The organism is Microlunatus antarcticus (assembly GCF_014193425.1).
In the GTDB taxonomy this organism is placed as follows: domain Bacteria; phylum Actinomycetota; class Actinomycetes; order Propionibacteriales; family Propionibacteriaceae; genus Microlunatus; species Microlunatus antarcticus.
In genome coordinates this window covers 1,824,531-1,881,108 of the sequence record NZ_JACHZG010000001.1, presented here as the reverse complement: position 1 = coordinate 1,881,108, position 56,578 = coordinate 1,824,531, and the positions used below count along the sequence as shown (strand labels likewise).

The following is a 56,578-nucleotide window of genomic DNA, read 5'->3' as shown; positions in this document are numbered from 1 at the left end:
GCAGCGCGTGCACGGCCGCCTCGTCGACGGCGCTCAGGTCCCCGGTCGGCTCGTCGACGACCGCGGGGATGGTCCGGGTGGTGTCGCCCGAGGACGGCCGGGACGTGGTCGGCTGCGGCGGCGCAGCGGTCAGCGGCGCACCGCACTGGGCGCAGAAGTTCGCCCCGTCCGGGTTGTCGTGACCGCAGTTGGTGCAGAAGGGCATCGCGCTCGCTTTTCGCTGGGTCTCGAAGACTCGAGACGTGATCGAGAGTTTAAGCCCGTTCGACCGTCGCCCCGCTCACGAGGCCACGGACTCGGCGTACGCGTCCGCGTCGAGCAGGTCGTCGAGGTCGGTGTCCTTGTCGATCTCGAGCTCGAAGAGCCAGCCGTCGCCGTACGGGTCGCCGTTGACGGTCTCCGGGCTGCCCTCGAGCAGCGGGTTGATCGCGCTGACCGTGCCGGCGACAGGGCTGAGGACGTCGGACACGCTCTTGGTCGACTCGAGCTCGCCGCAGGCGTCACCGGAGTCGACGCTGTCGCCCACCGCCGGCAGGGAGACGTAGACGATGTCGCCGAGCTGCTCGGTCGCGTACGCGGTCACGCCCACGCGGACGGTGAGCTCGTTGCCCTGCCGGACCCACTCGTGGTCGACGGAGTACTTGAGGTCTTCGGGGTAGTCGGGCACGCGACGGGGCTCCTGAGCTGGCGAGAGATGGGGGTTGTCCCACGGCGGACCCGACCCCGGTGCGGACCGAGGTCGCTGGGATCAGCGCGGGGTGGGACCCGAGCTTGCGGGCCGAGCGTACTGAGAGGCGGGCGGCGCGTGCAAGGACGTCACCACGACGTCGTCGCTCTGGTCGATCTGCACGTCGCCCCCGATCTTCGGACCGGTGATCTCGGAGACGATGCCGCCCCGGAACCGGGCGGCCTCCTCGAGGCTGTGCGGGTCGCCGATGACCGAGATCGTGAGCGGGCGGGTGACGGAGATCCCGTCGACGACGAGGGTGCTGCCGTCGTCGCCGAACCACGTCGACGCGACGACCCGGGCCTGCCCGTTGACGTCGATCACCTCGGCCCCAGCGTCGCGCATCTCCTCGACCGCGTCCAGCACCACGTCGGCCCCGACCTTGCCCTGCGGGTCGCTGATCCGCATGCGGATGCCCGAGCCGCGCGCCGGGGCGGTGCCGGCCAGGATGGCCAGCTCGTCCACCCGCTGCTGGGCGTCGTCGCGGGCCACCCGCTGGCTGTCGGCGCCGGACTCGAGCCGGGCCTTGGTGCCCTGGAGCTCGGCCACCTCCGACTCGAGCCGACGCGACTCCACCCCGAGCCCGTCGAGGATCTGGACGAGGTCCTCGCGGCGGGCGTTGCTGTAGGTGTCGCCCGCGTCGTTCGCGCGGATCTGCACGACGCCGGCCATGCCGAGCAGGCAGAGCACGACGGCCGCGGCCACCTGGCTCCGGCCGGGGCGCAGGGCGGCTCGCCCGATCCGACGCCACACGCCCGGGCGCGGACCGGCCGCGTCGTCCCGGTCCCCCGCTCTGGAGGGGTCCGTCCCGGAACGGTCCGGCTCGTCGCCCGCGATCCGGTCGCGGCTGCGGGCCAGCGCGGCGAGCCGTCGCGAGCCGACGCGACGCCCGGGCGGACGGCGTTCACGCATGGAACAGCACCCGCCGGATCGCGGCGACGTTGGTGAAGATGCGGATGCCCAGGACGACGACGACGCCGGTGGACAGCTGAGACCCGACGCCGATCTGGTCCCCGACCCACACGATGAGCGCGGCGATCAAGACGTTGGAGATGAACGAGACCACGAACACCCGGTCGGTGAACGTGCCCTCGAGGTAGGCGCGGAATGCGCCGAAGAGCGCGTCGAGCGCCGCGACGATGGCGATCGGGAGATAGGGCTGCAGGCCGAGCGGCAGCGTCGGCTGCAGCAGCAGACCGAGCACGATGCCGACGACGAGGCCGACGAGCGGGATCACCGGTCCACCACCTTGGCGTAGCGCAGCGTGATCCCGGGGTCGGAGTCGAGCACGAGCCGGGAGGCGTCGGAGGTCTGGTAGGTCATGTCGCGGTTCTGGGCGAGGTCGTTCCACCAGGCGCCGGCGGCCGACTCGGCGAGCCGGGCCTGCAGCGTACGCGGGTCGCCGACGGCCTCGATCCGGTACGGGCGCGTGAGCGAGCGGTAGTCGACGGTGATCGCGTCCCCGGCGCCCCGGATCGCCGTCAGCGCCGACAAGCGGTGGCCGTTGATCGAGACGGCCTCCGCCCCCGAGGCCCAGAGCCCGTTGGCGAGGACCTGCAGGTCGAGGTCGAGCACCTGGTCCCGGGCGTCGCCGCTGGTCGTCGGGGCGTCGTCGACCACGACCACGACGCCGGGGCCGGTGACCGCGGCCAGGCCGACGGCCGGGCCGAGCCGGTCGATCTGCGCCTCCAGCGCCTTGCTCGTGCCGTCGCTGCCCAACGCGCTCGTCCGCAGCCGGTCGATCTGGCCGTCGAGCTCCTCGACCTGGCCCCGCAGCGCGTCCTGGTCCACCTCGGCGGCCTGGATCCGTTCGACGAGCTCGGCCCGCTCGGTCTCCTGCACCGGCCGGGCGCGGTTGGTCTGCAGCGCGCCGATCGCGAAGAGCGTCCCGGCCAGCACGAGCACGAGCGCCAGCCACCAGTGCGACCGCGGCCGCCGCGTACCGGGGGGTCGCCGGGCGGCCACCCGGGCGTAGTCGGGGTCGACCGGCTCGCGCAGGATCTGGTTGAGCAGGTCCATGCTCGCGTCCACGGCACGGTGCGGAGCCGGCTTCGTCACCGTCACGAGGCCCCCTCCGCGGAACGTTCGGTGAGCACGTCGGCGTAGACGCCGAGCACCTCGGGCCCCACGACCGACCAGTCGTAGCGCTGCGCCAGGGCCCGCGCCCGCTCCGTGCGGGACCCGCGGCCCTCGGCCAGGGCGGCGGTGACGGCCGCCGCGAGACCCGCGGGGTCGCCGCGCCGGAAGACCTGCCCCGCCGGGTCGGCCGCCCCGCCGAGCAGGTCGACGAAGGGCGGGAGGTCCGAGGCCACCACCGGGACGCCGGAGGCCATCGCCTCCAGCAGGACGATGCCGAAGCTCTCGCGCGCCGTGTGCGGCGCCACGAACACGTCCGCCGTCCGCAGCAGCGCGCGCTTGGTGTTCTCGTCCACGAGGCCCAGGTTGCGGCACCCCGCGGGCAGCGCGCCGGGACCGGGACCGGCCACGAGGACCTCGAGGTCCGGGTGCGCCCGCCGGAGCGCGGGCAGCGCGGCCAGCAGCACGTCGAGGCCCTTGCGCCGCTCGCCCCCGCGGCCGAGGAACAGCAGGCGGGGCGGGGCACCGGTCGGGCGGACGCTCGACGGGGACCCGGTCGGCGACGACCCGTACGCGTCCACGTCGAGGCCGTTCGGGACGACGACCGCGTCGCGGCCGAGGTGGCCGACCACGACCTCGCGGGCGGTCGGGGAGACGGCGATGCCGGCGTCGATGCGGTCGACCGCACCGGACAGCGCCGACCCGGCGATCCGCAGGGCCCGGGAACGGGGCGTGGCCGTGTGGAACGTCGCCACCACGGGCGCGCGGGCCGCGGTGAGCGCCGGCAGCGACGCGCTCGGCACCAGCGGCTCGTGCACGTGGAGCAGGTCGACGGCGTGGGCCGCGACCCACCGGCGGCTCCTCGCTGCGGCCAGCGGCCCGAGGGCCACGGGCGCGACCGAGCCGTTGTAGCGGACGGCCAGCGGCGCCCCCGCCGAGGTGAAGCGCGCCGGCTCGAGCCCGTACGCGTCGTCGGGCAGCCCGCCGGGCGCCAGGACGCGGACGTCGTGGCCCGCGCCGCGCAGGAACGCCGCCAGCCCGAGGACCTGGTTCTGGACTCCGCCGGGCACGTCGAGGGCGTAGGGGCAGACCAGGCCGACCCGGAGCGGACGACGCAGGACGCCCGGGTGACGGGTGCTCACGCGGCCGCCGCCTTCCGGGCGGGCAGGTCGAAGAACGGCTGCAGGAGGTGCCAGTCCTCGGGGTGCTCACGGAGGACGGAGGTGAAGAAGTCCGCGCAGCCCTGCACCATCGCGACGAGCCCGTCGTCGCCGGCCTGGGTGGGCACGACCGGGCCGACGACCAGCCGCAGGCGGGACCCGCGTCGCAGCGGCTGCCCGCCGTAGCTGGTCACGACGGGCACGAGCGCCGCGCCGCTGCGCCGGGCCACCACGGCCGGTCCGACCGGAAAGGTCACGCGCCGGCCCGCGAAGTCGACCTCGACGCCGCGGCCGCTGAAGTTCCGGTCGGCCATCAGGCAGACCAGGCGCCCGCGGTCGACGTGCTCGACCAGCGTGTCGACCAGGGCCGGGGCGCGGTGCGACAGGATCTCCATGCCCAGGCCCTCCCGGAAGGCGAGGAACGCCGCGAACTCGGCCGACCCCAGCTGCTCGGCCACGCTCGTCACCGGCATGCCGGTCAGGCAGGCCCAGGCACCGGCCAGGTCCCAGTTGCCGCTGTGCGGCAGCGCGGCGACCACGCCGGTCGTGGCGTGGGCCTCGCGCAGCACCGCCTCGTCCACCAGCTCCACCCGGGCGAGCACGTCGGCCCGCTCCCACCGGGGCAGGGCCAGCACCTCCCAGAACGTCCGCACGTACGAGGCGATGCCGGCCCGCAGCAGCGCCGCGTCGGCGGGACGGCCGGTCAGGACGGTCAGGTTCTCGCGCAGCCGACGGACGTGCACCCCGTCGCGGGCGACCACCACCCGCGCGGCCACCGCGGCCGCGGCGCGGACGACCGGCTCCGGCAGGGCGCCGCCGTAGCGCCAGCCGACCCGGTACGCCGCCCGGACGAGCCCGGCCCTAGACAGGCTGACCATGCGCAGCGCCCGGCCCGTGGGAGTCCTGCGCGCCGCGCGGTCCCTTCGCCTGGCGCCGGACCTGCTCGATGCGCTGGAAGACGGTGATCATGCTGGTGACGGCGAGCAGCGCCATGGCGGCCTCGAGGACGTACGGCACCCCGAGCCCGGCGAGGAACGCGCCGACGAGCACGATGACCAGCCGGTCGGCGCGGGCGGCCAGCCCGCCGCCGCAGGTGAAGCCCAGGCTCTCGGCCCGCGCCTTCACGTACGACGTCCACTGCCCGAACACGAGCCCGGCGAGCGCGACCGCGGCCCAGAGCGTGGAGTCCTGGCGGTAGGCGAAGAACAGCAGGATGCCGCCGAAGACCGCCGCGTCGCCGAGCCGGTCCGACGTCGAGTCGAGGAACGCACCCCAGGGCGAGGCGGTCCCGGTCGTCTTGGCCATGAGCCCGTCGATCATGTCCGAGACGACGAACACGGTGACGATCAGCACGCCCTGCCACAGCCAGCCCTGCGGGAAGCAGATCAGCGCACCCAGCACGACGCCGGCCGTGCCGGCGACGGTCACGACGTCCGGCGAGACCCCGTGCCGGATCAGCCAGCGCGCGACCGGTCCGAGCACGAGGTGCGAGAGCGCCCGGAACCGTTCCAGCATCAGGCCTCCCCGGGCGCGGCGACGGGCGCCGTCTCGGGGGCGGAGAGCCGCGCCCACGCGTCGGTGACGACCTGCCAGGTCTGGTCGAGGAGCTGCGGGAGGGCCTTGGTCTGGCCGATCACGGGGAGGAAGTTCGCGTCCCCGGCCCAGCGCGGGACGACGTGCTGGTGCAGGTGCGCGGCGATGCCGGCCCCGGCGACCGCCCCCTGGTTGAGGCCCAGGTTGAAGCCGTGCGGTGCGCTCGCCTCGCGCACGACGCGCATGCACTGCTGCGTCAGCCGCGCGACGGCGTGCGTCTCGGCCTCGGTCAGGTCGGTGTAGTCGGCGACGTGACGGTAGGGGCACACCAGCAGGTGCCCCGGCGAGTACGGGTAGAGGTTCAGCACGACGTACGCGACCTCGTCGCGGTGCACGATCAGCGACTCGCGGTCCCGCTCCGGGGAGCGCTTCGGGAGCGTGCAGAACGGGCAGTCCGCGGCGTCCGGCGTCGCCGGCTTGTCCTGCCCGCCGATGTAGACCATCCGGTGCGGCGTCCAGAGCCGCTCGAACCCGTCGGGGTCACCCGGCCTCTGGCCCGATGGCTCGACCACGACCTCCACCTCGTCTGGCACGGTCCCCCGCCTCAGACCTGGACGCGCGCGGCGACGGCGTCGGCGATCTCGCGGATCGCCTCCTCCACCGGCACGCCGTTCTTCTGCGTGCCGTCGCGGTAGCGGAACGACACCGCACCGGCCGCCACGTCGTCGGCCCCCGCGATGAGCATGAAGGGGACCTTCTCCTTCTGCGCGTTGCGGATCTTCTTCTGCATGCGGTCGTCGCTGTCGTCGACCTCGACCCGGATCCCGGCGGTGCGCAGCCGGTCGGCCACCTCGACGAGGTAGGGCACGTACTCCCCCGCCACCGGGATGCCGACGACCTGGACGGGCGACAGCCAGGGCGGGAACGCGCCCGCGTAGTGCTCGACGAGGACGCCGATGAAGCGCTCGATCGACCCGAACTTGGCCGAGTGGATCATCACCGGCTGCTGGCGGGTGCCGTCGGCGGCCTGGTACTCCAGACCGAACCGCGCGGGCTGGTTGAAGTCGAGCTGGATGGTCGACATCTGCCAGGTGCGCCCGATCGCGTCGCGGGCCTGGACCGAGATCTTCGGGCCGTAGAAGGCCGCACCGCCCGGGTCGGGGACGAGGGCGACGCCGGAGGCCAGCGCGACCTCCTCGAGCACCGCGGTCGCGGCCGCCCACTCCTCGTCGGAGCCGATGAACTTGTCCGAGTCACCACGGGTGGAGAGCTCGAGGTAGTAGTCGTCGAGGCCGAAGTCGCGCAGCAGCCCGAGCACGAAGTCGAGCAGGTGCTTGATCTCCCCCGGCGCCTGCTCCGGGGTCACGTACGAGTGCGAGTCGTCCTGCGTCAGCCCCCGCACCCGGGTCAGCCCGTGCACGACGCCCGACCGCTCGTAGCGGTAGACGCTGCCGAACTCGAAGAAGCGCAGCGGCAGCTCGCGGTAGGACCGCCCGCGGCCGCGGAAGATCAGGTTGTGCATCGGGCAGTTCATCGCCTTGAGGTAGTAGCTCGACCCCTCGAGCTCCATCGGCGGGAACATCGTGTCCTTGTAGTACGGCAGGTGCCCGGAGGTGTGGAAGAGCCCCTCCTTGCTGATGTGCGGGGTGCCGACGTAGTCGAAGCCCTCCTCGATGTGCCGGCGGCGGACGTAGTCCTCCATCTCCCGCTTGATCACCCCGCCCTTGGGGTGGAACACGGGCAGGCCGGAGCCCAGCTCGTCGGGGAACGAGAACAGGTCGAGCTCGGCGCCGAGCTTGCGGTGGTCGCGACGCGCGGCCTCCGCGAGCCGGAACTCGTACGCCTTGAGCTCGTCACGGCTCGTCCACGCGGTCCCGTACACGCGCTGCAGCTGCTGGTTGGCCTGGTCGCCGCGCCAGTAGGCCGCGGAGCTGCGGGTGATCGAGAAGGCGGGGATGTAGCCGGTGTGCGGGACGTGCGGGCCCCGGCACAGGTCGAACCAGGCCACCGAGTCGTCGCGCTTGAGGTTGTCGTAGATCGTCAGCTGGCCGGCGCCGACCTCGACCGACGACGCGTCGCCGGAGCCGTCCCCGTCGCCGACGTGCACGATCGTGTCGCCCGCGGAGCCCTTGTCGGCGATCAGCTCGAGCTTGAACGGCTCGTCGGCGAGCTCGGCGACCGCCTCCTCGTCGCTGACCTCGCGGCGGCGGAACCGCTGACGCTCCTTGACGATGCGCTGCATGACCTTCTCGACCTCGCGCAGCGCCTCGGGCGTAAAGGGCTCGGCCAGGTCGAAGTCGTAGTAGAAGCCGTCGGTGATCGGCGGTCCGATGCCCAGCTTCGCCTCGGGGTGCAGCTGCTGAACGGCCTGCGCGGCGACGTGCGCGGCCGAGTGCCGCAGGATCGCGAGGCCGTCGGGGCTGTCGATCAGGACCGGCTCGACGTCCGCGCCGTCGGGCACCGGGCGGCTGAGGTCGCGGAGCTCGTCGTCCACGCGGACCGCGACGACACGCTTGTCGTCGCCGAAGAGGGTCAGGCCCGTGGTCGTGCCGCTCGCCTGGTCGTCGCTGGGCGCGGACGGGGACGGGGTGTCGGGCACAGTGGTTCTGACCTCCTGGAGACGGTCGCGGGAGCCCGCGACGCGCCGCCCAGACTATTCCCCGGGACCGGTCGGCCCCTGACGGTTTCGGTCCCGGCGCGCGGTGGGAGGCTCGGACGCATGGGTTCCGGCTGGCTCGCGTACTGCCTGGGCAAGCCGGGCGCGTGGCGCGACGAGCCGTGGCACGACACGGTCGTGGTCAAGGTCGGGCCGAAGATCTTCGCGTTCCTCGGCTCCCTCCAGCAACCCGGGGACGTCCCGACGACGATCGGGCTGAAGTGCGGGGACCGCGAGTCCGCCGACCTCGCGCTGGAGCGGTTCCCGGGCTCCGCGACGCCGATGCCCTACCTGGCCCGGGCCGGCTGGAACAGCTTCCGCGTCGACGGCACGATGTCTGACGACGACCTGGCCGAGCTCATTGACGACTCGTACGCGTACGTCGTGGCTCGTCTGCCGCGTTCGCGAAGGCCCTGAGGGGGCTGTCGGACCGGGTCCGCAGGACCGGGTGTGGAGATCGGGGTGGGCGATACTGGGTTCGAACCAGTGACCTCTTCGGTGTGAACGAAGCGCGCTACCACTGCGCCAATCGCCCCGAGCCCCGCAGGGCGGACGCCACCTTACCCGACGATCAGGGGTCGAGGTCCGCACCCGACCGAGCAGCGAACAGCGCCACCAGCCGGGCCGTCCTGGCGCCGAGACCGGTGAAGGCGTGGCCGTCCCAGCGCTCGACCAGCTGGACGTCGCGCAGCGACGACGTCAGGAAGACCTCGTCCGCACTCAGCGCCTCCTCCAGCGTCAGGTCCCGCTCGACGACGGGCGTCCACTCCAGGAGCAGGTCACGAGTCACGCCGGCCAGCGGCCCCGCGCTGAGCGGCGGCGTGACGACCTCGTCGCCGAAGACGCAGAAGACGTTCGTGCCCGTGCCCTCGCAGACGTTCCCGGCCGTGTTGAGGAAGATCGTCTCGCCGCAGTCGAGGGCGGTGGCGTACGCCAGCCCCCGCACGTTCTCGCCGTACGAGGTCGACTTCACGCCGGTCAGGGCACCGTGCTCGTTGCGCCGCCAGGGCGCGGTGACGACGTCGGTGCTGGCCGGCGGCACGGTCGTGGCGGCCGACGCCACGACGAGCGTCGGGGAGCCGTACGCGGCCTGCGACCCGAGCGGGCCGTCGCCCCCGGTGTACGTGATGCGGACCTTGCCCTGGGCGAACCGACGGTCGGCCAGGACCGCGTCGATCCCGGCCAGGACGGTGCCGCGGTCGGGGGTGGGCAGCCCCATCGCCGCGGCCGAGCGCTCGAGCCGGTCCAGGTGGCGGCGGACGGCGAACGGTCCGGCCGGCGTGACCTTCAGGGCCTCGAAGACGCCGTCGCCGACGACGAGACCGTGGTCGGTCGCCCCGATCCGCGCCTCCCGGGCGTCGGTGTGCAGGGTGCCGTCGATCCAGATCACCGGAGAGGTGCTCGGGCCCGCGTCCACGTCCGTCTCGTCCAGCACCGCGACAGCCTAGGTGCCGGGGGACGGGCCGGACCGCCGCTCTCACGGGGCGCGCCGCAGGGCCGGATGCGTTTGTTTTCCCGGCTCGGGTCCGGCTAGAGTCCTTTCTCGCACCCCACCGGGCAACCGGGGAGGTCGCAACGCGGACGTGGCTCAGTTGGTAGAGCATCACCTTGCCAAGGTGAGGGTCGCGGGTTCGAATCCCGTCGTCCGCTCGGAGCGAGTCTCGCCCACCCCGTTGGGGAGAAGTAGTTCCCCGGTGGAGTGGCCGAGAGGCGAGGCAACGGACTGCAAATCCGTGTACACGGGTTCAAATCCCGTCTCCACCTCGGGCGATTGGCGCAGCGGTAGCGCGCTTCCCTGACACGGAAGAGGTCACTGGTTCGATCCCAGTATCGCCCACGAGGAACCCCCTGGTCACAGGGGGTTTTTTGTTGTCCGGGTGCCTCGCCGGGCTCGCGCTCGTCGGCACCTCGTCGAAAGACCGGCGGCTGACCCGGGCTGGTCGATAACCTGGTCCGGCTCGGGGACGAGCCCCAGGAGAACCTGTGTCCGACACCGCCCGCTGCTGCCTGTCCGACTGCGACAACGAGCCCGCCTTCAGCCTGTCCGCCGTCCACACGTCGACCATCAGCGTCGGCCACGAGCAGACCGTGTGCGCCGACCACCTGGCCGAGGTGGTGGTGACCCTCGACGAGTACCTGCTGGAGTGGAACCCCCTCGACACCCTGTACGTGGCGCACCTGTGTCGGCGCCCGCTGAGCGACGAGGACATCGACCGTGGGAACGCGGCGATGAGCGCCGCCCAGGACGAGTTCTACGCGTGGTTCGACCAGCTCGACCTCACGGAGACCCGCACGGGCTGAGGCGGCGCACGAGCTCAGCCGGGCCAGACGATCGCGTCGAGCTGGGCCCGCAGACGCCGGCCGCGGACCGGGTTCACCGACTCGACCCACCCGACGCGGCCCTCGAGGTGGGAGCGGAAGTCGGGGTGGTCGGCCCGGTTGGCTGCGGACGGACCGTTCCGGGTGGCGTCGTGCAGGACGGCTCGCAGCTGGTCGTGGTAGGCGCGGGTGACGTTGAGCCGCTCGTTCACGACCAGCCCCGTGACCTCCTGACGCTCCCCCGTCCCCCGCACCCGCGTCTTCGCCGGGTTGAGGTCGAAGCCCTCGTCGCGCACGATCGACCCCACCGACGCGACGAGGCGGTGGGCGCTCCCCCGCGGTCCGGAGAACGTGAGGTCGTCGGCGTACCGGCTGTACGTCAGCCCGGCCGTCGCCGCCAGCCCGGCCAGGCGCCGGTCAAGGGTGAAGCAGGCCAGGTTCGCCAGGGCGGGTGACGTCGGAGCGCCCTGCGGGAGGTGCCGGGCCCGAAGGCTGGACCGCAGCCACGCCCGGGCGGCCTCGGACCCGCCGGGCGGCATCCGGCCGAGCACCGCGACCGGTGTCTGGTGCGTGCACAGGCAGGCCAGGGCCCACGCGACGGCCTCCGGGTAGCCGAGGCCGCGGAACAGGCCGTTGACGCGCCCGACCGTGATCGAGGTGAAGAACGACCGCAGGTCGAGGCAGACGACCGACGCCGCGCCCACGTGGGTCCGGGCGTGCGTGACGGCGCTGCGGCCGCGGACGAAGCCGTGCGCGGCCGGGTGCACCGGCACCCAGACGAGGACGCGGTCGAGCACCCGCCGCAGGACGGCGCGCAGGAGCGGGGTGGGTGACTCGAGCAGGCGGGGCACGGCGCCCGGGCGCTCGACCCAGCGGTGCCGGTGGAGGTGGAACGGCCCGTCCGGGGTCCGCCGAGACAGACCGCGGGCGTCGACCACCCAGTCGAGCTGCTCGAGCGGGAGCTCGAGGAGGTCGGCCAGCGCCGGCAGGTCGGGGACCTCGGGCACGGGCCAGCGGCGTTCGCCCATCACCCCGGCTACGGTCGAGATCCGCACGACCCGCAGCGCCCGGCCCCGTTGCGCGGCCCGCTCGGCGTGCTCGACCAGCGCCGTCCGCCCGAGCAGGAAGCGGCTCAGCTCGTACGGCCGGTCGGTCGGCGCGAACCGGTGGTTCTCGAGCACCTGCCGCACCAGTGCGGACATCCAGCGGTAGCGGTGCCCGAGCGCGGTCCCGGCCGCGTCGACGAGCGCGGGCGCGGTCCACCTATCTGCGGCGAGGAACGCCCAGGCGAGGCCGCGTGCGAGGCCCTCGTCGGGGCGGTGGCTCACAGCGCAGTCCTGCCCGGCCGGGTCCTCCGCGGCCGTCCGCGAGGGTGTGGCGGCGACGCCGGACGACCAGTCCTGCACGAGCGGGTGCCGACCTGCGCGGAGCGCAGTCGCGCACCTGCCGACCTGCTGCGGGGTTGACCTGCTGCCACCCGAGGGAGCCTCGGGCACCGATCCCGCCGGAGCGGGGTCGCGTTCTCGCCGACGTCGCCGACCACGCCTGAGTCTGACGCACGACCTCCGGGCGAGCCGCGTCTCCTCTCTGCGGACCGTCGCCGCGATACCACCTGGGTATGCTCGCGGTATGTCGACTCAGATGACCGTACGACTCTCGGACGAGGCAGCGGCGTTCATCGACCAGCAGGTGGCCGGAGGTGCGGTCGCCTCCCGGGCCGCCGCGCTGGACAAGCTGGTCCGCCGGGAGATCCGCCGGGAACGCGCGGCGCAGGACGCCCTGATCTACGCCCGCGCAGGTGAGGACCACGAGCTCGAAGGCTTCCACGAGGCAGCGGCACGCCGCCGGCTCGCCCACCAGGCCGACCTCGCCCGTTGAGGCCCATCCACGTCGTCACCCTCGACAAGCCGAGGCCCGCCGTCCTGCTCACGCGGCCCGAGGTCCTCGACTGCCGTGCGTGGGTGAGCATCGCGCCGATCACCTCCACGGTCCGAGGCCTGTCGGTCGAGGTGCCCGTCGGCCCCGCGAACGGGATCGACCACCCGAGCGTGGTCAACTGCGACGACATCAACACCGTGCACCGCGACGACGTCGGGCGGCTCCTCGGCTACCTGCGCGACGACCAGGAGCCCCAGCTCGCCGAGGCGATCGTCGCCGCGTTCGCCCTCGACCTGTAGGAGCCACCGTTGTCCCCCGCGCCCGTCCTCTCGACGCCTGAGCAGACCGACTCCCCGGAGCTGTGGGCCTCGCTCGCCCGCCCGCTGCCCGACTGGTACGCCAAAGCCAAGCTCGGCATCTTCGTCCACTGGGGTCCCTACTCCGTCCCCGCCTGGGCCGAGCCGAGCGGCGCCCTGGGGGCGGTTCCCGAGGACGTCTGGTTCACGCACAACGCGTACGCGGAGTGGTACCTCAACACGATCCGCATCCCGGGCAGCCCGGCGGCGCAGCACCACCGCGAGGTCCACGGCGACGCCCCGTACGACGACTTCCTCGACGCCTGGACGGCGAGCGAGTTCGACCCGCCCGGCTGGGCGCGGCTGTTCGCCCGGGCGGGGGCGGAGTACGTCATCCCCACGAGCAAGCACCACGACGGCGTCGCGCTCTGGGACGCGCCGGGCACCGGCGCGCGGAACACGGTCCACCGCGGACCGCGGCGCGACCTGCTCGCCGAGATCGCGGACGCGGTCCGGGCCGAGGGGCTCCGCTTCGGCGTCTACTACTCCGGCGGGCTGGACTGGTCCGTGACCGACCTCCCGCCGCAGACCACGTTCGCCGAGGTGCAGGACCTGCGCCCCCGGGACGCCGCGTACAGCCTCTACGCCTTCTCCCACGTGGCCGACCTCGTGCGGCGCTACTCCCCCAGCGTGCTGTGGAACGACATCGAGTGGCCCGACTTCGCCAAGCGCGGCGGCCCGGAGTCGCTGCACCGGTTGTTCGCGGACTACTACGCGGCCGTGCCGGACGGCGTGGTCAACGACCGCTGGGGCGACACCCACCACGACTTCGTCACGAGCGAGTACGAGCACAACCGCCACGTCGAGGGCGCTGAGCCGTGGGAGAACAACCGGGGCATCGGCTTCTCCTTCGGCCACAACACCGCGGAGGACGAGAGCCGGGCGATGGACGGGCGGGCCCTCACGCGCTACCTGACCGACATCGTCGCCCGCGGCGGACGGCTGCTGCTCAACGTCGGACCGACGGCCGAGGGTGTCATCCCCGAGTTCCAGCGACGCGCGCTCGAGGGCCTGGGCCGCTGGATGGACGCGGCCGCCCCCGTGCTGCGCGCGTCGACGCCGGTCGAGCCGGACGTGGCGCGCCCGTCGGACGAGCCGTGGGTGCGGTGGCTGGGCACGCCGGGCCACCTCGTGGCCGTGGTCGACGCCGCCGGGACGGTTCCGCTGGAGGTGACGGCCGAGGTCGACCTCGCCGACGTCCGCGTCCTCAACGGCTCGGCCGAGGTCCGGCGCGACGGAGACCGGCTGACGGCGTCGGTCACGCCGTCGGAGGACGGACCCTGCCTGATCGAGCTCCCCACCCGCTGAACGGTGCGGATCCGACCGCGTCTGCCCGGTCGGATCCGCGCCGATCTGCGACGACCCGCGGATGAGCCGCGTCAGCCGACCAGCGCCGCGATGTCCCGGGCCGTCAGGGCGGCGCCGAGCTCGACCTCGCCGTCGAGCACGCTCGCGAACAGCTCCGCCTTGCGTGCCGACAGCGCGACGACCTTCTGCTCCACGGTGTCGGCGGCCACCAGGCGGTAGACCATGACGGGCCGGGTCTGGCCGATCCGGTGCGTCCGGTCGATCGCCTGGGCCTCGACCGCCGGGTTCCACCAGGGGTCGAGGACGAAGACGTAGTCGGCCTCGGTGAGGTTGAGCCCGACGCCGCCGGCCTTGAGGCTGATGAGGAACACGGGTGCCGTGCCCTGCCGGAACCCGTCGACCACCTCGGCCCGGTTGCGCGTCCTCCCGTCGAGGTACGCGTACGGGATCCCGGCCGCGTCGAGGCGGGCCCGGATCCGCCCCAGGAACCGGGTGAACTGGCTGAACACCAGCGCCCGGTGGCCCTCTGCAGCCAGCTCCTCGAGGCGGTCGAGCAGCTCGTCGATCTTGGCCGAGCCGACGTCGGAGTGGACCGGGTCCACGAGCGCGGGGTCGAGCGCGAGCTGCCGCAGCCGCGTGAGCGAGGCGAGGATCGTGATGCGGTTGTGCTCGACGCCCTCGTCGTCGTCGAGCAGCTTGAGCAGCCGTTGGCGCTCGCGGGCGAGGTGGGTGTCGTAGAGCACGCGGTGCTGCTGGGACAGCTCGACCTCGACCACCTGGACCTGCTTGGGTGGCAGGTCGCCGGCCACCAGCTCCTTCGTCCGGCGCAGCACGACGGGCCGGATCCGCTTCAGCAGGGCGGGCAGCGCCTGCGGGTCGGCCTGCTGCTCGATCGGCTGGGCGACCGTGGTCCGGAACGACTCCGCGTACGGGAACATGCCGGGAGCGGTGAGCGACAGGATCGACCACAGCTCCATCAGGTTGTTCTCCAGCGGCGTGCCCGTGATGGCGAAGCGGCAGTCGGCCTCGACGTCGCGCAGGGCCGACCAGGTCTTGCTGCGGTGGTTCTTCACCGCCTGCGCCTCGTCGAGGACCAGCCCGGCCCACCGCACGGCGGCGTAGTCGGCCGCCTCGAGACGCAGCAGCGTGTACGTCGTCACGACGACGTCGACCTGCTCGTCGGGGTCGGGCGGGTCCAGCAGGCGGGAGAGCGACCAGCCCCGCCGCGCCGTCGCACCGGTGACGGTGGCCAGGCGGAGGCCGGGGGTGAAGCGTCCCGCCTCGGAGCGCCACGTCGCGACCACGCTGGACGGGACGACGACCAGGAACGGTCGCCGCGCGGTCCCGTCCTCACGCTCCTCCTGCTCCTCGCGCGCTCGGGCGATCATCGCCAGCGTCTGCACGGTCTTGCCCAGGCCCATGTCGTCGGCCAGGATCCCGCCGAGCCGCTGGCGACGCAGGAAGCTCAGCCACTGGTAGCCCTCGTGCTGGTACGGCCGCAGCGTGGCCCGCAGGTCGACGGGCAGGGGCTCGACCGGGAGCTCCGCGCCCTCCTCGGCCAGCCCGCGCAGCGCGGCCGAGGCGGCGGCCCACTCGCTCAGCTGACCCTCGGTCGCCCCGATCTCGTGGACGTCCGCGAGCAGGCCGTGGGCCTGCCGGCTGAGTCGGATCACGTCGCTGTCCGCCCCAAGACCCGCCGCGAGCTCGGCCTCGGCGTCGTCGTCCGGCTCCTCCGTCCGGCGCCGCGCGGACCGCCGGTCGGTGAACGTCCGCGCCTCCTGCACGAGCCGCGCCAGGCGGTCGAGCTCGGGCCGGTCGAGGTTCACGTACGCGCCCTTGCGCAGCATGACGACCGTCTGGCCGGTGGCCAGCGCCTTCAGCACCGTCGGCAGCCCGAGCCACACGGTGCCCAGCTCGTCGTCCTCGACGGACACCAGCACCTCGAGGTCGAGCCAGTCGGTCTGGTCGTGGCGCATCGCCGCACCGCGCGGGTGGAACTGGACCTGCGGGAGCCCGGTGACCTCGCGGAACGCGGGCGGCGAGCCGTTGGTGACGACCTCCAGCTCCGGGTGGGCCTGGAGGCGCGGCAGGTCACGTTCCGCGAACCGCATGGCCTCGACGTCGCGCAGACTGACGCTCGCCGTCAGCGTGCCGGGGCCGCGCAGCCGCAGGCCGAGCAGCGCGTCGAGCTCGGGGTCCCAGCCGAGCCGGTCCACCAGGGCGGCCTCCGCCCCGCGGTCGCGCCAGCCGCGGGGACCGTCCTGGCCGTCGAGCGGGAACTGCTGGGCCTGGTCGCCGCGGCGGTAGAGCCAGCGCCAGCCGAGCTCGACGCGGCCGTCCTCGCTCCAGGTCACGTCGCCGCGCAGGGTGACGACGGCGGGGCCGGGGATGTCCACCGACCCGTCGCGGGACGTGACCTCGACGGTCGACGCGAGGGCGGGCAGGTACTCCCCCACGAGCTCCGGCAGCGCCTCGGCGCCCACGCGGAGGTCGAGGCCGGTGTCGAGCCAGGAGCGGACCGACGGCGGCACCGGGCCGGCGAGCGGGGCGAGCACCAGCGAGGTGGTCGTCGCCGGGTCGTCGGTCGGGCGCCGCCGCAGCACCACGCCGTGGGGTGGCTCCCCCACCAGCGCGACGTCCTCGGCGGCGTAGCGCACGCCGTCCGCGGTCACGCCGACGCTGACCTCGACCTCCCCGGCCTCCCCGCTCTTGGCGGACGGGCGCCGTACGTCCACCCCGAGGGTCGCGGCGTCGACGAGCCGGACGTCGGCACCGCCCGGCACGACCAGCGGCAGCCCGCGCGCGACCACGCGCTCCAGGGCCCGCCAGAGCCCGGGCCCGGCGGCGTGCAGGTCGATGGCGTCGGAGGACGTCGCCAGGTAGCCGCGGCGCCCCAGCAGGGCGTTCTTCAGGTCCGCGAGGGCCTCGAGGTCGGCGGGGTCGCCGTCCGCGACCTCGGGCGTCCGCACCCAGGCCGAGCCGTACGGGTCGGTCCCGATCCGCGACCACTCCACCCCGCGCCGGACCCAGCGCCCGTTCTTCCCCTTGCGCACGGCGCGGACCCACACGCGGAACGGTGCCTCCGCGGGGCCCCAGCGCGACCGGGGCGGCGGCTTGGGCAGGACGAGCTCCACCCCCAGCACGACGTCCGGGACGGGAGCGGTGGCCGCGCCCGCCGCCTCGTCGAGCACCCCGTCGAGCACCGTCCGCCAGTCCGGGCGCCGACCCTCGCCCACCCCCGCGGCCGCCGAGGTCAGCGCCGAGACGAGGGCGTACGCGTGCTTGCAGGCGTCACCGACCGGGCAGCTGCAGCCGGTGCGGACGCGCAGCCCGTCCGGGCCGCCGGGCTCGATCATCAGCGTGGTCCGGTAGGTCTCGCTGCCCCTCACGAGGGCGGAGGCGAAGAGGGAGCCGTCGGCCCAGTCCTGCTCGAGGTGGCTGACCCGGCCCCCGCGCGCGTACGCCAGCCCCCGATGCCGCGTGCCCACGTCGAACGTGCCGTCGGTCAGCAGCGCACGCACGTCGCCGATCCCGACCGCGCTCACCACCCGCGACACGGTAGGCGCTCGCACCGACAACCCTGAACGGCGGACGCCTCGGCGTCAGAGACCCGCCAGGGCCTCGTCCCGCTGGGCGAGCAGCTGACCCTTGACGAAGCGGCCGACCCGCCGGGTGGCGTGGCCGTCGTCGAGGGCGCAGTAGGTGCGGCGGAACTCCCGGTAGGCCGTCGCGTACGCCCGCCGGACGCCGGGCAGGTCGGTCAGGGCGGCGGTCAGCGCCTCCTGGGTGCGGACGACCGGTCCGGGCGCCACGGGCTCGAGCTCGAAGTAGAAGCCGCGGTCGACGTCACGGTAGGTCTCGAGGTCGTAGGTGTAGAAGATCAGCGGCTTGCCCGTGACCGCGAAGTCGAACATCGACGACGAGTAGTCGGTCACCAGCACGTCGGCGGCCGCGTAGAGCTCGGCGATGTCGGGGTGCCAGGAGACGTCGAGCACGCCGGGCACCTCGACCCGCACGAGGCGGTCGGTCATGAAGTAGTGCACCCGGGTCAGCACCCGCACCCCGGGGCCGAGGTCGGCGACAAGCCGCTCCAGGTCCAGGGCGAGGTGCAGCGGGGTGGAGCGGTCGTCGAACATCCGGTCGCGGAAGGTCGGCGCGTAGAGCACGACGGTCTCGTCGTCGGCCAGGCCGAGCGACGCCCGGGTGCGGGCGCGGACCTCGTCCACCACGGGGCGCTGCAGCACGTCGTTGCGGGGATAGCCGAGCTCGAGGACCGACCCGCCCCAGCGGAACGCGCTGCGCAGCCGGGGCGTGCTCGCCGGGCTCGGGGAGAGCAGGTGGTCCCAGCGCGCGACGTCCTCCTCCAGCCAGTCCAGGCGGCCGGGCGGCGCCCACCGGACGTCGCGGTGCACGGTCTTCAGCGGCGTGCCGTGCCAGAGCTGGAGGTAGGTCGAGCCCGGTCGCTTGGTCCAGCTGATCTCGATGTGGGTGTTGCCCACGACGAGGTCGGCCGCCTCGAGCGCGGCGACGGACTCCGCGGACCCGTACGGCACGGTCGCGACCCCCGACGGGAACCCGGCCCGGTGCGCGGGGTCCACGAGCCACACGTGGTCGGCGTCCACGCGCGGCGTGAGCCACGTGTGGAGCGCGCGTGGGCTGTCGCTGTAGCGGCCGGCGAACGAGTCGTAGACGATCGTCGGACGGGGCTCAGCGGCGTCGGGGACGTGGGTGCGCGTTCTCATGGGGCTCCGAATTATGCAGGAGCATCGGCCCCCCGGCGCCACTCCTCCGTGACCTCGTCCAGGCGGTCCTGCGACAGGCTCATCCCGCCGAAGTTCGCCAGCGTGCTCATCGGCATCGTCCCGATGACGCTGAGGAGCTCCGGCTCGAGCACCGCGCCGGGCTGACCGGCGCTGATCTCGCGCTCGAGCAGCGCGCGGCCGCGCGGGTCGGCCATCCACTCGTGCAGGGTCGAGTCGCGGGCGAGCGGGCGGGCCAGGCTCGGCGCGTCCACGTGCACGGTCTGGCGCAGCGGCAGGTCGCGGGAGCTCGACCCCACGGCCAGCGTGAAGTCGCCCGCCTCGACGGCCCACCGCCCGTTCAGCTCCGACCAGAAGGAGAACGCCCGCTGGCCGAGCTCGACCGACACCTGCTGCGAGGCGCCGGGGGCCAGCTCGACGCGGGCGAACCCGCCGAGCTCCCGCACCGGGCGCGTGACGCTCGACCCGGGGTCCTCGACGTACACCTGCACGACCTCGGCCCCGGTCACGGACCCGGTGTTGCGCACGGTGACGGTCACCGTCGCCCCCAGCGACCCGTCGGCGACCGACCCGTGGGTCGCCACCGTCAGGTCGGAGAGCGCGAAGGTCGTGTACGACAGCCCGAAGCCGAACGGGAACGCGACCTCGAGGTGGGAGGCGTCGTAGCCCCGGTAGCCGACGAAGAGCCCCTCTCCGTAGCGCACGACCTGCGAGTCGCCGGGGAAGCCCAGGTAGGACGAGCTGTCCTCGAGCCGGTGCGGGACCGTCTCGGCGAGCTTGCCCGACGGGTTCACCGCCCCGGTGAGGACGTCCACGATCCCGCCCCCGGCGGCCTGGCCGCCCAGCCACGCCTCGACCAGGGCCCGTGCGTGCGGCACGACGTCGCCCAGCACGACGGTCGAGCCGTTGGCCAGCACCACGACGACGTCGGCGTTGACCGCGGCGACCGCCGCGAGCGTGGCCAGCTGGTTGGCCGGCAGGTCCAGGTGGGTCCGGTCGAAGCCCTCCGACTCGTCGGCGGCCGGCAGCCCGAGGACCACGACCACCGTGCTGGCCTGCGTCGCGACCCGTTCGGCCTCGGCGCGCAGCGCCTCGTCCTCGCCCGTGTCGCCCACCCCGTAGCCGGCCGCGAACGGCACGTCCCCGAAGCGGGCCGTGAGCTCGTCGAGGATGACGTCGACGCGGGTGGGGTTCACCTGCGACGAGCCCGCCCCCTGGTAGCGCGGGGTGCGGGCGAGCTCGCCGACGACGGCGATCGAGGTGTCCGGCGCGAGCGGCAGGATGCCGTCGTTGGTGAGCAGCACGACCGACCGCGCCGCCGCCTCCCGCGCCAGGGTGTGGTGCGCGTCGACGTCGAAGGACTCGTCGAGGTCGAGCACGTGCCGCCCCTTGGCGGCGAGCTCGAGCACCGTACGCACGCGCGCGTCGAGCACCGCGACGTCGAGCTCGCCCGACTGCACGGCCGCGACCACCGCGTCCGGGCTGTGCGGCAGCGCCGGCGGCATCTCGAGGTCGGTCCCGGCGACCAGCGCGGGCACGCGGTGGTAGACCGCGCCCCAGTCCGACACGACCAGGCCCTCGAAGCCGAAGTCGTCGCGCAGGACCGTGGTCAGCAGCCACGGGTTCTCCGACGCGGACAGCCCGTTCACCTTGTTGTAGGCGCACATCACCGTCCACGGCTGCGACGCCGTGACGACCCGTTCGAAGGCGGGCAGGTAGATCTCGCGCAGCGTGCGCTCGTCGACCCGGGCGTCCACCCGCAGCCGGTCGGTCTCCTGGTTGTTGGCCGCGTAGTGCTTCAGCGAGGTGCCGACGCCGTGCGCCTGGATGCCGTCGACGAGGCCGACCGCGAGCTCCCCGGTGAGGTACGGGTCCTCCGAGAAGTACTCGAAGTTGCGACCGCACAGCGGTGAGCGCTTGATGTTGATGCCCGGGCCGAGGATCACCGACAGGTTGCAGGCGCGGGCCTCCTGGGCCAGCGCCGCGCCGATCCGGCCGAGCAGCTCCGGGTCCCAGGCCGAGGCGATCGCCGAGGCCGTCGGGAAGCAGGTCGCGGGCAGCGACCCGCCGAGCCCGAGGTGGTCGCCCTCCTCCGGCTGGGCCCGGAGGCCGTGCGGGCCGTCCGAGACCATGATCCGCGGGATGCCGAGCCGTTCGACCCCGGTGGTGTGCCAGAAGTCGGAGCCGCTGGTCAGCGAGGCCTTCTCCTGCAGGGTCAGCTCGGTCAGCAGGCGGTCGACGTCGAGGTCGCTCACTTCACCTTCTTGATCGGCAGCACGACCAGGGCGCCGATCAGGGCCGCCACCCCGGCCGAGTAGAGCAGCAGCGTGTAGTTCTTGTCGGCCCCCACGGCTCCGATCGAGAGCAGCAGCGCCCCGATGGCCGGGGCCGCGCTCTGCGGCAGGGCGTTGGCCATGTTGAACACGCCGAGGTCCTTGCCCGCGTCGTCCGGGTTGGGCAGGACGTCGACGACCAGCGCGAGGTCGACCCCGACGTAGATGCCGTACGCGACGCCCAGGATCCCCTCGACGACGTAGAAGCCGGCCAGCGTGCTGACGTGCGCCAGCAGCACGATGCCGACGCCGAAGAGCAGCGTGGAGCCCGCGACCAGGAACTTCCGCCTGCCGGTCCGGTCGGAGATCTTGCCCGCGACGTAGCCCGACACGACGAGCGCGATGGTGTAGATCAGGACCCCGACCGTGACCGCCGCCGGCGCGGCGCTCTCCGCCAGGCCGAGCTTGTCGCGCAGGTAGAAGAGCCGGAACGTCGTGAACATGAACGTGGCGAGCGTGATGAGGAAGCGCGACCACCAGGCGAGGGCGAAGTCGGGGTGCTTCAGGGGGTTCAGCCACAGCGTGGTGATCCATTCCGAGGGCGTCATCGCCCCCGGCTTCACGCGCAGCCGCTGGTCGGGCAGGATCACCGCGAACAGGATCATCGCGCCGATGGCGAAGATCGACGGCACGACGAACAGGACCACGAGGTGGTTCTGGAGCAGCTGGGCGAGGTAGGTGCCGCCCAGGATGCCGACGTTCTGGGCGATGCCGAGCAGCGCGGCGACGCTCCCCCGCTGGAACTTCGGCACCTGGTCGGAGATCGTGGCGACGAACGGGGCCAACGTGGCGTTCGCGCCCAGCTGGGCGAGGCACCAGCCGAGCGTGATCACGGTGACGTTCTGCCCGAGAGCCATCACGACGAAGGCGAGCGTCATCACGGTCGTGCCGGCGACGAGCCAGGGCCGGCGCCGGCCGAAGCGCGAGGTGGTCCGGTCCGAGAGCCGCCCGAAGACGACGTTGCCCAGCGTGGCGGCCAGCGCGCCGAAGCCGCCGATGATGCCTACGGCCGTCGTCTGCTGCTCGAGCGGGATGGTCTTCTGCACCTTGAGGCTGATGCCGACGATCGCGGGACCGAGCAGGGCGATGAAGAAGATCAGCTGCGCGAAGACGAGCCCGCCGACGAACTTCGGTCCGACCTCCTTGGTCGGCACCTGGAACCAGTGGTGCTCGGCCCCCCGTTCCGCCACCCCGACCCCTCCCGAGCCCCCGTCACCCCGGGCCGGGTCCTCGTACGGGCTGTCGCTGCTGCTGCTCATGGGGTGCTCCTCGGCTCTGAGGTGGCGGGTCCGACCGGCGGCGTGCGCCGCAGGCGTCTGAGCACCGTAGGGCCCCCGGTCGGTGCCTGGCAACGGTCGCGCGGACCGACATCGTTGCCGGGGCTGAAGAATCTCGCGTCGGCTGGTCGGGCCCGGGTGGGAGGTGGGAGGGTTCTCGGATGGCCAGACCAGACCGCCGTGACGGCGTGACCGGCGCCGCCGGCGCCGACCCGGTGCTGCTGCAGCGCGGCAACCTCGTCGTCACCCGGAGCCGCGCGATCCGCGTGGGGGCGCTCCTGCTCCTCCTCCTGCTCGGCGTCGTGCTGCCGTACGTCACGCTCGGCTACATCGACGCCCGGTCCGTCCCGGTGACCGGGCGGCCCCGGCTGTTCGGCGCGGCCGGTCTCCTCGGTGGTGTCGACCCCACGTACCTCCCGGGCTACCGCCAGGAGATCCGGTCGGCGTACAACCTCGCGCTGAACTTCGCCGCCGCCGGTCCGGGCCTCCAGCAGATCGGGACCGTCGTCGCGGTGCTGTCGTGCTGGGCGCTGCTGACGGAGGAGATCAACCGGATCGTCTGGTGGTTCCTGCACCTGTCGGCCTACCCGCTGCTGCTCGCCGCCGTCCCGCTCCTGATCGGCGCGCACCAGCTGCACGCCCTCGGCGTCCCGCTCGGCGTCGGGCCGGCCTGGGTCCCCGGCCTGCTGGCGGGCGTGCTCGTCTGGCTGTCGTCCTGGCAGGCCAGGTCGCGCATCGACACCTACGGCAGCTTCTAGTCGCGCCGGCCCCGGGTGGCGAGCAGGTCCCGGAACTCCTCGGCGTACGCGAGCTGGCGCCGCAGCGTCGAGCAGCTCTCGACCGCGCGCGCGTGGCAGTCGACGACGAAGGCGACGGCCGCCGCCCGGGCCTCGGGCGTCGCCGTCGGGTCGTCGAGCACGTCCAGCGACACGAGCATCTGCTTCATCTCGTCGAGGGTGAAGCCGAGCGGCTTCATGCGCCGGATGGTGCGGAGCCGGGCCACGTCGTCGGCGGTGTAGAGACGGAAGCCACCGGTGCTGCGGGCGGACGGGGTGACCAGGCCCGCCTCCTCCCAGTGGCGCAGCGTGCGGACAGACACCTCGGTCAGCTCGGCCACCTGCCCGATCTGCATCTGCACGGGGTGCTGGTCGGCCGGGCGCGAGCTCACGTGGGCGCCCGGAGCCCCGTCAGTCACCGGCACCGAGCTGACCGGTGAGGCGGGAGTGCCAGGCCTGGCTGGGCTCGTTGAGACCGACGATCTCCACCCGTTTGCCGCGCTGGCGGTACTTGAGCTCGATCGAGTCCAGCGCCGCGACGGTCGAGGAGTCGTAGATCTGCGCGCCGCTGAGGTCGATGACCACGTGGGCCGGGTCGCCGGCGTAGTCGAACTGACCGACGAGGTCGTTGCTCGAGGCGAAGAACAGCGCCCCGCGCACCGCGTAGACGCGGGTGTCCTCGTCGGGGTGCGCGACGTCGACGACCTCGGTGAAGTGCGCGACCCGGCGGGCGAAGAACAGGCAGGCCACGACGACGCCGACGAGCACGCCGTACGCCAGGTTGTGGGTTGCGACCGTCACGACGACGGTGGCCAGCATGATCACCGTGGCGCTCAGCGGCATCCGCCGCAGCGTGGACGGCCGGATGCTGTGCCAGTCGAAGGTCCCGACCGACACCATGATCATCACGGCGACCAGCGCGGCCATCGGGATCCCGGCCACGACGTCGCCGAGCACGACGACGAGGATCAGCAGGAACACCCCGGCCAGGAACGTCGAGATCCGCGTCCGCGCCCCCGAGACCTTCGTGTTGATCATCGTCTGGCCGATCATCGCGCAGCCGCCCATGCCCCCGAAGAGCCCGGTGACGATGTTCGCCACGCCCTGGCCCCAGGTCTCCCGCCGCTTGTCCGAGTGGCTGTCGGTGACCTCGTCGACGAGCTTGGCCGTCATCAACGACTCCAGGATCCCGACCAGCGCCACCGCGAACGCGAACGGCGCGATGATCCGCAGGGTCGCCCAGGTCAGGGGCACGTCGGGGAAGAACAGGCTCGGCAGGCTGTCGGGCAGCGCGCCCTGGTCGCCGACCGTCGGCACCTGCAGGCCCAGGACGACGACGGTGACCGTGATCAGCACGATCGCCACCAGCGGCGCCGGGACGACGCGGGTCAGCCGCGGGAGGAAGACCATGACGGCGATCCCGGCCGCCACCATCGGGTAGACGAGCCACGGCACCCCGATGAGGTACGGCATCTGACTGGTGAAGATCAGGATCGCCAGCGCGTTGACGAAGCCGATCATGACGCTGCGCGGCACGAAGCGCATGAGCCGGGCGACGCCGAGCAGGCTGAGCACGATCTGCAGCACCCCGGCCAGGAGCACCGTGACGACCAGGTAGTCGAGCCCGTACGCCCGTACGAGCGGCGCGATGACCAGCGCGACCGCACCCGTCGCGGCCGAGATCATGGCCGGCCGACCGCCGACGAACGCGATCGTCACCGCCATCGTGAAGGAGGCGAACAGCCCGACCCGCGGGTCGACGCCCGCGATGATCGAGAACGAGATCGCCTCGGGGATCAGCGCCAGCGCGACGACCAGCCCGGCGAGCACCTCCGTGCGCAGACGACGCGGCGAGCGCAGCGCGGCCAGGACGGAGTCGGGTGGGGATGCTGCGGGCACCTGCGCAGGGGCGAGGGCGGAGGAGGTCACGGGGTCCGTTCGGAGGAGGAGACCGGGGGTCGGTCGTCGGAAGGGCTGCGGACGACCCGCAGCAGTCGGTCCGAACTCTACCCTCACGTCAGGGAAGAGTGCACCGGAGGAGTGCGGCGTCCCGGTCTTCGCCGTCTAAGGTGGGCTCTGGTGTGCCGGGAAGTCTGGTCGGCGATGATGCTGGCGACCCCTGAGGAACGACGATGACCACCACCCCCACCGCCCCGCGCTCGGTCTTCCCGCGCGGCTCCTGGACCGAGACGGCCCGGATCGCCGCCCTGCTGCGCCGCGAGACCGTCGGCGGCGCCCTGCTCCTCGTCGCGACCGTGCTCGCCCTCGTCTGGGCCAACTCACCCTGGGGCGCCGCGTACGCCCGGCTCCGCGACCTGGTCGTCGGGCCCGAGGCGCTGCACCTCGACCTGACGCTGGGGGCCTGGGCCGGCGACGGGCTGCTCGCGATCTTCTTCTTCGTCGCCGGGCTGGAGCTCAAGCGCGAGTTCGTCGCCGGGGACCTCCGCGACCCGCGGCGCGCGGCCCTGCCCGTCGTCGCGGCGGTCGGGGGCATGGCCGTCCCCGCGGCGCTCTTCGCCCTCGTGAACCTGCGCGCGGGCGACGGGGCGCTCCAGGGCTGGGCGATCCCGACGGCCACCGACATCGCCTTCGCCCTCGCCGTCCTGGCCGTCGTGAGCACGCACCTCCCGGGCGCCCTGCGGACGTTCCTGCTCACCCTGGCCGTCGTCGACGACCTGCTGGCCATCACGATCATCGCCATCTTCTACACCCGCGACCTGGACCTGCCCCTCCTCGCCCTGGCCCTGCTCCCGCTCGCCGTCTTCGGCTTCCTGGTGCAGCGTCGGGTCCGCTCCTGGTGGCTGCTGGTCCCGCTCGCCGCCCTCACCTGGGGTCTCGTGCACGCGTCCGGGGTGCACGCCACGGTGGCCGGGGTCCTGCTCGCCTTCACCGTCCCCGTCATGCGCAGCGAGGCCGCCGGCGGGCCCGGCGCCGGGCCCGGCCTGGCCGAGCACCTCGAGCACCGGATCCGTCCGCTGTCGGCGGGCTTCGCGGTCCCGGTCTTCGCCTTCTTCGCCGCCGGGGTGACGGTCGGAGGCCTCACCGGCCTCCGCAGCGCGCTCGCCGACACGGTCGCCCTGGGGATCGTCGTCGGCCTGGTGCTCGGCAAGACGATCGGCATCTTCACGGCGACCTACCTGATGGCGCGCTTCACGCGCGCGACGCTCGACGAGGACCTGCGCTGGGTCGACGTCGCCGGGGTCGCCGTCCTCGCCGGCATCGGCTTCACCGTGTCGCTGCTCATCGGCGAGCTCGCGTACGGCAGCGGCAGCGAGCGCGACGAGCACGTGAAGGTCGGCGTCCTGGTCGGCTCCCTCGTCGCCGCCCTGCTGGCGTCGGTCGTCCTCCGGCTCCGGAACCGCACCTACCGCCGGCTCTGCGCGGCGGAGGAGCTCGACTCCGACGCCGACGGCACCCCCGACGTCTACCAGGACGGGTCCTCCGCCCGGGGCTGAGCCGTCAGGCGGGCGGGCCACCGGGCACGGGCTCGTCGAGCGCTCGGTCGACGCCCTGCCGAGCCGCGGTCAGCCCGGTCCGCTGCTCCTCGTCGAAGTCCTGGGCGGCAGCGGTCTGGTCGAGCCGCCGCGCCTGCTGGCGAATCGCGTCGCGGTGCTCCGGCCGCGCGTTCCACGCCACGTCGGCGAGCAGCTGGTACAGCGCTCCGAGCACCCGGCTGTCCGCCGCCCCGAAGCGCCGCGACGGTGTGACCGCGGCGTCCAGCAGCTCGTCGAACCCCGGGCTCGCGACCACCAGGCGGACGGTGCCCTCGTCGTCGTCCAGCACCCGCGACCCCAGCTCGTGCCGGCCGAGGTCCGCGAGCAGCTCGCCGGTCCGCACGACGGCGTGGACCGCCGTCGTCGGGTCGTTGATCCCCGGCGAGAGGGCCTTGTTGGCCACGTCGGTCAGCTGACGGAGCCCGTAGGCGAGGTCCTCCGTGGAGGTGCGCTCCGGGCCCAGACGCACGGCCCGGTCGAGCGCCCGGCGCAGCCGGTCCTCGTCGGCCGAGGAGGGCGCGCTGCCGTCGCTCCGCCACAGGCGGCCGAGGGGTGTGCCCTCCACGAGGAAGCTGCCGATCGGCCGATCCACCAGGAGCACGAGGTCGGCCTCCGCCGCCGCGGCGACCAGCCGTCGACGGTCGAGACGGAGGAGGAAGCCCGATCCGTGGGCGAGCACCGTCCGGGCGTCGGGCGGGACGGTCGGCGCGACCGGCCAGCGTTCGCCCTCGGCCAGCGGCGGCAGCACCGCGGCGAGCGTCGACCGGGCGTCGCGGCAGACGGTCCCGAGCATGGTCTCGACGCGGATCTGCCGGGTGAGGTGAGCGAGGAACAGGACCAGCGCGACGACGCTCACCATCGCCATCAGGTAGCTGCAGGTCACCGCGAGCCGGGGCACGAAGGGCTGGGTGCTCTCGGCCTCCGACCGCACGGAGCGCAGCACGGTGAGCGAGAACGCGAACGTGGCCAGGAAGACCGCCAGGGTGACCTGCACGAAGAGGTCCTGCGTGAACGTGCGCAGCAGGCGCGGCGAGAACTGGCTGCTCGCGAGCTGGAGCGTGACCACCGTCAGCGAGAAGGTCAACGACGTGACGGTGATCAACGAGCTGCCCACCGCGTCCAGCACCGTCTGGGCCGCGCCGGCGTCGCCGCCGAAGGCCACGGCGTCCAACCACCCGGGCAGGCGGCCGTCGACGGCTGCGTCGAGGCGGGGCACCAGCTGACCGCCGACGATCGCCAGCACGACCCCGAGGACGGGGATCGGCCAGAGCCGGTCGCGGACGGTGTTGCGCAGCAGCAGGAGGAGCCGCGAGGGCATGACGGTCACGGCCGGTCCGGGGACGCGGCGACGAGACGGTCGTAGAGGTCGTCGACGCGCCGCGCGATGTCGTCGCGGACCAGCCGCATCCGCTCCAGGCCGTCGATCCCGCGCTCGGACGGCTCGTCGGTCTCCCAGGTCTCGAACCGGGTGCCGGGGACCTCGTCGACGTGCGCCTCCCGGCCGAGGGTGATGACCACGTCCGCTGCTCTCACCAGCGCCTCGGTGACCGCCTTGGGGGTGTGGTCGGCGATGTCGACCCCGACCTCGGCCAGGGACTGCGCCGACAGCCCGTTGACCGCCGTCCCCGGCCTGGTGCCGGCCGAGTCGACCTGCACGGCGTCGCCGGCGCGCTTCGCCATCAGGCCTGCCGCCATCGGCGACTTGCCCCCGTTCCTGACGCAGACGAACAGGACGCTGGGTCGTCCGCTCATCCGCGGGCTCCTTCGACAGGTGCGGTCACCGGCGAGCCGAACAGGTGCCGACGCGCCCACAGGGACACGTACACCAGGCCGACGAGGGCGGGCACCTCGATGAGCGGCCCGACCACGCCGGCCAGCGCCTGCCCCGACGTGACGCCGAAGGTGGCGATCGCGACCGCGATGGCGAGCTCGAAGTTGTTGCCGGCGGCGGTGAACGCGAGCGTCGTCGCCCGGGGGTAGCCGAGGCGCAGGGCCCGGCCGATCAGCAGGCTCCCGGTGAACACCACGGCGAAGTAGACCAGCAGCGGCAGGGCGATCCGGACCACGTGCAGCGGCTCGGAGGTGATGGTGCCGCCCTGGAGAGCGAAGAGGACGACGATGGTGAAGAGCAGCCCGTAGAGCGCCCAGGGCCCGATCCTGGGCAGCACGCGGGCCTCGTACCCCGCGCGACCGAGCCGGCGCTCGCCGAGAGTGCGGGTCAGGAACCCGAGCACCAGCGGGACGCCGAGGAACACCAGGACGCTCGCGGTGATCGACCAGACCGAGAAGCCGGCCGACGTCGTCGGGAGCCCCAGCCACGAGGGCAGCACCTGCAGGTAGAACCAGCCCAGCGCGCCGAAGGCGACGACCTGGAACACCGAGTTGATCGCGACGAGCACCGCGGCCGCCTCCCGGTCGCCGCAGGCGAGGTCGTTCCAGATCAGCACCATCGCGATGCAGCGGGCCAGCCCGACGATGATCAACCCCGTGCGGTACTCGGGCAGGTCGGGCAGGAACAGCCACGCGAGCGCGAACATGAACGCCGGCGCGAGCACCCAGTTGATCACCAACGAGGTGATCATCAGACGGCGGTCGGCCAGCACCCGGTGGGTCTCGTCGTAGCGGACCTTGGCCAGCACCGGGTACATCATCACGAGCAGCCCGATCGCGATCGGCAACGACACCGAGCCGACCTTCACCGCGTCCAGGACGCCGGCCAGGCCCGGGACCACCCGACCGAGGAGCAGTCCGAGCCCCATCGCCGCGACGATCCACACCGGCAGGAAGCGGTCCGTCGTCGAGAGCCGGGCCCGCGTCTCCTGCTCCCCCGTGACCAGCTCGGACGTGTGGGCGCTCACGCGCAGCGCCCCGACGTGGAGGGGGTCCCGGACACGGGCGCGAGGAGGGTCGCCAGGTCGGTCAGCGCGTCGGGCCGCGCCCGGTAGTAGACCCAGGTCCCCCGCTTCTCCCGCTCGAGCAGCCCGGCCCCGTGGAGCACCTTGAGGTGGTGGCTGATCGTCGGCTGCGACAGATCGAAGCAGTCGTTCAGGTCGCAGACGCAGGCCTCCCCGCCCTCGTGGGACGCCACGATCGACAGCAGCCGGAGCCGCACCGGGTCGGCGAGCGCCTTCAGCAGCGGCGCGACCTGCTCAGCCCGGGACCGGCTGAGCGGCTCGCGCGAGAGCGGGACGCAGCACGCCGCTGCCGGGACCGGGACGGGAAGCACGGCGGACATCGACACCCGTCGATATTGACGGTCATCGATCCGCCGCGCAACCCCGGGGTCGGTCAGACGCGGATGAGCACCTTCAGCGCCTCGCGGGCGTCCATCAGTCGGTAGGCCTCGGCGATGTCGGCAAGCGGGAGCTCGCGGTCGAACACCTGGCCGGGGTCGGTGGTCCCGTCGAGGACCTGCGGGATCGCGGCCTCCAGGTAGGCGCGGATCGTCGCCGGTCCGCCGGTGAGGGTGACGTTCTTGCCGAACAGCGAGGCGAAGCCGACCGGGGCCTCCTCGTACTGCGGCACCCCGACTCGCGAGATCACCCCGCCGGGGCGGACGATGCCGTACGCCTGCTCGTACGCCGGCAGGTGGCCGACGGCCTCGAGGACGACGTGCGAGCCCTCGCCGCCGGTGATCTCCAGGACCTTCGCGACACCCTCGTCGCCGCGCTCGGCGACGACGTGCGTGGCGCCGAACTTCCGGCCGAGGTCCGTCCGCGACTCGTGGCGGCCCATCAGGATGATCGTCTCGGCTCCAAGCTCCTTGCTCGCGAGGACGGCCGAGAGGCCGACGGCCCCGTCGCCGATCACGGTGACGGTCTTGCCCGGGCCGACCTGGCCCTGTCGGGCGGCGTGGTATCCGGTGAGGTAGACGTCGGACAGCGTCAGCAGCGACGGCATCAGCGACTCGTCGGTCCCCTCGGGCACCACGACCGCGGTGCCGTCCGCCTCCGGCACGATCAGCAGCTCGGCCTGGGTCGCCGACGGCGCCCCGTCGAAGAAGCCGCCGTGCACGCACGAGGTGGTGATCCCGTCACGGCAGAAGGCACACGTGCCGTCCGACCAGGCGAAGGGGACGATGACGGTGTCACCGGCCTTGAGCGTCGTGACCTCGGCACCGACCTCCTGGACGACCCCGATGGCCTCGTGGCCCATCCGCCGACCCTCGGGCGTGGGCTCGAGGTCGTGGTACGGGTGCAGGTCGGAGCCGCACACGCACGCGTACGTGACGCGCACCAGGGCTCGGTCGGGGCGGAGATCGTGGGGTCGGGGACGTCTTCGACGCGGACGTCGCCGGCCCCGTACATCAGGGTTGCCTTCATCGGACGTTCTCTTCCTCTGGGTGGGGGCCGGCGTCAGCCGGCGAAGACCTGCTGGGCGACGGTGACGGCCGTCATGGCCTTGGGCCAACCGGCGTAGAAGGCGAGGTGGGTGATCGCCTCGATCAGCTCGGTCTCGGTCACGCCGTTCTTACGGGCGTGGTCGAGGTGGAAGCGCAGCTGGTCGGCGTCCCCGCCCGCGACCAGCGCGGCGACGGTCACGAGGCTGCGGTCGCGCGCGGCGAGTCCGGGACGGTTCCACACGTCGTCGAAGAGGACGTCGTCGGTGAGCTCGGCGAGCTTGGGGGCGACGTCGCCGATCGCGCGGCGTCCGCCGCCGACCTGGCGCCGCTGCTCGCCCTGGTGGATCTGCTCGGTCTGGTCGGTCTGCTCGGTCTGGTCGGTCATCTGGGGTTCCTCCTCGGGAGAGCGGGGTGGGTCAGGCCTGCTGCGCGGCGGCGTACGTCTCGTCGTCGAGCGGCTCGAGCCAGGTGGTCGGGTCCGAGCCGTCCGGCTTCGTCTCGAGCAGCGCGAAGTGGCTCATGAAGGTGTCGGCCGCGGCGCCGTGCCAGTGCTCCTCGTCCGGCGGGCACACGACGGTGTCGCCCGCACGGACCCGCACCACCGACCCGTCCCGGATCCCGACCAGGCCGACCCCCTCGGTGACGTGCAGGGTCTGCCCGACGGCGTGGCGGTGCCAGTTCGTGCGGGCGCCCGGGGGGAAGCGCACCAGGCCCACGCTCAGGTGGGACGGGCCGGTGCCGGCGTGGATCGGCGTCAGGTAGACGTCGCCGGTGAACCAGGCGGCCGGGTTGAGGACCGTCGCCTGGGGGTGCTTGAGCTCCATCGGAGCGTCTCCTTCGAGATCGTGGTTCGGTCGTGGGTCAGGAGGGTCGGGCTCACGCGTCCGCGCCGAGCGCGTCGGCGTCCTCGGCCGTCCGGGTCGCCGCCCAGGACGCGAGGAGGTCGAGCGCGTGGGCCGAGGCCGACCCGGGCTCGGCGGCGTAGAGCGTGAGGGTGAGGCCCGGCGCCGAGATCATGTCGACGCTCTCGTACGCCAGGAGGAGGTCACCGACCTCGCCGTGGTGGAACCGCTTGGCCCCTGCGCCGTGCTGGCGCACGTCGTGCGCGCTCCAGCGGCGCCGGAAGTCCGGGCTGCGCGTCGACAGCTCCCCCACCAGGTCGTGCAGCGCCTTGTCGTGCGGGTCCCGGCCGGCCTCGGTGTGCAGGATCGACACGCAGATGTCGGCGGCGCCGTCCCAGTCGGGGTAGAAGTCGTGCGCCGCGTCGAGGTCGAGGAACGTGAACCGGGCGAAGTTCGGGGCCTCGGTCGACAGCGAGCTCGGCGCGGTGTAGACGGACTCGTGCATCGCCCGGCCGAGGTGGTTCGTCGCGAGCAGGTCCATCCGTCCGTTGCGGACCAGCGCCGGCGCGGTGAACCGGTCGAGGACCCAGAGCAGGCTCGGTTGCGGCGTCCACGTCCGACTCGTCCGCCGGCGCGGCCGCATCCCGGCCAGGGTCCCGTCGGCGGCCTGCGCCAGGTGGAAGAGGTGGCCGCGCTCGGCGTCGTCGAGCTGCAGGGCCCGGGCCAGCGCGTCGAGCACCGACGCCGAGGCGCCGGCGATCGCGCCCCGCTCGAGCTTGGAGTAGTACTCGATGCTGACGCCCGCCAGCGCGGCGACCTCGCCCCGGCGCAGCCCGGGCACCCGGCGCGCACCGGTCTCGGGCAGGCCGACCTGGCGCGGGGTCACCTTCGCCCGCCGGGACGTGAGGAACTCCCGCACCTCGTCGCTGCTGTCCATGCGATCGACACTAGGACGGGTCGTCCGGGACTGGGACTCCCTGCCGGTACACCTCACGCCGGTGCCCTCCTCCACCGTCGCGGCTCACCACCAGTACGCGGGCTGGGTCGTGTACGGCGCCTCGAGGCGCTGGATCTCGTCGTCGGTGAGGGTGATGTCGAGCGCGGCGACGGCGTCGGCGAGGTGGTGCGGCTTGGTGGCGCCGACGACGGGCGCGGACACGACCGGCTTGGTGAGCAGCCAGGCGATCCCGATCTGGGCCATCGGCACGTCGCGCTCGCGGGCGATCTCCTCGACGACCTCGACGACGGGCTGGTCGATGTCGAGGTCGAAGGACTTGGCGACCTGGTCGGTGCTGCCGCGCTGGGTCTGCTGGCCCCAGGGCCGGGCGAGGCGGCCCTTCCCGAGCGGGGAGTAGGGGATGCAGCCGACGCCCGTGTCGGCGCACATCGGGAGCATCTCGCGCTCCTCCTCCCGCTTGAGGAGGTTGTACTGGTCCTGCATGGAGACGAACCGGGTCCAACCTCCCGCGTCGGCCGCGTGCTGCAGCTTGGCGAACTGCCAGGCCCACATCGAGGACGCCCCGAGGTAGCGGACCTTGCCAGCCTTGACGACGTCGTGGAGGGCCTCCATGGTCTCCTCGACCGGCACCTCGTCGTCGTAGCGGTGGATCTGGTAGAGGTCGACGTAGTCGGTGCCGAGGCGGGTGAGGGAGGCGTCGAGCTGCTCGAGGATGGCCTTGCGCGACAGGCCGGAGCCGCCGGGGCCGTCGTGCATGCGGTTGTGGACCTTGGTGGCGAGCACGATGTCCTCGCGGCGGGCGTACTCCTTCACCGCGCGGCCGACGAACTCCTCCGAGCTGCCGCCGCCGTAGCCGTTGGCGGTGTCCCAGAACGTCACGCCGAGCTCGACGGCCTGGCGGAAGAAGGGTTGAGCGGCGTCCTCGTCGAGGGTCCACTGGTGGAAGCCGGGGTTGCCGAAGCTCATGCACCCCATCGCGATCCGGGGGATCTTCAGCCCGGTCCGGCCCAGTCGTCCGTACTCCATCGTCGGTTCCTCTCCTCGTTCCACCGGCAGCAGGGGCCGTCGGCCGTCGACGTCAGTCGACCGCAGATCGGCAGGAGCAGGAAGCCCCTGTCGTGAGGGGTTACGTGGTGAGGGGTACGGAGAGGGACTCCCACCGTGGCGGGCGCCCCTCCTAGGGTCGGCGGTCATGGACAACCGCAGCGAGGTGCGCGACTTCCTGACCTCGCGTCGAGCCCGCCTCAGGCCGGAGCAGGTGGGTCTGACCAGCCGCGGCGCCCGGCGGGTGCCGGGTCTGCGCCGGGCCGAGGCGGCGCAGCTGGCCGGGGTCAGCATCGAGTACTACACGCGGCTGGAGCGCGGCAACCTCAGCGGTGCGTCGGAGGCCGTGCTGGACAGCCTGGCGCGAGGTCTGCGTCTGGACGAGTCCGAACGGGCGTACCTGTTCGACCTGGCCCGGTCAGCGTCTGCTTCGACCGCTCAGCGCAGGCCGGCCCGACCCACCGTCCGTGAGCTGCGGCCGAGCATCGGCCGGCTGCTCGACGCCATGGTCGGCGTCCCGGCCTTCGTCCGGAACGGACGCCTCGACGTCCTGGCCATCAACACGATGGGCCGTGCCCTCTACAGCGTGGCCTACGAGCGCCCGGAGCGGCCGGTGAACCTGGCCCGGTTCGTCTTTCTCGACCCGCGCGCCCACCTGCTGCACCCCGACTGGGAGGCGTCGGCGGCGACCACCGTGGCGATCCTGCGCACCGAGGCCGGGCGGGATCCCTTCGACAAGGGCCTGACCGACCTGGTGGGCGAGCTGTCGACGCGCAGCGACGACTTCCGTCGGCTGTGGGCGGCGCACGACGTCCGGCTGCACCGCTTCGGCGCCAAGCACTTCCGCCACGCGGAGGTCGGGGACCTGGACCTGACCTTCGACGCCCTCGAGCTCCCCGGTGAGCCCGACCTGACCCTGACCGCCTACAGCGCCGAGCCCGGCACCGTCGCGGCCGACAACCTGGCCCTGCTCGCGAGCTGGGCCGCAACCCACGACCAGACCCCGAGCAGCGCGGCCGACGGTTCTCCGCGCTGAGTGGTCGTCACGGGGTCTGGACCTCCACGCGGACGCTGACGCCGTCGCCCTCGTCCACCAGCCGCGCGATGCTCTCGTCGAAGCGGCCGATGCGGACGATGCCCGGGTAGTAGCCCATGTCGCCGTAGTAGAAGACGAGGTCGCGCCCGGGGGCGTAGTAGCCGATCTCGCCCACGTCGGGATCGGAGCCCCGCGGGGCGCCGTCGGTGGTCAGGGCCTGCGGCAGTCCGCCCGTCTTCTCGGTCCCGTGCAGGTCGTCCATGGCGACGGTCAGCGGCAGCCGGTCGGCCAGGTCACGCGCGGTCGGGTTGTCGAACAGCTCGGCGGCGAAGGTCCGGCCGCCGACGACCACCCGGACCGGCGTGACGCCGGGCGAGGTCGACCGGGTCGGGGACGGGGCCCTCGGCGAGGACGTCCCGGGACCGGTCGGGGTGCGGGCGGGCGTGGGCTCGCTCGCCGCCGGTGAGTCTCCGGGGCCGACGGAGCAGGCGCTGCCGAGCACGAGCGCGGCCAGGAGCAGCCGCAAGGTCGGGCGCACAAGGGGAACGTGGGCGACGAGGGCGGCGGTCGTGGCTCTAGCGCGGGAGGCGAGGTGCACGGGGCGAGCTCCTGGTTCTCGAGGGAGAACCCCAGGAGACCCGGCGTACGACCGGCGCTGAAGTCACTGACAGGAGGTGTACCGCGAGGGGACCCCGCTCATGATGCGTCCCCTGACTTCGCCCCACTCGATGAGCCTGGCCCGCCGACTCCACGCTCAGCACCTTCGGTTGACGGCGATCGAGTGAAGGAAAACCAGGGAATCGCCGGGTGTGCAGGTTCGACGAGCGCGGCGAGGGCCAGGTCGCCTGAGGTGCTCTGCAGGTACACCCTCCGCCAGGGACTTCCTGCTGACCGCTTGCTGGGGTTGGCTGGGCGTACCGGCGAGAGGAGCACACGTGACCGACGTGACCGACCATGCGGGGACGGGCGTCCCGCACCTGGGCTACTGCCCCGACTGCGAGTACCTCAGCGACCAGCCCGCACCGGAGGACGGTGCCGGCCCGGGCCACGCCCGCGTCAGCGCGGCCCTGGTGGCGACCGTCGTCTTCCTGACCGCGATCGCGCCGTTGGCCACCGACATGTACGTGCCGGCCTTCCCCCGGGTCGCCCGCGACCTTGGCGCCGGGGCCACGCAGGTGCAGCTGACGCTGACGACGTTCTTCGTCGGGATGGCGCTGGGCCAGCTGGTCGGCGGTCCGGTCTCGGACCAGCGGGGGCGGCGCGTACCCCTGGTCGCGGCGGTCGTGGTCATGAGCCTCGCCTCCGTGGCGTGCGCCCTCGCCCCGAGCATCGGCGTGATGATGGCGGCGCGGCTGGTCCAGGGCTTCGCCGGCGGCTGGGCCATGGTGATCGGCCGGGCCGTGATCATCGACCTCGCGACCGGCGCCCAGCTCGTCCGGGTGCTCAACGTCATCGCGGCCGTCGGCGGCCTCGCCCCGATCGTCGGGCCGCTGCTCGGCGCGGTCATCCTGCAGCTGTCGCACTGGCGGGTGTCGTTCTGGGTCGTCGCCGGGCTCGGCGTCGTGATGGCTGTCGCGGTCCTGGTCGCCGTTCCCGAGACGCTCCCGCCCGACCAGCGCCACGGCGGCGGGCTACGGACCTTCGCCCGCGCCGGGCGCGAGGTGCTGCGCAACCGCCGCTACGTCGGCTACCTGGTCGTCGCCGGTTCCGCGATGGGCGCGCTCTTCGCGTACGTCGCCACGTCCGCCTTCGTGCTGCAGTCGATGAACGGGCTGTCGCCGATCGCGTACTCGGTCGACTTCGCCGCCAACGCGGGCGGCATGACGGTCGCCGCGCTCGTCGCCGCCCGCCTGGCCGGCCGGGTCCCCACGCGCCCGGTGATCCTCGTCGGCCAGGTCGCGGCGCTGCTCGCGGGCGTGGCGATGCTGGTGGGGGCGATCTGGTTCGACACCCCGCTGCTGCTCGCGATGGTCTGCTTCTTCGTGCTGATGACCGCCCAGGGCCTGATCGGCCCGAACGGCGGCGCGCTCGCCGCCGCCGAGGTCCCGGAGCACCCGGGGACGGGTTCGGCGCTGCTCGGTTTCGTGCAGTGGGTCGCCGCCGGGACGATCGCCCCGCTGGCCGGCCTGGGCGGCGAGGACACCGCGGTCCCGATGGCGGTGATCATGGTCCTCGGCGCCGCCGCGTCCATGATCGGCCTCCTCGTCCTCGCCCGGCCCAGCGCCGAGAACGCTCACTAAGCCAGAGAACGCTCCCTGAGCCTGTCGAAGGGCCTCGAAGAGGTCAGCGTCCCGTCGAGAAACGCCAACCCCTGCGGGGCCCTTCGACGAGCTCAGGGAGCGTTCGGCGGCTCGCGGGTCAGCTCCGAACGCGCTCCATACCGGGGTCGACGAGGGGTTCGGCCGTGACGGTCGCCGGGACGAGGCTGTCGAAGTAGGCGATCTCGACGTTCGCGCCGACGTCGAGCGAGGCCGGGAGCCACGCGTAGGCGATCGGGCGGCCGACGGAGTAGCCGTACGCCGCGCTCGTGACGTAGCCGACGGTCACGCCGCCGGCGAGGACGGGTTCGCGGCCGAGGACGGTCGAGCGGCGGTCGTCGACGGTGAGGCAGCGCAGGACACGGTCCGGCGGGCCCTCGGCGGCGACCTTCTCCAGCCCCCCCTGCCCGACGAAGCCGGGCTCCCCCACGCCGACCGGGCGGACCGCGAAGTCGAGCCCGGCCATGGCCGGCGTGTGCTCCGTCGTCATGTCCGTGCCCCAGGCGCGGTAGCCCTTCTCCAGGCGCAGCGCCTGGAACGCCTGCCGCCCGGCCGCCACCATCCCGTGCGGCCGGCCCGCCTCCCAGAGCACGTCCCAGAGGCGCTGGCCGTTCTCGGCGCTCGCGTACAGCTCCCAGCCGAGCTCGCCGACGTACGAGACGCGGAGCGCGGTGACCGGCACGCCGCCGACCTCGAGCTCGGCGCAGCGGAAGTAGCGCAGCGTCCCGTCGTTGGTCAGGTCGGTGTCGCAGACGGCGCCCAGCACCTCGCGGGCCAGCGGGCCCCACAGCCCGAGGCAGCAGGTGCCGCCGGTGATGTCGCGCACCTGGACCCAGGCCGCCGGGTCGTCCAGGCTCTGCCGGCGCGCCTCGCGCTGGAGGTGGACCGTGTCGAGGTTGCCGTTCGCCCCGACCTGGAACCGTTCCGGTCCGAGCCGCGCGACGGTGACGTCGCTCCGGATCCCACCGGCCTCGTCGAGGAGCAGGCAGTACGTCACCGCGCCCGGCTTGCGCTGCACCTTGCCGGTCGAGAGCCGCCCCAGCAGCGCGGCCGCGCCCGGGCCGGTGACCTCGAGCCGCGTCAGCGGCGTCATGTCGTAGAGCGCGACGGCCGTACGGGTCTTCCACGCCTCGACCGCGCTGACCGGCGACGAGTGCTGAGCGCCCCAGGCGTCGCGGGCCGGTGCCCGCCACTCCCCCGGCAGGTCCTTGACCAGGCCCGCGTTCGCCTCGTACCAGTGCGGGCGCTCCCAGCCGGAGGCCTCGAGGAAGTACGCGCCGAGCTCGCGCTGGCGGGTGTGGAACGGGCTGACCCGCAGGTCCCGCGGGGACAGCCGCGGGGCCAGCGGGTGGATGACGTCGTAGACCTCGACGAAGCTCTGCGCCCCGGTCTCGGCCACGTACGCGTCGGTGGTCTGGACGGGGTGGAAGCGGCCGGCGTCCGACCCGGCCAGGCAGATCTGCGACCGGCCGTCGACGAGCAGCTCGGCGACCGCGCGGGCGACGCCGGCGGAGTGCGTGACCCAGACGGCCTCGGCGAGGTAGAAGCCGGCCACGTCGGGGCTCTCGCCGACGAGCGGTCCGCCGTCCGGGGTGAAGGAGAAGATGCCGTTGAAGGCGTCCGCGACCTCCGCGCCGCGCAGCGCGGGCAGCAGCCGCTGCGCCGCCTCCCACGGCCGGTCGAAGTCCTCGGGCGTGAAGCCGAGCCGCGACGGCATCTGGTGGGCGTCGTACGCGTCGGGGTCGTAGCGGGGCAGGTCGGCCAGGTCGACGGGCATCGGGCGGTGCGCGTACGAGCCGATGCCGAGCCGGTCGCCGTGCTCGCGGTAGTAGAGGTCCTCGTCCTGATGACGCAGGATCGGGGCGCTGGCCCCGTTGGGCCCGGCGAACGGGCCGCTGACGTTGCGGCCGGCGAGCTCGGCCAGGGGGCTCGTCGTCACGTACTGGTGGGCCAGCGGCAGCAGCGGCACGGCCATGCCGACCATGGCGCCGACGTGCCGGCCCCAGAACCCGGCGCACGACACGACCACGTCGGCCGCGATCGTCTCCGTCTCGCCGCCGGTGGCGGGCCGGACGGTGACCCCGGTGACCCGGCCCCCGGCCTGCTCGACGTCGACGACCTCGGTGCGGTCGCGGTAGACGACCCCGGCCTCGCGGGTGCGGGCCACGAGCAGCTGCACGGCACGGGCGGCGAGCGCCAGCCCGTCGGTCGGGGTGTGGAGACCGCCCAGCACCTGGCTGGTGTCCAGCAGCGGGTGCAGCCGCCCGCACTCGTCGGCGTCGACGATCCGCCCGTCGATCCCGACCGAGGTCAGCCAGCCGAGGCGGCGGTGCAGGTCCTGCAGCCGGGTCGAGGTGGTGGCGACCTCCAGTCCACCGACCGGGTTGAAGCAGGGCGTGCCGTCGGCGACGAAGCCCGAGAGCTTCTCCACCGTGTAGCGGGCGAACTGGCTCATCGACCGCGACGGCGACGTCTGGAACACCAGGCCGGGCGCGTGGCTCGAGGAACCGCCCGGGACAGCGAGCGGGCCCTGCTCCACGACGGTGATGTCGCTCCAGCCGCGGGCGACGAGCTCGTCGGCCAGGTTGGCGCCGACGATCCCGGCGCCGATCAGCACCACGGACGGCGTACGGGGCATCAGGCTTCTCCTGTGTTCGGGTCGGGGCTGGAAGGATGAGCGGCATGTCGTCCGACCTGTCCGCCGAGAGCGCCCGCGTCCCGGGGATCCAGTCCGTCGACCGGGCGGCGAGCATCCTCGAGCTCCTCGGCCGCACCGGCAGCGCCGGCGTCAGCGAGGTCGCGCTCGAGCTGGACGTCCACAAGTCGACCGCCTTCCGGCTGCTCGGCGCGCTCGAGGCGCGCGGGCTGGTCGAGCAGGGCGTGAACCGGGGCAAGTACCAGCTGGGCATCGGCGTGCTCCGCCTGGCCAACGCGGTCTACCACCGGCTGAGCGTCGTGGCGCAGGCCCGGCCGAGCCTGGAACGCCTGGCCGACGCGCAGGGCGAGACGGTCAACCTGGCCGTCCAGCGCTCGGGATGGGCGGTCAACCTCGACCAGGCGATGGGTCCGTCGCCGCTGACGAGCTACGACTGGATCGGCAACCTGACCCCGCTGCACGCCACGGCGAGCGGCAAGGTGTTCCTGGCCGCGCTCGGCGCCGAGGAACGGACGGCGCTCCTCGGGCCGGAGCCGCTCACGCGCTTCACCGAGGCGACGCTCACCGACCGCGACCGGCTCGACGCCGAGCTTGCGCGGGTCGCGGCGGCGGGCGTCGCGAGCACGTACGGAGAGCTCGAGGACGGGCTGAACGCCGCCGCGGTCCCCGTCCGGGACCACCTCGGTTCGGTCGTCGCCTCGATCAGCGTCGCGGGCCCGGCGTTCCGGTTCGACCCGGCCGACGAGCAGGTGGTCGCCGACCTGCGCCGTGCCGGCGCCGCGGTGAGCGAGCGGCTGGGTCACGACCCTTCCAGCTGACCCGAGACCGACCCCGGCCGGGCCGGGACGATCCGCTCGGGCACGCGCTGCGCGGCCCGGGCGTGCTCGATCTCCGGGCCGACGTGGTCCAGCACCCAGTCGTGGAACGCGCCGATGTGGTGCTCGCTCGGGGTGAGGACGCCACCGTCGGCGTAGACGCGGGAGCCCATCGCGGGCTGGCAGCGCTCGCAGGCGTCGAAGTCCTGCTGGTTGACCCGGTGGAAGAGCTCGACCGAGGCGTCCAGGTCACGGCCCTCGTCGACGACCGACGGCAGGTAGAGCCAGTCGCACTCGACGATCGTGCGGTCGGCCGCCACCGGGAACATCCGGTGCAGGATCACGTGGTCGGGCACGAGGTTGATGAACACGTTCGGCTTGATCGTGATGGCGTAGTAGCGCCGGTCCTGGTCGGCGGTGATGCCGGGGATGCGGTCCAGGCCCTCCGAGCCGTCGACGGTGAAGCCCTGGATCTGCTCGCCGAACTCCGCCCCGTGGCCCACGAACACCTGCGCAGCCAGACCGTCGGCGAACTCGGGCAGGACCTCCGTCAGCTCGGGGTGGATCGTCGCGCAGTGGTAGCACTCCATGAAGTTCTCGACGATGAGCTTCCAGTTGGCCTTCACGTCGTAGACGACGCGGCGGCCCACCTTGAGGTGGGCGACGTCGTAGCCGTCGATCAGGTGCGCGTCGCCGAGCCGCTCGCCGACCGCGCCCATCACCTCGTCCTCGAAGGAGGGCGCCTCCGGGGCGAGGCAGACCCACACGTAGCCCAGGTACTCCCGCACGTGCGGCTTCGCCAGCGCGTACGTGTCGCGGTCGACGTCGGGCATCTTCGTCAGGTTGGGCGCGGCGATCAGGCGACCGTCGAGGTCGTAGGTCCACGCGTGGTACATGCACTGGATCGACCGCTTGAGCTGGCCCTCGGGCTCGGTGCACAGCTGCACCCCGCGGTGGCGGCAGACGTTCAGGAAGGCGCGGATCTCGCCCTTGCGGTTGCGGGTGATGATCACGCTCTCGCGCCCGACCTGCACCGTCTTGAACGCGCCCGGACCGGTCAGGTCCTCGGCGCGGACGGCGCAGAACCACATCGACTCGAGGAACCGCGCCTGCTCGGCGGTGAAGACGCCCTCGTCGACGTAGCTGCAGCCGGGCAGGGTCGAGATGAGGCTGTCCGAGATCCGGGTGGAGACCATGTGCCCGCCCGCGGCCAGGCTCTGCTCGACGGCCTGCGGGTCCTGGGTGTCGACGGCGGTCATGCGGCTGCTCCTCGTGCTGGGGTCGTGGCGGGGGTTTCAGCGGCGGGGGTCTCGGCCCGTTGGCCGAGGCTGGCGACCAACGTCTTGCGCCAGCGCACGAACGGTCGCGGCTGGTCGAGCGAGAGGACCGCGACCGGTACGCCCGCGCGGCGGTAGACCGCGAGGAAGCCCTGCTCGCCCAGGTCGGTCTCGACCTCCACCGCGTCGGCGAGCGACGGGTAGCCGGCCGCCTGGATCCGGTGGCCGTGCTGATCCGACCAGAAGTACGGCAGGTAGGGCTTGCGGACCGGTGATGGCACACCGAGGAGCGCGGCCACCGCACGACCGGGACGTTCCAGGGCGTCGGTCCAGTGCTGGGCGCGGTGGTGCCGCTCCAGGTGCGGGTCCCACCACGCCGCGCAGTCGCCCACCGCCACGAGGCCCGGCACGGGACTGCCGTCAGCGAGCACCCGGCCCGACGCGTCGCACCGCACGCCGTCGGCGAGGTCGATCCCGGCGCCCAGCAGCCACTCCGTCTCCGGCGCGGCCCCGACGGCCACGAGGACGACGTCGGCGGGCAGCCGTTCGCCGCCGTCGAGCTCGAGGCTGGTGACCCGGCCGTCCGCGACGTCGGCACCGAGGACCGACACCTCCGTCCGGACGTCGACGCCGCGGTCGCGGTGCAGCTCGACGAGGCGGGGCGCGAGCTCCGCGCCGACGACCCGGGCGAGCGGCGCCTCCTCGGGGGTGAGCAGCGTGACCCGGCAGCCCAGCTCGGCCGCGGTGGCGGCGACCTCGCACCCGACCAGCCCGGCGCCGACGACGACGAGGTGGTGCCCGGGCACGAGCTCGGCCCGCAGCCGTTCGGCGTCCTGCCGTGTCCGCAGGACCACGACGTTCTCGCTGGTGTGCGGCAGCTGCGGGAGCGTCCGGGCCCGGGCCCCGGTCGCCAGGACGATCCCGTCCGCGGTCAGGACCTGCCCGTCCGCCGTCACGACGCGCCCCGGCTCGAGCGACACGGCCGACCCCGTCAGCCACTCCGCGCCGAGGTCCTCCTGCGGCGCGTCCAGCTCGAGGTCGGCGGCCGACGCGCGGCCGGCGAGGTAGTCCTTCGACAGCGGAGGCCGGTCGTACGGGCGGCCCGGCTCGGCCCCGAGCACCTGCACCGGGCCCGTGAACCCGAGCTCGCGCGCCGCGCGGACGGCGGACAGGCCGGCGAGGCCGTTCCCGATCACGAGCAGCGATCTCATCGCACGTCTCCCGAATTAGTAATAGCGCAATCCTGATGCGTCATGCGAGACAGGTCAAGCGATAGGCTCGGCGTGTGCTGAAGGTCGGACCCGTGTCGTCCCTGTCCCCCGGCGAGGCCGTCCGCCTCGAGACCTCGCCGCCGATCGCGGTGTTCCGCACCGACGACGGCGCGCTGTACGCCATCGACGACACGTGCACCCACCAGGACGCGTCGCTCGCCGACGGCTGGCTCGAGGACTGCCGGGTCGAGTGCCCCTTGCATGCCTCGACCTTCGACCTCCGGACGGGCGAGGTCGACCAGCCGCCGGCCAAGCGGGGCGTGCGGACGCACCGGGTGGTGGTCGAGGGCGACGAGATCTTCGTCGAGGAGTCCTCCGACACCCCGAACCTCCCCCCGGGCGTCACGCTGTCCTGATGCCTCCGGCCTGACCCGTCAGGCCGGGAGCCAGGCGGCGACCTTGTCCGGGTTGTCGGCGATCCACTTGTCGGCCGCGGCCTCCGGCGCCATCTTGTCCTCGGCGATGTACTTGCCGACCACGTTCTGGTCGTCGTTGGTCCAGGTGAACTTGTGGACCACCTGGTACGCGGGGCTGCCCGAGTCCACGAACTCCTTCGCGACGACCTTCTGCAGCGGCGTCGAGGCGTAGTCGCAGGCGATCTTCTCCGGGTCGGCGTCGCAGCCGTCGACGTACGGCGGCAGGTTCACCTTGGCGAGCTTGACCTCGGAGAGGAACCACTGCGGGGAGTAGAAGTAGCCGATCAGCGGCTTCTTCTCCTGCTCGGCCTGACGGAACGCGGTGATCAGCGCCGCCTCGCTGCCCGCGTAGACGACCTTGTAGTCGAGGTCCAGGTTCTTCACCAGCGCCTCGTCGTTGGTCACGTACGACGGGTCGCCGTCGAGGAGCTGCCCCTGGCCGCCGGACTCGGTGGTCTTGAACATCTCCGCGTACTTGTTGAGGTTCTTGTAGTCGGTGATGTCGGGGTACTTCTCGGCCATCCACGGCGGCACGAACCAGCCGATCTGCCCGACGTTGCCGTTCGGCCCGTCCATCACGGCGGTCGGGCTGGCCGACTCGACGTACTTCTTCTCCAGGTCCGGGTGGCCCCAGTCCTCGATCACGACGTCGACCGAGCTGCCGAAGCCCTGCCAGGAGACCTCCTCCTTGAGGTTCTGGTACTCCACCTCGCAGCCGAGCTTCTGCTTGACCACCTCGCCGACGACGTACGCGGACGCCTCGTAGCCGACCCACGGGTTGACGGCCATCTTCATCGTGCTCGTGCAGGCGGGCGCCGAGCCGTTGCCCGCCGCCGAGCCGGCACCGCTGCTGATGTCACCGCCCCCGCACGCGGTCAGCACGAGGCTGCCGGTCGCGACGAGCGCGGCCAGGGCGATCGGGGCACGGGCCCTACGGGTCGGAGCAGTCACTGGTGTTCCTCTCGAGAGCCGGTCCGCGCGACCCAGCCCTGGGTCGTGCGGTCGAACAGGATGGCGAGGGCGACGATGGCGACGCCGGCGGCGACGCCCTTGCCGAAGAGCTCGGACTGGGAGAAGCCGGCGACCACGAGGTAGCCGAGCCCGCCCGCCCCGACGAGGCCGCCGATGACGACGACCGCGAAGACGTAGAGCAGCCCCTGGTTGGCCGCCAGGGCGACGCTGCTGCGGGCCATGGGCAGCTGGACGCGGGTCACGAGCTGCCAGCGGGTGGCCCCGGTGGAACGTGCCGCCTCGACGGTCGTCGGGGAGACCCCGCGGATGCCGTCGCAGACGAGCTTGATCGCCACGGGCGCCCCGTAGATGACGGCGGCGACCATCGCGGTGAAGCGGGTCGAGCCGAACAGGGCCAGCGCGGGGACGAGGTAGACGAAGGCCGGGATGGTCTGGGCGGTGTCGAGCACCGGGCGGACGACGAGGTCGACCCGGCGGTCGTTCGCCATCAGCACGCCCACGACGAGGGCCAGCACGACCACGAGCAGGGACCCGACGACCGCGGTCGCCAGCGTGACCATCGCCTCGTGCCAGATGCCGACGGCGAGGATGACGCCGACGCAGACCAGCGCGACGACCCCGACCCGCCAGCCGGCGAGCAGCGCGGAGCATGCGACGAGGACGGCGGCGACGAGCCACCAGGGCGAGGACGCGAGCAGGGCCTGGAACGGGTTGAGCAGCACGACCGTGAACGCCTGCGAGAGCGGTCCGGTGACGGCGCTGCCGTGGAGCGCGACGGCGTCGGCCACGCCCTGGGCCGCCGCCCCGACCGGGCCACCGAGGTCCGGCGAGGTCGGGAACCGGGCCAGCGCGAGGTAGAGGTGGGAGTAGTAGACGCAGACCACGGCGATGACCGCGGCCGCACCGAGCCCGATCCGCCGACGCCGTACGCCGGCCGGCGTCCGCATCAGCCCGGTCCGCTCGCCGGCGGCGGTGGTGACGCGGTCGAGCATGACCGCGGCCAGGGCGACGAGCACGCCGGCGGTGAAGGACGTGCCGACGTCGAGCGAGGCGAGCGCGCTGATCACCGGCACGCCGAGGCCGGGCGAGTTGATGAAGGCGGCGATGGTGACCATGGACAGCGCGGCCATCACCGACTGGTTGACCCCGACGAGGACGGTGCGGCGCGACATCGGCAGCAGCACCCGCAGCAGCCGCTGCGCCCCCGTCGTGCCGAGCGAGTCGGTCGCCTCGAGCACGCTGCGGTCGACACCGCGGATGCCCTCGGCGGTGACCCGGACGACCGGCGGGAAGGCGTAGACGAAGGTCGCGATGACCGCCGGCGCACCGCCGATGCCGAAGAACAGGGTGACCGGCAGCAGGTAGACGAACGAGGGCAGCGTCTGCATCACGTCGAGCACCGGGGTGACCACCCGGGACACCCGGCGGCTCGTCCCCATCCACACGCCGAGCGGGAGGCCGACGACCAGCACGAGGACGACGGAGACGAACGTGACGACCAGGGTGTCGAGGCTCTCCTGCCAGTAGCCGAACGTCCCGAACGCGGCGAAGACCAGTGCGGTCAGCACCGCGAGCCGCCAGCCGGCCACGGCCAGGGTGACGACGACGGCGAGGGCGACCACCCCGAGCCAGCCGATCTCGGGGGTCGGGCGCCCGGGCGGTGCGTCGCTGACCAGGTGCTGCAGTGCCTCGATGACCGCGTTCAGCGCGCCGGCGACCCCGTCGAGGACCCGCAGCAGCCCGCTGCTGCCGCGGGAGGCGTCGAGGGAGTCGCGCAGCCCGTTGACGCCGACCTGGAACGGGGACAGGTCGGAGCGGGCGACCTCCAGGGTCGCGCGGCCCTGCAGCGCGATCCCGACCATGACGCCGACGACGAGCACCGCGAGCAGGGCCGTCGTCCTGGTGACGATCCGGCGGGCGGGCGCGGGTTCGGCGGGAGCGGGCGTGGCCTGCTCCGTCGGACGCGCCGGCGCTGTGGTCGTCACGGGGTGGTCATCGCGGGCCGGCGCCCAGCAGGGCGAGGACGTCGTCGCGGTGCACGACGCCGAGGGTGCGGTCGCCGTCGACGACGCGGACCGGGAGGTCGGTGGACAGCACGCGGTGGGCCGCGTCGGCGACGAGGGTCTGCACCGGCAGCGGGCTGCCGTCGCACACGGGGTCGTCGCCCGGGTCGCGGACCAGCCAGCGCAGCGTCAGCACGCGGGCCTTGGGCACGTCGCTGACGAAGTCGCGGACGTAGTCGTCGGCCGGCGCCCCCACCACCTCGTCGGGCGTCCCGACCTGCACCACCTCCCCGTCGCGCATCACGAGGATCCGGTCGCCCAGCTTGAGCGCCTCGCTGAGGTCGTGGGTGATGAAGACCATCGTCTTGCCCATGTCGCGGTGCAGCCGGACGACCTCGTTCTGCATGTCGCGGCGGATCAGCGGGTCCAGCGCGGAGAACGGCTCGTCGAAGAGGATCAGCGACGGGTCCGCGGCCAGCGCGCGACCGAGACCGACCCGCTGCTGCATGCCGCCGGACAGCTGGTCGGGGAACGACTGCTCGTTGCCCGTCAGCCCGACGAGGTCGACGACCTCCTGGGCCCGCGCGAGCCGGTCGCGCCGCGACTCCCCGCGGACCTCGAGCCCGAAGGCGATGTTGTCGATGACCCGGCGGTGCGGCAGCAGCCCGAAGTGCTGGAACACCATGGCGACGTGGCGCCGGCGCAGGTCCCGCAGCCGGGCGGGGGTCATGGTGCTGACGTCGTCGCCCTCGATGCGGACGGCGCCGGCGGTCGGCTCGACCAGCCGGGTCAGGCAGCGCACCAGCGTGGACTTGCCCGAGCCGGACAGGCCCATGACCACGAACACCTCCCCCGGCGCCACGGTGAACGACACGTCGCGCACCGCCGCCGTGCAGCCCGTACGGGCGCGCAGCTCGGCGCGCGGCAGGTCGGCCTCCGGCGAGCCCGGGATGCGGGACGCCCGGGGGCCGAACACCTTCCAGAGGTGCTCCACCTCCAGCGCCGCGCCGCTCATGCGGCCACCTCGGTCGCGTTGCGGGCGTCGCCCGGCGGGTAGAGCGGGTCGCCCGCGCGGTAGCGGTAGTAGGGGACGTGCTCGGGCGCCAGCGGCGTCCGCCCGGCGATCAGGTCGGCCGCGCGCTCGGCGAGCATCATGACCGGGGCGTAGATGTTGCCGTTCGGGACGTAGGGGAAGGTCGACGCGTCCACGACCCGTAGCCCGTCGACGCCGTGCACCCGCAGGTCGGCCGGGTCGAGGACGGCCTGGTCGCCGGTCCCCATCGCCGCCGTGCAGGACGGGTGCAGCGCGGTCTCGGCGTCGCGGGCCACCCAGTCGAGGACCTCGGCGTCGGTCTGCACGCCGGGTCCGGGCGAGATCTCGCCGCCGCTGAACGCCGCGAACGCGGGCTGCGCCAGGATCTCGCGCGCCTTGGCCACCATCTCGAGCCACTCGCGCCGGTCGTCGGGGGTGGAGAGGTAGTTGAAGCGCAGCGCCGGGTGGACCTTCGGGTCGCGGCTGCGGATCGTCACGCTGCCGCGGCAGTCGGAGTACATCGGTCCGATGTGCACCTGGTAGCCGTGCTCCGAGGCCGGCCGCGTCCCGTCGTAGCGGATGGCGATCGGCAGGAAGTGGAACATGAGGTTCGGGTAGTCGACCGTGTCGTTGCTGCGGATGAAGCCGCCCGCCTCGAAGTGGTTGCTGGCCCCGACGCCCGAGCGCAGGAACAGCCACTCCGCGGCCACGCGCGGCTTGTGGCGGTGCTTGAGCCACGGGGCGATGGAGACCGGCTGCACGCTGGCGTGCTGGATGTAGACCTCCAGGTGGTCCTGGAGGTTGGCGCCGACCCCGGGCAGGTCCGCGACGACGTCGACGCCAAGCGGGCGCAGGACATCGGCCGGCCCGATCCCGGACAGCTGGAGGATCTGGGGCGTCGCCAGCGCACCGCCGGACAGCACGACCTCACCGGACCCGACGCTGTGCCGCCGCCCGCCGCGCAGGTAGTCGACGCCCACCACGCGGGGCCGGCCGTCGACGGTCCGGGTCCGCAGGCCGGTGACGTGGGCCAGCGTCCGGACGGTCAGGTTGGGCCGCGAGCGCACCGGGTGCACGTACGCCCGGGCCGCGCTCAGCCGGCGGCCGCGGTGGAGGTTCCGGTCGAAGGGGGCGAACCCCTCCTGCCGGTAGCCGTTCACGTCGTCGGTCAGGTGGTGGCCGGCCTGCTGCACGGCCTCGAAGAACGCGCCGAAGAGCGGGTTGGTGGCGGGTCCGCGCTCGAGCACCAGCGGCCCGCTGCCCCCGCGCCACGCGTCCGCGCCGGCGAGGCACGTCTCCATCCGCTTGAAGTACGGCAGGCAGTGCGCGTAGTCCCAGTCGGCCATCCCCGGCTCGGCCGCCCAGCGCTGGTAGTCGGCCGGGTTGCCGCGCTGGAAGATCATCCCGTTGATGCTGCTGGAGCCGCCGAGCACCTTGCCGCGTGCGTGGTGGATCGTGCGGCCGTTCATGAACGGCTCCGGCTCGGAGGAGTAGCGCCAGTCGTAGAGCCGGTTGCCGATCGGGTACGGCAGCGCGGCCGGCATGTGGATCAGGGGGTCGAGGCGGAAGTCGCTGCGCCCAGCCTCCAGCAGCAGCACCGTCACGTCCGGGTCGGCGCTCAGCCGGTTGGCCAGCACGCAGCCGGCCGACCCGCCGCCGACGATGACGACGTCGTAGCGCTCCGTCACGCGACCGCTCCCCCGTCCTGCTGCTCGCCCGGTGGCGTCCGGGGCGCGAACCATCGCTGCGGCGTCGGGGCGATGTTGTGCCAGACGTGCTTGGTCTCGCGGTACTCGGCCAGCCCGGACGGCCCGAGCTCGCGCCCGACCCCCGACTGCTTGTAGCCGCCCCACTCGGCCTGGGGGACGTACGGGTGGTAGTCGTTGATCCAGACCGTGCCCATCCGCAGGCGTCCCGCGACGCGCTCGGCCCGGCCGGCGTCGGCGGTCCACACCGCGCCGGCGAGGCCGTAGTCGGAGTCGTTGGCCAGCGCGACCGCCGCGTCCTCGGCGGCGGCCCGGTCGGCCCCGGAGAAGCGCTCGACGGTCAGCACCGGCCCGAACGACTCCTCGCGCACGACCGTCATGTCGCTGCGGCACCCGTCGAGGACGGTGGGCCGGTAGTAGAAGCCGTCGGCGAGCGCGGGGTCGTCGGGTCGTACGCCGCCGCAGCGGAGCACTGCGCCCTCAGCGAGCCCGGCGGCGACGTACGCCTCGACCTTGTCGCGGTGCGCGGCCGAGATGAGGGGCCCGGTCTCCGCGTCCGCGTCCTCCGGCCCGCCGAGGCGGATCTGCTCCGCGCGCCCGACCAGCTCCGTCACGAAGGCGTCGGCGATCGCGTCCTCGACCAGCAGCCGGGCGCCGGCGGAGCAGACCTGCCCCGAGTGCAGGAACACAGCGGTCAGCGCGAAGTCCAGCGCGGTCTCGAGGTCGGCGTCGGCGAAGACGACGTTCGGGTTCTTGCCGCCCAGCTCGAGGGCGACCCGCTTGACCGTCGGCGCCGCGGCGGCCATGACCGTCCGACCGGTGGCGAGGCCGCCGGTGAAGCTGACGAGGTCGACGTCGGGGTGGGCGCTGAGCACGCCGCCGGTGCCGGGGCCCGCCCCAAGGACGAGGTTGGCCACGCCGGCGGGCACGCCCGCCTCGGCCAGCGTCGCCATCAGCAGGACCGCCGTCGACGGGGTCAGCTCGCTGGGCTTGAGCACGAACGTGCAGCCCGCGGCCAGCGCGGGCGCGACCTTCCACGACGTCTGCAGCAGCGGGTAGTTCCAGGGGGTGATCAGCGCGCACACGCCGATCGGCTCGTGCACCACGCGGCTGACCACGTCCGACCGGCCGACGTCCACGACCCGGCCGGCCTCGCTGCCGGCGAGGCCGGCGAAGTAGCGGAAGACCGAGACGACGTCGGCGAGGTCGTAGCGGCTCTCGACCAGCCGCTTGCCCGTGTCGGCGGACTCGGCCCGCGCGTACGCGTCGGTGTCCCGCTCGAGCAGGTCGGCCACGCGGTGCAGGAGGGCGCCCCGCTCGCCGGAGCCGGTCCGCGGCCAGGGACCGGCGTCGAAAGCGGCGCGTGCGGCGGCCACCGCGGCCCGCGTGTCCTCCGGCCCCGCCTCGCTGACGGTCGCGACCAGCCGATCGTCCGCCGGGCAACGGATGTCGCGGGTCGCCTCGTCGGCCGCCGGCCGCCAGGCCCCGCCCACGTACAGGTCGCTCGTCCCCACGCGCAGGTTCCCCCGGTGTCGCTCGCGGGCAGCCCCCCGCGGGTCGCCGTCCGGTCACCTTGGCACAGGCCTCCGACGAGGAGAAGACCCCGTGGCCGTTGTGCACAGTTTGTAACAGGTGCACCGAGGGTGCTCGATGCGCAACGCCCGACGTCCTGACCACCCGCCGCGAGGCCGGTCCGGCGGGCCTCTACCTTGAGCCATGGTCCTTGCTGCCACCCTCGTCGGCCCCGGCACCATCGAGGTCCGCGACTACCCGAAGCCCGCCCGCCTCGAGCCGGGGGCCGTGCTGCTGCGCATGATCGCGTCCGGCATCTGTGGCACCGACAAGCACACGTTCCGCGGCGAGAACGTCCAGTACGCCGGCACGGCGATGGAGCGCACCACCCCGTTCCCGATCATCCAGGGCCACGAGAACCTCGGCGTCGTCGACGCGGTCGGCGACGGCGACGTGCGCGCGTACGACGGTGAGCTGCTGCAGGTCGGCGACCGGGTGGTGCCGGCCCCCAACGTGGCCTGCGGCCACTGCCGCAGCTGTCGACGGGGCTTCCCCTACTACCTGTGCCGCAACCTCGAGAACTACGGCAACTCGATCACCTCCGCCGACGCCCCGCACCTGTTCGGGGGCTGGGCCGAGCACCTCTACCTCAAGCCGCGGACGGCCGTGTTCCGCGTGCCGGACGAGCTGGCCTCCGACGTCGCCGTGCTGACCGAGATCTTCGCCGTCACCCACAGCCTCGAGCGCGCGGCGGCGGTCCGGAGCCCCGGCGGCTTCCGTCCCGGCGACACCGTGGCCGTGGTCGGCGTGGGCTCGCTGGGCATGGCCCACCTGGTGAAGGCCGCTCTGATGGGCGCCGGCCGGGTGATCGCCGTCGACCGCTCCGAGAAGCGGCTCGCGCTGGCCCGCCGGCTCGTCGGCGCCGAGACCGTCCTGGCCGCCGGGGACGAGGTCGCCGAGGTCCGCGAGCTCACGGCGGGAGAGGGTGTCGATCTCGTGGTGAACGCGACCGGTTTCCCGGGCTCGTTCGGCACGGCGCTGGGCCTGGTCCGTGACGCCGGGACCATCGTCGAGGTCGGCGCCTTCGTCGACATGGGTCCCGAGGCCTTCAACCCGGCGGTCGTCTGCGGGCGGAGCCTGACGATCATGGGCACCGGCGGCGAGGACCTGGCCGCCTACCCGGGCACGCTCGCGCTGATGGCCCGGCACGCGCACGAGGTGCCGTTCGGCGAGATGATCTCGCACGCGTTCCCCGTCCACGAGGCGGCGACGGCGCTCCTGACGTCGCTGGACGCCGCGAACGCGACCAAGGTGCTGATCTCGGACGAGATCACCCGGCCCTGAACCCGCCCCGCCCGCTGGACATCCGTTTGTGACATTTGGGAACCGAATTCACCGCGACCCTTGACAGCTCCGAGCCGCGCTCGCCAGCCTGTCTCGCATCGTGTCACTCGACATGCAGCATGCGAGACACCAGTTGTGCACGGCACCTGTCCCGGGAGCAGAGATGACCGACCTGAAGCCCAGCCCCACCCCCGTCGACCTCCACGACGTCGACCCACCCGTCACCGGTCCGGCCGAGGAGGCGACCGACCAGACCGCGGACGACCGCTCCCTCCTGGCGCGGATCCGGTCCCACCTGCCCGACAACTTCAAGGCCGAGGCCGAGGGCCGAGGCATCGACTGGGTCGTCTTCGGCGTCGTCGCCCTGCTCGCGGTCGGCTTCGTGCTGTGGGGCTTCCTCGGCACCGACAGCCTGGCGACCGCCTCGACGAACGCGCTCGGGACGCTCATCGGCGCCACCGGCTGGGCCTTCGTCCTGACCGCCTCGCTCTTCGTCGTGTTCGTGCTCTGGCTCGCGCTCGGCAAGTTCGGCAGCATCCCGCTGGGTCAGGACGGCGAGAAGCCGGCCTTCAAGACCTGGTCGTGGATCTCCATGATGTTCGCCGCCGGCATGGGCATCGGCCTCATGTTCTACGGCGTGGCCGAGCCGCTCTACCACTACGTGTCGCCGCCCCCGGGCACCGTCGACGGCCAGACGCCCGCGGCGATCCAGACCGCGATGGCGACGTCGCTCTTCCACTGGACCCTGCACCCGTGGGCCATGTACGCGGTGGTCGGCCTCGCGATGGCGTACGGCACCTACCGGATGGGGCGGCGCCAGCTGCTGAGCGACATCTTCACCCCGCTCTTCGGGCGCAAGGCGGTCGACGGGGCCGGCGGCAAGGTGATCAACATCCTGGCGATCTTCGCGACGCTCTTCGGGTCGGCCGCCTCGCTCGGGCTCGGCGCGATCCAGATCGGCGGCGGCCTCGAGGCCAACGGCGTGATCTCGGCCCCGAGTCGGGCCGTCTACGTCGTGATCATCGCGATCCTGACGGTGTGCTTCGTCGCGTCGGCCGTGTCCGGCATCGAGCGCGGCATCCAGTGGCTGTCCAACACGAACATGGTGCTCGCGATCCTGCTGGCGCTGCTCGTCTTCGTCGTCGGCCCGACGATCTTCATCCTCAACATGATCCCGTCCGCCCTCGGCGACTACATCCGCGACCTCCCGGACATGTCCGCGCGCACGGCGGCCACCGGGGACGCCGAGACGACGGCGTGGCTGGCCAGCTGGACGATCTTCTACTGGGCCTGGTGGGTCAGCTGGACGCCCTTCGTCGGCATGTTCATCGCCCGCATCAGCCGCGGCCGCACGATCCGCCAGTTCGTCACCGGCGTGCTGCTGGTCCCCAGCGTCGTGTCGCTGCTGTGGTTCGCGATCTTCGGCGGCGCGGCCATCGGCCTGCAGGAGCAGGCGACCGCGGCCGGCGGGTCCACGTCCATGGTCACGACGGTCGACGGGGCGCCGAGCGTCTCCTTCGACGGCGCGCTCTACAACCTCATCGACACCCTCGGCATGTCTCCCGTGCTCACGACGGTCGCGATCGTCCTGGTCATGGTCCTCGTCGGGATCTTCTTCGTCACCGGCGCCGACTCGGCGTCGATCATCATGGGCTCGATCTCGTCCTACGGCGTCGAGGAGCCGCGCAAGCCGCTGATCGTGTTCTGGGGCGTCCTGATGGGCTGCGTCGCCGCGGTCATGCTCGTCGCCGGCGGGGACGACCCGACGGAGGCGTTGTCCGGGCTGCAGCGGATCACGATCATCTCGGCCGTGCCGTTCATCCTCGTGATGGTGCTGATGTGCGTCGCCCTGACCAAGGACCTCTACCGCGACCCGATCACGCTGCGCAAGCGTCTGACCGAGTCGGTCGTGGAACGTTCCGTCCGGGTCGCGGTCGACCAGCACCAGGGCGAGACGTTCGACATGGTCACGCTGCCGACCGAGAGCACGCCGGAGGCGGCCTCGGCGTCTCCCGGGGAGTACGCGCGAGTGCGCTCGGGCCACCCGCAGTAGGCGCGGGGGGCCGTCGACACCGGGCGGCGTGGCTAGCATCAGGGGCGTGGCGGACGCGTACATCCGGCCGGGTGAGCCGGCGGCGTCGGCCGAGACCCTCGCCCTGCTGTCGGATCAAGAGGTGTTGGTCGACCTCACCGAGAGCGAGGTGACGGCCAGGCAGGGCCTCTTCTACACGCTGGCCGAGGCGTGGGACGGCACCCACGCCTACTCGCTGGAGGAGTCGGAGCGCCGACTGATCGCTCGGATGGGACGTCCGGCGTACGACGCGGCACGTGCCGCGGTCCGCGCCGAGCTTCTGGCCTCGCCCCATGCCGCCGTCCGTGAACGGGCCGCCGAGTACGCGTGAGCTGCTCGGTCGAGCTCGGCCTGCCGCCCGGCGCTCGCTGAACCGGCCGGCGCGGACCTGATCGGGCCGAGACGCCCACCCTCCACCTACGCTGACCGCGCCCGGAGGCCTACCCCGGGGGATGCGAGGGTCAGCCGTGGGGCGTGAGCACACGCAGGTCGCCGTGCTCGGGCTCGGGCCCGCAGGCCGGGCGGCGGCGAGCCGTCTCGCCGCGGCCGGGGTCCACGTCGTGGCTGTCGACCCCTCCCCCGACCGGCGCTGGACCCCGACGTACGCCGCCTGGGAGGACGAGCTGCCGGGGTGGCTGGCGCCCGAGGCCGTCGCGACCCGGACGGAGCACGCCCGCGCCTGGGCGGTCGGGGAGCACCGGCTGGACCGCACCTACGTCGTGCTCGACACCCCCGCGCTCCAGCGGTCCCTCGACCTGCAGGGCGTCCGGGTCGTCGCCGGCACCGTCGTCGACGCGGACGCCCACCGGGTCGACCTCGCCGACGGCACGCGGCTGGACGCCGACCTCGTCCTCGACGCCCGCGGCACGCGACCTTCACCCGACCGGGCGGCGCAGACCGCGTACGGGCTGGTCGTGGAGAACGACCGAGCGGCGGCGGCCGGAGGTCCCTGGTTCATGGACTGGCGGCGCGACCACGGGGCCGGGCCGGACGCGGTGCCGTCCTTCCTCTACGCCGTCCCGCTCGACGCGGAGCACACGCTGCTCGAGGAGACCTGCCTGGTCGGACGCCCCGCGCTCGGGCTGGACGAGCTCCGCCGTCGGCTCGAGCGCCGCCTCGCCGCCCGCGGGGTCGAGCTGAGGGGCGACGAGCCCGTGGAACGCGTCCGGTTCAGCGTCGAGGCCGACCCGGGCACGTCCCGCGGCACCCGCCGCACCGCGGCCGACCGGCCGGTCGCCCTCGGGGCCCGGGCGGGGGTCATGCACCCGGCGACCGGCTACAGCGTGGCCGTGTCGCTTCGGCTGGCCGAGGACGTCGCCCGCGCCGCCGCCGGTGGGCGTGACGTGCGGCAGGTCGTCTGGCCGGCGCCCGCGCGGCGGGTCCAGCAGCTGCGCGAGATGGGCCTGACCACCCTGCTGAGGCTGCCGGCCGCCGGGGTCGAGCGGTTCTTCGCCGCCTTCTTCGCGCTCCCGCCCGCCCGCCAGCGCGCCTACCTGTCCGACCGGACCGACCCGCGGGGCACGATGGCGGCGATGCTGCGGATGGCGCGGACGCTGCCGCCGGCCCTCACCGTGGTCGCGGTCGGGTCGGCCCTGCCACGATGGCCTCGCGCGTCGGGACGCTCCGGGCGCCTGCACGGCGAAGGAGCCTGAGATGGAGCTGGACCTGACGGGACGCGTGGTGCTGGTCACCGGCGCGGGACGCGGCATCGGGCGGGTGATCGCCGAGACGTTCCTCCGCGAACGTTCCGTCGTCGTCGGCGTGGACCTGCGCGCCGACGACCTGGGCTGGCTGGACGCGGCGCGTTCCGCGGCCGGGCTCGAGGGCGCGTCCCTCCCCGCCGACGTCACGGACGGCGACGCGACGCGGGCGCTCGTGGCGGAGGTCGTGGCCCGGTTCGGACGGGTCGACGTGCTGGTCAACAACGCGGGCATCAACGTCGAGGGCCGGATCGAGGACCTGACCGACGACGCCTGGGACCGCTGCTTCGCCGTGAACGTGGGCGGGGTGTTCAAGATGTGCCGCGCGGTGGTGCCCGCGATGAAGGCGCAGCGCTCGGGACGGATCGTCAACGCCGCCTCGTTCGCGGCCATCGTGCCCAGCGTCGGCTCGGGCGCGTACGCGGCGTCCAAGGCCGCCGTCGTCCAGCTCACCCGGACGCTCGCCGGCGAGCTCGGCCCGTGGGGCGTCACCGCCAACGCGTACGCGCCGGGCATGATCCCGACGGCCATGAACGGCTTCGCGACGATGCCGCAGCCCGCGCAGGACCGGCTGCTCGACACGCTGACGCTGCGGAGGTGGGGCGACCCGCAGGAGGTGGCCGACGCGGTCGTGTTCCTGGCCAGTGACGCCGCGCGCTACGTGACCGG

General features: G+C 73.2%; 52 protein-coding genes and 4 tRNA genes (2 of these 56 only partly in view). 19 read left to right on the top strand and 37 right to left on the bottom strand.

Annotation, left to right across the window (positions count from 1 at the left end; translation table 11 throughout):
* From FHX39_RS08680 to thrS, 10 genes are all read right to left on the bottom strand, one after another.
* Positions 1 to 205: the start of an FHA domain-containing protein gene (locus FHX39_RS08680; RefSeq protein WP_183337673.1), read on the bottom strand. The gene continues 314 nt to the left of window position 1, outside the view; 205 of the gene's 519 nt are visible here — the first part of the coding sequence; its start codon is at positions 203 to 205; its stop codon lies off the left edge, out of view.
* A 75-nt stretch (positions 206 to 280) separates the two neighbouring features.
* Positions 281 to 667, bottom strand: a complete 387-nt coding sequence (gcvH, locus tag FHX39_RS08675) for a glycine cleavage system protein GcvH (RefSeq protein ID WP_183337672.1) — start codon at positions 665 to 667, stop codon at positions 281 to 283.
* Between the two features lie 81 nt (positions 668 to 748).
* Positions 749 to 1,639, bottom strand: coding sequence for a DUF881 domain-containing protein (locus FHX39_RS08670; RefSeq protein ID WP_183337671.1), 891 nt, complete (start codon positions 1,637 to 1,639; stop codon positions 749 to 751).
* Positions 1,632 to 1,964 carry a small basic family protein gene (locus FHX39_RS08665; protein WP_183337670.1) on the bottom strand — a complete coding sequence of 111 codons (333 nt, stop codon included), beginning with the start codon at positions 1,962 to 1,964 and terminating at the stop codon, positions 1,632 to 1,634. Before FHX39_RS08665 ends, FHX39_RS08670 begins: the two co-directional genes overlap by 8 nt.
* A complete protein-coding gene (locus FHX39_RS08660) occupies positions 1,961 to 2,791 on the bottom strand; it encodes a DUF881 domain-containing protein (RefSeq protein ID WP_183337669.1) in 831 nt (276 codons plus the stop codon). Before FHX39_RS08660 ends, FHX39_RS08665 begins: the two co-directional genes overlap by 4 nt.
* Positions 2,788 to 3,945 (bottom strand): glycosyltransferase family 4 protein, encoded by a 1,158-nt coding sequence (locus FHX39_RS08655; RefSeq protein ID WP_183337668.1) that lies wholly within the window; start codon positions 3,943 to 3,945, stop codon positions 2,788 to 2,790. The genes FHX39_RS08660 and FHX39_RS08655 overlap by 4 nt, the downstream gene beginning before the upstream one ends.
* Positions 3,942 to 4,841, bottom strand: a complete 900-nt coding sequence (locus FHX39_RS08650) for a phosphatidylinositol mannoside acyltransferase (protein WP_183337667.1) — start codon at positions 4,839 to 4,841, stop codon at positions 3,942 to 3,944. The genes FHX39_RS08655 and FHX39_RS08650 overlap by 4 nt, the downstream gene beginning before the upstream one ends.
* Complete coding sequence (pgsA, locus tag FHX39_RS08645) at positions 4,825 to 5,478, bottom strand: phosphatidylinositol phosphate synthase (protein WP_183337666.1); 654 nt, start codon at positions 5,476 to 5,478, stop codon at positions 4,825 to 4,827. Before pgsA ends, FHX39_RS08650 begins: the two co-directional genes overlap by 17 nt.
* The gene (locus FHX39_RS08640; RefSeq protein ID WP_332836745.1) at positions 5,478 to 6,089 is read right to left on the bottom strand and encodes an HIT family protein; all 612 of its coding nucleotides are present in this window, start codon (positions 6,087 to 6,089) and stop codon (positions 5,478 to 5,480) included. The genes pgsA and FHX39_RS08640 overlap by 1 nt, the downstream gene beginning before the upstream one ends.
* Positions 6,090 to 6,100: 11 nt before the next feature.
* Complete coding sequence (gene thrS / locus FHX39_RS08635; protein WP_183337665.1) at positions 6,101 to 8,095, bottom strand: threonine--tRNA ligase; 1,995 nt, start codon at positions 8,093 to 8,095, stop codon at positions 6,101 to 6,103.
* Between the two features lie 120 nt (positions 8,096 to 8,215).
* On the opposite strand from thrS, the gene FHX39_RS08630 reads away from it, so the two are divergent.
* Positions 8,216 to 8,569: an MmcQ/YjbR family DNA-binding protein gene (locus tag FHX39_RS08630; RefSeq protein ID WP_183337664.1), complete on the top strand. Its 354-nt coding sequence runs from the start codon at positions 8,216 to 8,218 to the stop codon at positions 8,567 to 8,569.
* A gap of 46 nt (positions 8,570 to 8,615) precedes the next feature.
* Here FHX39_RS08630 and FHX39_RS08625 read toward each other — a convergent pair.
* Positions 8,616 to 8,687 (bottom strand) — tRNA-Val (locus FHX39_RS08625).
* A 36-nt stretch (positions 8,688 to 8,723) separates the two neighbouring features.
* Entirely contained in the window at positions 8,724 to 9,587 is an 864-nt protein-coding gene (locus tag FHX39_RS08620; RefSeq protein WP_332836744.1) for an aminotransferase class IV, read from the bottom strand.
* A 142-nt stretch (positions 9,588 to 9,729) separates the two neighbouring features.
* Here FHX39_RS08620 and FHX39_RS08615 point away from each other — a divergent pair.
* From FHX39_RS08615 to FHX39_RS08600, 4 genes are all read left to right on the top strand, one after another.
* Positions 9,730 to 9,802: transfer RNA gene (locus FHX39_RS08615), tRNA-Gly, on the top strand.
* A gap of 43 nt (positions 9,803 to 9,845) precedes the next feature.
* Positions 9,846 to 9,916: transfer RNA gene (locus tag FHX39_RS08610), tRNA-Cys, on the top strand.
* 1 nt (position 9,917) lies between these two features.
* Positions 9,918 to 9,989: transfer RNA gene (locus FHX39_RS08605), tRNA-Val, on the top strand.
* A 146-nt stretch (positions 9,990 to 10,135) separates the two neighbouring features.
* The gene (locus FHX39_RS08600; RefSeq protein ID WP_183337663.1) at positions 10,136 to 10,453 is read left to right on the top strand and encodes a hypothetical protein; all 318 of its coding nucleotides are present in this window, start codon (positions 10,136 to 10,138) and stop codon (positions 10,451 to 10,453) included.
* Between the two features lie 14 nt (positions 10,454 to 10,467).
* On the opposite strand, the gene FHX39_RS08595 is transcribed toward FHX39_RS08600, so the two are convergent.
* A complete protein-coding gene (locus FHX39_RS08595; RefSeq protein ID WP_183337662.1) occupies positions 10,468 to 11,799 on the bottom strand; it encodes a reverse transcriptase family protein in 1,332 nt (443 codons plus the stop codon).
* 301 nt (positions 11,800 to 12,100) lie between these two features.
* Here FHX39_RS08595 and FHX39_RS08590 point away from each other — a divergent pair, with 301 nt between their 5' ends.
* The 3 genes from FHX39_RS08590 to FHX39_RS08580 are packed head-to-tail and all read left to right on the top strand — an operon-like array spanning position 12,101 to position 14,013.
* Complete coding sequence (locus FHX39_RS08590) at positions 12,101 to 12,349, top strand: antitoxin (protein WP_183337661.1); 249 nt, start codon at positions 12,101 to 12,103, stop codon at positions 12,347 to 12,349.
* Entirely contained in the window at positions 12,346 to 12,648 is a 303-nt protein-coding gene (locus FHX39_RS08585) for a type II toxin-antitoxin system PemK/MazF family toxin (protein ID WP_183337660.1), read from the top strand. The genes FHX39_RS08590 and FHX39_RS08585 overlap by 4 nt, the downstream gene beginning before the upstream one ends.
* A 9-nt stretch (positions 12,649 to 12,657) precedes the next feature.
* Positions 12,658 to 14,013, top strand: coding sequence for an alpha-L-fucosidase (locus FHX39_RS08580; protein WP_183337659.1), 1,356 nt, complete (start codon positions 12,658 to 12,660; stop codon positions 14,011 to 14,013).
* A gap of 71 nt (positions 14,014 to 14,084) precedes the next feature.
* Here FHX39_RS08580 and FHX39_RS08575 read toward each other — a convergent pair whose 3' ends face one another.
* Genes FHX39_RS08575 through FHX39_RS08560 form a run of 4 tightly spaced genes read right to left on the bottom strand, consistent with a single transcriptional unit; the run spans position 14,085 to position 22,365 of the window.
* Positions 14,085 to 17,561 carry a DEAD/DEAH box helicase gene (locus FHX39_RS08575; RefSeq protein WP_183337658.1) on the bottom strand — a complete coding sequence of 1,159 codons (3,477 nt, stop codon included), beginning with the start codon at positions 17,559 to 17,561 and terminating at the stop codon, positions 14,085 to 14,087.
* 54 nt (positions 17,562 to 17,615) lie between these two features.
* Positions 17,616 to 18,755: a CDP-glycerol glycerophosphotransferase family protein gene (locus FHX39_RS08570; protein ID WP_183337657.1), complete on the bottom strand. Its 1,140-nt coding sequence runs from the start codon at positions 18,753 to 18,755 to the stop codon at positions 17,616 to 17,618.
* Positions 18,756 to 18,766: 11 nt separating this feature from the next.
* Positions 18,767 to 21,028 (bottom strand): beta-glucosidase family protein, encoded by a 2,262-nt coding sequence (locus FHX39_RS08565; protein WP_183337656.1) that lies wholly within the window; start codon positions 21,026 to 21,028, stop codon positions 18,767 to 18,769.
* Entirely contained in the window at positions 21,025 to 22,365 is a 1,341-nt protein-coding gene (locus tag FHX39_RS08560) for an MFS transporter (RefSeq protein ID WP_183337655.1), read from the bottom strand. Before FHX39_RS08560 ends, FHX39_RS08565 begins: the two co-directional genes overlap by 4 nt.
* Positions 22,366 to 22,544: 179 nt before the next feature.
* Between FHX39_RS08560 and FHX39_RS08555 the strand changes: the two genes are divergently transcribed.
* The gene (locus FHX39_RS08555) at positions 22,545 to 23,141 is read left to right on the top strand and encodes a hypothetical protein (protein WP_183337654.1); all 597 of its coding nucleotides are present in this window, start codon (positions 22,545 to 22,547) and stop codon (positions 23,139 to 23,141) included.
* Here FHX39_RS08555 and FHX39_RS08550 read toward each other — a convergent pair.
* Together FHX39_RS08550 and FHX39_RS08545 are read right to left on the bottom strand one after the other, a co-directional pair.
* Complete coding sequence (locus FHX39_RS08550) at positions 23,138 to 23,578, bottom strand: MerR family transcriptional regulator (protein ID WP_332836743.1); 441 nt, start codon at positions 23,576 to 23,578, stop codon at positions 23,138 to 23,140. The genes FHX39_RS08555 and FHX39_RS08550 overlap by 4 nt on opposite strands.
* Positions 23,571 to 25,058, bottom strand: a complete 1,488-nt coding sequence (locus FHX39_RS08545; RefSeq protein WP_332836742.1) for a SulP family inorganic anion transporter — start codon at positions 25,056 to 25,058, stop codon at positions 23,571 to 23,573. Before FHX39_RS08545 ends, FHX39_RS08550 begins: the two co-directional genes overlap by 8 nt.
* Before the next feature lie 233 nt (positions 25,059 to 25,291).
* Between FHX39_RS08545 and nhaA the strand changes: the two genes are divergently transcribed.
* On the top strand, positions 25,292 to 26,614 hold the full coding sequence (gene nhaA / locus FHX39_RS08540) for a Na+/H+ antiporter NhaA (RefSeq protein ID WP_183337653.1): 1,323 nt from the start codon (positions 25,292 to 25,294) through the stop codon (positions 26,612 to 26,614).
* A 4-nt stretch (positions 26,615 to 26,618) separates the two neighbouring features.
* Here the strand turns inward: nhaA and FHX39_RS08535 are convergent, their stop codons facing one another.
* The 9 genes from FHX39_RS08535 to FHX39_RS08495 all read right to left on the bottom strand — a co-directional run bounded on the left by FHX39_RS08535 (position 26,619) and on the right by FHX39_RS08495 (position 33,821).
* On the bottom strand, positions 26,619 to 27,971 hold the full coding sequence (locus tag FHX39_RS08535; RefSeq protein WP_183341135.1) for a DUF2254 domain-containing protein: 1,353 nt from the start codon (positions 27,969 to 27,971) through the stop codon (positions 26,619 to 26,621).
* Positions 27,972 to 27,976: 5 nt separating this feature from the next.
* Positions 27,977 to 28,405, bottom strand: a complete 429-nt coding sequence (locus FHX39_RS08530) for an arsenate-mycothiol transferase ArsC (protein WP_183337652.1) — start codon at positions 28,403 to 28,405, stop codon at positions 27,977 to 27,979.
* Complete coding sequence (gene arsB / locus FHX39_RS08525; protein ID WP_332836741.1) at positions 28,402 to 29,511, bottom strand: ACR3 family arsenite efflux transporter; 1,110 nt, start codon at positions 29,509 to 29,511, stop codon at positions 28,402 to 28,404. The genes FHX39_RS08530 and arsB overlap by 4 nt, the downstream gene beginning before the upstream one ends.
* On the bottom strand, positions 29,508 to 29,888 hold the full coding sequence (locus tag FHX39_RS08520; RefSeq protein ID WP_183337651.1) for an ArsR/SmtB family transcription factor: 381 nt from the start codon (positions 29,886 to 29,888) through the stop codon (positions 29,508 to 29,510). Before FHX39_RS08520 ends, arsB begins: the two co-directional genes overlap by 4 nt.
* A gap of 53 nt (positions 29,889 to 29,941) precedes the next feature.
* Entirely contained in the window at positions 29,942 to 30,889 is a 948-nt protein-coding gene (locus tag FHX39_RS08515) for a zinc-binding dehydrogenase (RefSeq protein WP_332836740.1), read from the bottom strand.
* A 119-nt stretch (positions 30,890 to 31,008) separates the two neighbouring features.
* Positions 31,009 to 31,380, bottom strand: a complete 372-nt coding sequence (locus FHX39_RS08510) for a carboxymuconolactone decarboxylase family protein (RefSeq protein WP_183337650.1) — start codon at positions 31,378 to 31,380, stop codon at positions 31,009 to 31,011.
* A 31-nt stretch (positions 31,381 to 31,411) separates the two neighbouring features.
* A complete protein-coding gene (locus FHX39_RS08505) occupies positions 31,412 to 31,819 on the bottom strand; it encodes a (R)-mandelonitrile lyase (protein ID WP_183337649.1) in 408 nt (135 codons plus the stop codon).
* A gap of 52 nt (positions 31,820 to 31,871) precedes the next feature.
* Positions 31,872 to 32,774: a helix-turn-helix transcriptional regulator gene (locus FHX39_RS08500; protein WP_183337648.1), complete on the bottom strand. Its 903-nt coding sequence runs from the start codon at positions 32,772 to 32,774 to the stop codon at positions 31,872 to 31,874.
* A gap of 84 nt (positions 32,775 to 32,858) precedes the next feature.
* Positions 32,859 to 33,821, bottom strand: a complete 963-nt coding sequence (locus FHX39_RS08495) for an aldo/keto reductase (protein ID WP_183337647.1) — start codon at positions 33,819 to 33,821, stop codon at positions 32,859 to 32,861.
* 166 nt (positions 33,822 to 33,987) lie between these two features.
* Between FHX39_RS08495 and FHX39_RS08490 the strand changes: the two genes are divergently transcribed.
* Positions 33,988 to 34,875, top strand: a complete 888-nt coding sequence (locus FHX39_RS08490; RefSeq protein WP_183337646.1) for a helix-turn-helix transcriptional regulator — start codon at positions 33,988 to 33,990, stop codon at positions 34,873 to 34,875.
* A 7-nt stretch (positions 34,876 to 34,882) separates the two neighbouring features.
* Here FHX39_RS08490 and FHX39_RS08485 read toward each other — a convergent pair whose 3' ends face one another.
* Positions 34,883 to 35,413, bottom strand: a complete 531-nt coding sequence (locus FHX39_RS08485) for a cyclophilin-like fold protein (RefSeq protein ID WP_183337645.1) — start codon at positions 35,411 to 35,413, stop codon at positions 34,883 to 34,885.
* Between the two features lie 397 nt (positions 35,414 to 35,810).
* Here FHX39_RS08485 and FHX39_RS08480 point away from each other — a divergent pair, with 397 nt between their 5' ends.
* Positions 35,811 to 37,115, top strand: a complete 1,305-nt coding sequence (locus FHX39_RS08480; protein WP_332836739.1) for a multidrug effflux MFS transporter — start codon at positions 35,811 to 35,813, stop codon at positions 37,113 to 37,115.
* 118 nt (positions 37,116 to 37,233) lie between these two features.
* Here FHX39_RS08480 and FHX39_RS08475 read toward each other — a convergent pair whose 3' ends face one another.
* Entirely contained in the window at positions 37,234 to 39,771 is a 2,538-nt protein-coding gene (locus tag FHX39_RS08475) for a GcvT family protein (protein ID WP_183337644.1), read from the bottom strand.
* Positions 39,772 to 39,815: 44 nt separating this feature from the next.
* On the opposite strand from FHX39_RS08475, the gene FHX39_RS08470 reads away from it, so the two are divergent.
* On the top strand, positions 39,816 to 40,607 hold the full coding sequence (locus FHX39_RS08470; RefSeq protein ID WP_198423311.1) for an IclR family transcriptional regulator: 792 nt from the start codon (positions 39,816 to 39,818) through the stop codon (positions 40,605 to 40,607).
* Here the strand turns inward: FHX39_RS08470 and FHX39_RS08465 are convergent.
* A complete protein-coding gene (locus FHX39_RS08465) occupies positions 40,589 to 41,863 on the bottom strand; it encodes an aromatic ring-hydroxylating oxygenase subunit alpha (protein ID WP_198423310.1) in 1,275 nt (424 codons plus the stop codon). The two genes, FHX39_RS08470 and FHX39_RS08465, sit on opposite strands and share 19 nt — an antisense overlap.
* A complete protein-coding gene (locus FHX39_RS08460) occupies positions 41,860 to 43,092 on the bottom strand; it encodes an NAD(P)/FAD-dependent oxidoreductase (protein WP_183337642.1) in 1,233 nt (410 codons plus the stop codon). Before FHX39_RS08460 ends, FHX39_RS08465 begins: the two co-directional genes overlap by 4 nt.
* Before the next feature lie 74 nt (positions 43,093 to 43,166).
* Here FHX39_RS08460 and FHX39_RS08455 point away from each other — a divergent pair, with 74 nt between their 5' ends.
* A complete protein-coding gene (locus tag FHX39_RS08455; protein WP_183337641.1) occupies positions 43,167 to 43,508 on the top strand; it encodes a bifunctional 3-phenylpropionate/cinnamic acid dioxygenase ferredoxin subunit in 342 nt (113 codons plus the stop codon).
* A gap of 18 nt (positions 43,509 to 43,526) precedes the next feature.
* Here FHX39_RS08455 and FHX39_RS08450 read toward each other — a convergent pair whose 3' ends face one another.
* The 5 genes from FHX39_RS08450 to FHX39_RS08430 are packed head-to-tail and all read right to left on the bottom strand — an operon-like array spanning position 43,527 to position 50,796.
* Entirely contained in the window at positions 43,527 to 44,519 is a 993-nt protein-coding gene (locus FHX39_RS08450; RefSeq protein WP_183337640.1) for an ABC transporter substrate-binding protein, read from the bottom strand.
* The gene (locus FHX39_RS08445; RefSeq protein ID WP_198423309.1) at positions 44,516 to 46,525 is read right to left on the bottom strand and encodes an ABC transporter permease; all 2,010 of its coding nucleotides are present in this window, start codon (positions 46,523 to 46,525) and stop codon (positions 44,516 to 44,518) included. The genes FHX39_RS08450 and FHX39_RS08445 overlap by 4 nt, the downstream gene beginning before the upstream one ends.
* Positions 46,526 to 46,532: 7 nt before the next feature.
* Entirely contained in the window at positions 46,533 to 47,558 is a 1,026-nt protein-coding gene (locus FHX39_RS08440) for a quaternary amine ABC transporter ATP-binding protein (protein ID WP_183337639.1), read from the bottom strand.
* Positions 47,555 to 49,264, bottom strand: a complete 1,710-nt coding sequence (gene betA / locus FHX39_RS08435) for a choline dehydrogenase (RefSeq protein WP_183337638.1) — start codon at positions 49,262 to 49,264, stop codon at positions 47,555 to 47,557. The genes FHX39_RS08440 and betA overlap by 4 nt, the downstream gene beginning before the upstream one ends.
* A complete protein-coding gene (locus FHX39_RS08430; RefSeq protein WP_183337637.1) occupies positions 49,261 to 50,796 on the bottom strand; it encodes an aldehyde dehydrogenase family protein in 1,536 nt (511 codons plus the stop codon). The genes betA and FHX39_RS08430 overlap by 4 nt, the downstream gene beginning before the upstream one ends.
* A gap of 202 nt (positions 50,797 to 50,998) precedes the next feature.
* Between FHX39_RS08430 and FHX39_RS08425 the strand changes: the two genes are divergently transcribed.
* The 5 genes from FHX39_RS08425 to FHX39_RS08405 form a co-directional block, all read left to right on the top strand.
* Positions 50,999 to 52,138: a zinc-dependent alcohol dehydrogenase gene (locus tag FHX39_RS08425; protein ID WP_183337636.1), complete on the top strand. Its 1,140-nt coding sequence runs from the start codon at positions 50,999 to 51,001 to the stop codon at positions 52,136 to 52,138.
* 163 nt (positions 52,139 to 52,301) lie between these two features.
* Positions 52,302 to 54,191, top strand: a complete 1,890-nt coding sequence (locus FHX39_RS08420; RefSeq protein ID WP_183337635.1) for a BCCT family transporter — start codon at positions 52,302 to 52,304, stop codon at positions 54,189 to 54,191.
* Positions 54,192 to 54,237: 46 nt separating this feature from the next.
* Positions 54,238 to 54,540, top strand: coding sequence for a hypothetical protein (locus FHX39_RS08415; protein ID WP_183337634.1), 303 nt, complete (start codon positions 54,238 to 54,240; stop codon positions 54,538 to 54,540).
* A gap of 136 nt (positions 54,541 to 54,676) precedes the next feature.
* Positions 54,677 to 55,861 carry a lycopene cyclase family protein gene (locus FHX39_RS08410; RefSeq protein WP_198423307.1) on the top strand — a complete coding sequence of 395 codons (1,185 nt, stop codon included), beginning with the start codon at positions 54,677 to 54,679 and terminating at the stop codon, positions 55,859 to 55,861.
* 1 nt (position 55,862) lies between these two features.
* Positions 55,863 to 56,578, top strand: partial view of an SDR family NAD(P)-dependent oxidoreductase gene (locus FHX39_RS08405; RefSeq protein ID WP_183337632.1) — the 5' portion only. Its footprint extends 112 nt past the window's final position; the window shows 716 of its 828 coding nt (coding positions 1-716); it begins with the start codon at positions 55,863 to 55,865; the stop codon falls past the right edge of the window.

Coding starts and splice junctions, on each gene's coding strand:
- FHX39_RS08555 (WP_183337654.1), top strand. CDS start 22,545: ATGGCCAGACCAGACCGCCGTGACGGCGTGACCGGCGCCGCCGGCGCC.
- FHX39_RS08470 (WP_198423311.1), top strand. CDS start 39,816: ATGTCGTCCGACCTGTCCGCCGAGAGCGCCCGCGTCCCGGGGATCCAG.
- FHX39_RS08505 (WP_183337649.1), bottom strand. CDS start 31,819: ATGGAGCTCAAGCACCCCCAGGCGACGGTCCTCAACCCGGCCGCCTGG.
- pgsA (WP_183337666.1), bottom strand. CDS start 5,478: ATGCTGGAACGGTTCCGGGCGCTCTCGCACCTCGTGCTCGGACCGGTC.
- FHX39_RS08520 (WP_183337651.1), bottom strand. CDS start 29,888: ATGTCCGCCGTGCTTCCCGTCCCGGTCCCGGCAGCGGCGTGCTGCGTC.
- FHX39_RS08570 (WP_183337657.1), bottom strand. CDS start 18,755: ATGAGAACGCGCACCCACGTCCCCGACGCCGCTGAGCCCCGTCCGACG.
- FHX39_RS08500 (WP_183337648.1), bottom strand. CDS start 32,774: ATGGACAGCAGCGACGAGGTGCGGGAGTTCCTCACGTCCCGGCGGGCG.
- FHX39_RS08490 (WP_183337646.1), top strand. CDS start 33,988: ATGGACAACCGCAGCGAGGTGCGCGACTTCCTGACCTCGCGTCGAGCC.
- FHX39_RS08535 (WP_183341135.1), bottom strand. CDS start 27,971: ATGCCCTCGCGGCTCCTCCTGCTGCTGCGCAACACCGTCCGCGACCGG.
- FHX39_RS08670 (WP_183337671.1), bottom strand. CDS start 1,639: ATGCGTGAACGCCGTCCGCCCGGGCGTCGCGTCGGCTCGCGACGGCTC.
- FHX39_RS08475 (WP_183337644.1), bottom strand. CDS start 39,771: ATGCCCCGTACGCCGTCCGTGGTGCTGATCGGCGCCGGGATCGTCGGC.
- FHX39_RS08460 (WP_183337642.1), bottom strand. CDS start 43,092: ATGAGATCGCTGCTCGTGATCGGGAACGGCCTCGCCGGCCTGTCCGCC.
- FHX39_RS08425 (WP_183337636.1), top strand. CDS start 50,999: ATGGTCCTTGCTGCCACCCTCGTCGGCCCCGGCACCATCGAGGTCCGC.
- FHX39_RS08630 (WP_183337664.1), top strand. CDS start 8,216: ATGGGTTCCGGCTGGCTCGCGTACTGCCTGGGCAAGCCGGGCGCGTGG.
- FHX39_RS08440 (WP_183337639.1), bottom strand. CDS start 47,558: ATGAGCGGCGCGGCGCTGGAGGTGGAGCACCTCTGGAAGGTGTTCGGC.
- FHX39_RS08465 (WP_198423310.1), bottom strand. CDS start 41,863: ATGACCGCCGTCGACACCCAGGACCCGCAGGCCGTCGAGCAGAGCCTG.
- FHX39_RS08420 (WP_183337635.1), top strand. CDS start 52,302: ATGACCGACCTGAAGCCCAGCCCCACCCCCGTCGACCTCCACGACGTC.
- FHX39_RS08510 (WP_183337650.1), bottom strand. CDS start 31,380: ATGACCGACCAGACCGAGCAGACCGACCAGACCGAGCAGATCCACCAG.
- FHX39_RS08560 (WP_183337655.1), bottom strand. CDS start 22,365: ATGAGCAGCAGCAGCGACAGCCCGTACGAGGACCCGGCCCGGGGTGAC.
- FHX39_RS08495 (WP_183337647.1), bottom strand. CDS start 33,821: ATGGAGTACGGACGACTGGGCCGGACCGGGCTGAAGATCCCCCGGATC.
- FHX39_RS08530 (WP_183337652.1), bottom strand. CDS start 28,405: ATGAGCGGACGACCCAGCGTCCTGTTCGTCTGCGTCAGGAACGGGGGC.
- nhaA (WP_183337653.1), top strand. CDS start 25,292: ATGACCACCACCCCCACCGCCCCGCGCTCGGTCTTCCCGCGCGGCTCC.
- FHX39_RS08650 (WP_183337667.1), bottom strand. CDS start 4,841: ATGGTCAGCCTGTCTAGGGCCGGGCTCGTCCGGGCGGCGTACCGGGTC.
- FHX39_RS08590 (WP_183337661.1), top strand. CDS start 12,101: ATGTCGACTCAGATGACCGTACGACTCTCGGACGAGGCAGCGGCGTTC.